The sequence below is a fragment of the Pandoraea sp. LA3 genome (genome assembly GCF_022696215.1).
GTDB lineage: Bacteria > Pseudomonadota > Gammaproteobacteria > Burkholderiales > Burkholderiaceae > Pandoraea > Pandoraea capi.
Genome location: NZ_PTPY01000016.1, coordinates 57,380 through 115,050 on the forward strand (window position 1 = coordinate 57,380; position 57,671 = coordinate 115,050).

At 63.4% G+C, this 57,671-nt stretch carries 49 protein-coding genes; 31 read left to right on the forward strand and 18 right to left on the reverse strand.

Features of this window, described 5'->3' with window-relative positions:
• Positions 1-2 precede the first annotated feature (2 nt).
• Entirely contained in the window at positions 3-1,328 is a 1,326-nt protein-coding gene (locus tag C5N93_RS01975; protein WP_069342485.1) for a nitrate/sulfonate/bicarbonate ABC transporter ATP-binding protein, read from the forward strand.
• Positions 1,329-1,467: 139 nt separating this feature from the next.
• Here the strand turns inward: C5N93_RS01975 and C5N93_RS01980 are convergent, their stop codons facing one another.
• The gene (locus C5N93_RS01980) at positions 1,468-2,367 is read right to left on the reverse strand and encodes a hypothetical protein (protein ID WP_242558067.1); all 900 of its coding nucleotides are present in this window, start codon (positions 2,365-2,367) and stop codon (positions 1,468-1,470) included.
• Positions 2,368-2,834: 467 nt separating this feature from the next.
• On the opposite strand from C5N93_RS01980, the gene C5N93_RS01985 reads away from it, so the two are divergent.
• Positions 2,835-2,978, forward strand: coding sequence for a hypothetical protein (locus tag C5N93_RS01985; protein WP_170836233.1), 144 nt, complete (start codon positions 2,835-2,837; stop codon positions 2,976-2,978).
• 51 nt (positions 2,979-3,029) lie between these two features.
• Here C5N93_RS01985 and C5N93_RS01990 read toward each other — a convergent pair whose 3' ends face one another.
• Both C5N93_RS01990 and kbl read right to left on the reverse strand, forming a co-directional pair.
• Positions 3,030-4,007 carry an NAD-dependent epimerase/dehydratase family protein gene (locus C5N93_RS01990; RefSeq protein ID WP_242558068.1) on the reverse strand — a complete coding sequence of 326 codons (978 nt, stop codon included), beginning with the start codon at positions 4,005-4,007 and terminating at the stop codon, positions 3,030-3,032.
• A 2-nt stretch (positions 4,008-4,009) separates the two neighbouring features.
• Positions 4,010-5,227 (reverse strand): glycine C-acetyltransferase, encoded by a 1,218-nt coding sequence (kbl, locus tag C5N93_RS01995; protein WP_242558069.1) that lies wholly within the window; start codon positions 5,225-5,227, stop codon positions 4,010-4,012.
• 249 nt (positions 5,228-5,476) lie between these two features.
• On the opposite strand from kbl, the gene C5N93_RS02000 reads away from it, so the two are divergent.
• Together C5N93_RS02000 and C5N93_RS02005 are read left to right on the forward strand one after the other, a co-directional pair.
• Positions 5,477-6,067, forward strand: coding sequence for an XRE family transcriptional regulator (locus C5N93_RS02000; protein WP_069342480.1), 591 nt, complete (start codon positions 5,477-5,479; stop codon positions 6,065-6,067).
• Positions 6,068-6,416: 349 nt separating this feature from the next.
• Positions 6,417-8,027, forward strand: coding sequence for a methyl-accepting chemotaxis protein (locus C5N93_RS02005; RefSeq protein ID WP_242558070.1), 1,611 nt, complete (start codon positions 6,417-6,419; stop codon positions 8,025-8,027).
• 159 nt (positions 8,028-8,186) lie between these two features.
• Here the strand turns inward: C5N93_RS02005 and C5N93_RS02010 are convergent, their stop codons facing one another.
• Entirely contained in the window at positions 8,187-8,831 is a 645-nt protein-coding gene (locus C5N93_RS02010; RefSeq protein WP_242558071.1) for a TetR/AcrR family transcriptional regulator, read from the reverse strand.
• Between the two features lie 261 nt (positions 8,832-9,092).
• Here C5N93_RS02010 and C5N93_RS02015 point away from each other — a divergent pair, with 261 nt between their 5' ends.
• The 3 genes from C5N93_RS02015 (at position 9,093) to C5N93_RS02025 (ending at position 12,881) form a co-directional block, all read left to right on the forward strand.
• Positions 9,093-10,379: an MFS transporter gene (locus C5N93_RS02015; RefSeq protein WP_069342477.1), complete on the forward strand. Its 1,287-nt coding sequence runs from the start codon at positions 9,093-9,095 to the stop codon at positions 10,377-10,379.
• Between the two features lie 234 nt (positions 10,380-10,613).
• A complete protein-coding gene (locus tag C5N93_RS02020) occupies positions 10,614-11,738 on the forward strand; it encodes an alkene reductase (RefSeq protein WP_150719866.1) in 1,125 nt (374 codons plus the stop codon).
• A gap of 582 nt (positions 11,739-12,320) precedes the next feature.
• Positions 12,321-12,881 carry a hypothetical protein gene (locus C5N93_RS02025; RefSeq protein WP_242558072.1) on the forward strand — a complete coding sequence of 187 codons (561 nt, stop codon included), beginning with the start codon at positions 12,321-12,323 and terminating at the stop codon, positions 12,879-12,881.
• 51 nt (positions 12,882-12,932) lie between these two features.
• Here the strand turns inward: C5N93_RS02025 and C5N93_RS02030 are convergent, their stop codons facing one another.
• The 5 genes from C5N93_RS02030 to C5N93_RS02050 form a co-directional block, all read right to left on the reverse strand.
• Positions 12,933-14,171, reverse strand: coding sequence for a mechanosensitive ion channel domain-containing protein (locus C5N93_RS02030; protein WP_242558073.1), 1,239 nt, complete (start codon positions 14,169-14,171; stop codon positions 12,933-12,935).
• A 251-nt stretch (positions 14,172-14,422) separates the two neighbouring features.
• A complete protein-coding gene (locus C5N93_RS02035; RefSeq protein WP_150719869.1) occupies positions 14,423-15,622 on the reverse strand; it encodes an ABC transporter ATP-binding protein in 1,200 nt (399 codons plus the stop codon).
• Positions 15,619-16,266, reverse strand: a complete 648-nt coding sequence (locus C5N93_RS02040; RefSeq protein WP_069342473.1) for an ABC transporter permease — start codon at positions 16,264-16,266, stop codon at positions 15,619-15,621. Before C5N93_RS02040 ends, C5N93_RS02035 begins: the two co-directional genes overlap by 4 nt.
• Positions 16,267-16,311: 45 nt before the next feature.
• Entirely contained in the window at positions 16,312-17,232 is a 921-nt protein-coding gene (locus tag C5N93_RS02045) for a glycine betaine ABC transporter substrate-binding protein (RefSeq protein WP_242558074.1), read from the reverse strand.
• A 21-nt stretch (positions 17,233-17,253) separates the two neighbouring features.
• Positions 17,254-17,988: an ABC transporter permease gene (locus tag C5N93_RS02050; protein WP_069342471.1), complete on the reverse strand. Its 735-nt coding sequence runs from the start codon at positions 17,986-17,988 to the stop codon at positions 17,254-17,256.
• A gap of 917 nt (positions 17,989-18,905) precedes the next feature.
• Here C5N93_RS02050 and C5N93_RS02055 point away from each other — a divergent pair.
• Entirely contained in the window at positions 18,906-20,273 is a 1,368-nt protein-coding gene (locus C5N93_RS02055; protein WP_242558075.1) for a diguanylate cyclase, read from the forward strand.
• A 3-nt stretch (positions 20,274-20,276) separates the two neighbouring features.
• Here the strand turns inward: C5N93_RS02055 and C5N93_RS02060 are convergent, their stop codons facing one another.
• The 4 genes from C5N93_RS02060 to C5N93_RS02075 are packed head-to-tail and all read right to left on the reverse strand — an operon-like array spanning position 20,277 to position 25,507.
• Positions 20,277-20,693 (reverse strand): VOC family protein, encoded by a 417-nt coding sequence (locus C5N93_RS02060; protein WP_242558076.1) that lies wholly within the window; start codon positions 20,691-20,693, stop codon positions 20,277-20,279.
• A gap of 30 nt (positions 20,694-20,723) precedes the next feature.
• A complete protein-coding gene (locus C5N93_RS02065) occupies positions 20,724-22,268 on the reverse strand; it encodes a SpoVR family protein (RefSeq protein ID WP_069342468.1) in 1,545 nt (514 codons plus the stop codon).
• Positions 22,269-22,303: 35 nt separating this feature from the next.
• Positions 22,304-23,566 (reverse strand): YeaH/YhbH family protein, encoded by a 1,263-nt coding sequence (locus tag C5N93_RS02070; protein ID WP_069342467.1) that lies wholly within the window; start codon positions 23,564-23,566, stop codon positions 22,304-22,306.
• An 18-nt stretch (positions 23,567-23,584) separates the two neighbouring features.
• On the reverse strand, positions 23,585-25,507 hold the full coding sequence (locus tag C5N93_RS02075; RefSeq protein ID WP_069342466.1) for a PrkA family serine protein kinase: 1,923 nt from the start codon (positions 25,505-25,507) through the stop codon (positions 23,585-23,587).
• 1,085 nt (positions 25,508-26,592) lie between these two features.
• On the opposite strand from C5N93_RS02075, the gene C5N93_RS02080 reads away from it, so the two are divergent.
• From C5N93_RS02080 to gloA, 15 genes are all read left to right on the forward strand, one after another.
• Positions 26,593-27,393 (forward strand): ATP-binding cassette domain-containing protein, encoded by an 801-nt coding sequence (locus tag C5N93_RS02080; RefSeq protein WP_242558077.1) that lies wholly within the window; start codon positions 26,593-26,595, stop codon positions 27,391-27,393.
• The gene (locus C5N93_RS02085; protein WP_242558078.1) at positions 27,390-28,253 is read left to right on the forward strand and encodes a metal ABC transporter permease; all 864 of its coding nucleotides are present in this window, start codon (positions 27,390-27,392) and stop codon (positions 28,251-28,253) included. Before C5N93_RS02080 ends, C5N93_RS02085 begins: the two co-directional genes overlap by 4 nt.
• 11 nt (positions 28,254-28,264) lie before the next feature.
• Positions 28,265-29,245 (forward strand): metal ABC transporter substrate-binding protein, encoded by a 981-nt coding sequence (locus C5N93_RS02090; RefSeq protein ID WP_242558079.1) that lies wholly within the window; start codon positions 28,265-28,267, stop codon positions 29,243-29,245.
• Positions 29,246-29,438: 193 nt separating this feature from the next.
• Positions 29,439-30,782, forward strand: coding sequence for a tRNA (N6-isopentenyl adenosine(37)-C2)-methylthiotransferase MiaB (miaB, locus tag C5N93_RS02095; RefSeq protein ID WP_069342463.1), 1,344 nt, complete (start codon positions 29,439-29,441; stop codon positions 30,780-30,782).
• A 109-nt stretch (positions 30,783-30,891) separates the two neighbouring features.
• The gene (locus tag C5N93_RS28270; protein ID WP_277990172.1) at positions 30,892-31,977 is read left to right on the forward strand and encodes a PhoH family protein; all 1,086 of its coding nucleotides are present in this window, start codon (positions 30,892-30,894) and stop codon (positions 31,975-31,977) included.
• On the forward strand, positions 31,974-32,477 hold the full coding sequence (ybeY, locus tag C5N93_RS02105) for an rRNA maturation RNase YbeY (RefSeq protein WP_242558080.1): 504 nt from the start codon (positions 31,974-31,976) through the stop codon (positions 32,475-32,477). The genes C5N93_RS28270 and ybeY overlap by 4 nt, the downstream gene beginning before the upstream one ends.
• A gap of 52 nt (positions 32,478-32,529) precedes the next feature.
• The gene (locus C5N93_RS02110; RefSeq protein ID WP_242558081.1) at positions 32,530-33,225 is read left to right on the forward strand and encodes a gamma-glutamylcyclotransferase; all 696 of its coding nucleotides are present in this window, start codon (positions 32,530-32,532) and stop codon (positions 33,223-33,225) included.
• A 172-nt stretch (positions 33,226-33,397) separates the two neighbouring features.
• Complete coding sequence (locus C5N93_RS02115; protein ID WP_150719880.1) at positions 33,398-34,273, forward strand: transporter associated domain-containing protein; 876 nt, start codon at positions 33,398-33,400, stop codon at positions 34,271-34,273.
• A 17-nt stretch (positions 34,274-34,290) separates the two neighbouring features.
• Entirely contained in the window at positions 34,291-35,847 is a 1,557-nt protein-coding gene (lnt, locus tag C5N93_RS02120) for an apolipoprotein N-acyltransferase (protein WP_242558082.1), read from the forward strand.
• Positions 35,848-36,063: 216 nt separating this feature from the next.
• Entirely contained in the window at positions 36,064-37,002 is a 939-nt protein-coding gene (gene glyQ / locus C5N93_RS02125) for a glycine--tRNA ligase subunit alpha (RefSeq protein WP_069341019.1), read from the forward strand.
• The gene (glyS, locus tag C5N93_RS02130) at positions 36,999-39,119 is read left to right on the forward strand and encodes a glycine--tRNA ligase subunit beta (protein ID WP_242558083.1); all 2,121 of its coding nucleotides are present in this window, start codon (positions 36,999-37,001) and stop codon (positions 39,117-39,119) included. Before glyQ ends, glyS begins: the two co-directional genes overlap by 4 nt.
• Before the next feature lie 27 nt (positions 39,120-39,146).
• Positions 39,147-39,731, forward strand: coding sequence for a D-glycero-beta-D-manno-heptose 1,7-bisphosphate 7-phosphatase (gene gmhB / locus C5N93_RS02135; RefSeq protein WP_150719883.1), 585 nt, complete (start codon positions 39,147-39,149; stop codon positions 39,729-39,731).
• A gap of 81 nt (positions 39,732-39,812) precedes the next feature.
• Positions 39,813-40,607, forward strand: coding sequence for a lysophospholipid acyltransferase family protein (locus C5N93_RS02140; RefSeq protein ID WP_150719884.1), 795 nt, complete (start codon positions 39,813-39,815; stop codon positions 40,605-40,607).
• A gap of 114 nt (positions 40,608-40,721) precedes the next feature.
• Positions 40,722-41,624: a SprT family zinc-dependent metalloprotease gene (locus C5N93_RS02145; protein WP_242558096.1), complete on the forward strand. Its 903-nt coding sequence runs from the start codon at positions 40,722-40,724 to the stop codon at positions 41,622-41,624.
• A 132-nt stretch (positions 41,625-41,756) separates the two neighbouring features.
• Complete coding sequence (gene gloA / locus C5N93_RS02150) at positions 41,757-42,158, forward strand: lactoylglutathione lyase (RefSeq protein ID WP_150719885.1); 402 nt, start codon at positions 41,757-41,759, stop codon at positions 42,156-42,158.
• Between the two features lie 171 nt (positions 42,159-42,329).
• Here gloA and C5N93_RS02155 read toward each other — a convergent pair whose 3' ends face one another.
• The gene (locus tag C5N93_RS02155) at positions 42,330-42,776 is read right to left on the reverse strand and encodes a rubredoxin (protein WP_242558084.1); all 447 of its coding nucleotides are present in this window, start codon (positions 42,774-42,776) and stop codon (positions 42,330-42,332) included.
• 284 nt (positions 42,777-43,060) lie between these two features.
• On the opposite strand from C5N93_RS02155, the gene C5N93_RS02160 reads away from it, so the two are divergent.
• Complete coding sequence (locus C5N93_RS02160; protein ID WP_242558085.1) at positions 43,061-43,951, forward strand: DMT family transporter; 891 nt, start codon at positions 43,061-43,063, stop codon at positions 43,949-43,951.
• Here the strand turns inward: C5N93_RS02160 and rsmA are convergent.
• The 4 genes from rsmA to C5N93_RS02180 are packed head-to-tail and all read right to left on the reverse strand — an operon-like array spanning position 43,926 to position 49,726.
• On the reverse strand, positions 43,926-44,759 hold the full coding sequence (gene rsmA / locus C5N93_RS02165) for a 16S rRNA (adenine(1518)-N(6)/adenine(1519)-N(6))-dimethyltransferase RsmA (RefSeq protein ID WP_242558086.1): 834 nt from the start codon (positions 44,757-44,759) through the stop codon (positions 43,926-43,928). The genes C5N93_RS02160 and rsmA overlap by 26 nt on opposite strands.
• Before the next feature lie 10 nt (positions 44,760-44,769).
• Positions 44,770-45,873, reverse strand: a complete 1,104-nt coding sequence (gene pdxA / locus C5N93_RS02170; protein ID WP_242558087.1) for a 4-hydroxythreonine-4-phosphate dehydrogenase PdxA — start codon at positions 45,871-45,873, stop codon at positions 44,770-44,772.
• A gap of 42 nt (positions 45,874-45,915) precedes the next feature.
• Complete coding sequence (locus C5N93_RS02175) at positions 45,916-47,292, reverse strand: peptidylprolyl isomerase (protein ID WP_150719890.1); 1,377 nt, start codon at positions 47,290-47,292, stop codon at positions 45,916-45,918.
• The gene (locus tag C5N93_RS02180; protein ID WP_242558088.1) at positions 47,285-49,726 is read right to left on the reverse strand and encodes an LPS-assembly protein LptD; all 2,442 of its coding nucleotides are present in this window, start codon (positions 49,724-49,726) and stop codon (positions 47,285-47,287) included. The genes C5N93_RS02175 and C5N93_RS02180 overlap by 8 nt, the downstream gene beginning before the upstream one ends.
• An 85-nt stretch (positions 49,727-49,811) precedes the next feature.
• Here C5N93_RS02180 and C5N93_RS02185 point away from each other — a divergent pair, with 85 nt between their 5' ends.
• The 7 genes from C5N93_RS02185 (at position 49,812) to purH (ending at position 57,462) form a co-directional block, all read left to right on the forward strand.
• A complete protein-coding gene (locus C5N93_RS02185) occupies positions 49,812-50,897 on the forward strand; it encodes a phosphotransferase (protein WP_242558089.1) in 1,086 nt (361 codons plus the stop codon).
• A 10-nt stretch (positions 50,898-50,907) separates the two neighbouring features.
• The gene (murU, locus tag C5N93_RS02190; protein ID WP_242558090.1) at positions 50,908-51,648 is read left to right on the forward strand and encodes an N-acetylmuramate alpha-1-phosphate uridylyltransferase MurU; all 741 of its coding nucleotides are present in this window, start codon (positions 50,908-50,910) and stop codon (positions 51,646-51,648) included.
• Between the two features lie 60 nt (positions 51,649-51,708).
• On the forward strand, positions 51,709-53,052 hold the full coding sequence (locus C5N93_RS02195; RefSeq protein ID WP_347403285.1) for an aminopeptidase P N-terminal domain-containing protein: 1,344 nt from the start codon (positions 51,709-51,711) through the stop codon (positions 53,050-53,052).
• 73 nt (positions 53,053-53,125) lie between these two features.
• Positions 53,126-54,442 (forward strand): UbiH/UbiF/VisC/COQ6 family ubiquinone biosynthesis hydroxylase, encoded by a 1,317-nt coding sequence (locus tag C5N93_RS02200; RefSeq protein WP_242558092.1) that lies wholly within the window; start codon positions 53,126-53,128, stop codon positions 54,440-54,442.
• Between the two features lie 117 nt (positions 54,443-54,559).
• Positions 54,560-55,591, forward strand: a complete 1,032-nt coding sequence (gene dusB / locus C5N93_RS02205; RefSeq protein ID WP_139133101.1) for a tRNA dihydrouridine synthase DusB — start codon at positions 54,560-54,562, stop codon at positions 55,589-55,591.
• Positions 55,588-55,821, forward strand: coding sequence for a Fis family transcriptional regulator (locus C5N93_RS02210; RefSeq protein WP_039393174.1), 234 nt, complete (start codon positions 55,588-55,590; stop codon positions 55,819-55,821). Before dusB ends, C5N93_RS02210 begins: the two co-directional genes overlap by 4 nt.
• Positions 55,822-55,896: 75 nt before the next feature.
• Positions 55,897-57,462: a bifunctional phosphoribosylaminoimidazolecarboxamide formyltransferase/IMP cyclohydrolase gene (gene purH, locus C5N93_RS02215; protein WP_150719895.1), complete on the forward strand. Its 1,566-nt coding sequence runs from the start codon at positions 55,897-55,899 to the stop codon at positions 57,460-57,462.
• The last annotated feature ends 209 nt before the right edge of the window (positions 57,463-57,671 follow it).

Here is a 57,671-nt window from a genome sequence, read left to right on the forward strand (position 1 = left end):
TGATGCCGAACGATACTTACGCTGGCCAACCGATCGCCGGAAAAGAGATCTTCTCGCTTGCCAACGTCAGCCGTGGCTTTCGCAAGGGCAGCGACGAGCGTCAGGTGCTCGACGGGGTGAACCTGCAACTGCATGAAGGCGAGATCGTCGGTCTGCTGGGCCGCTCGGGCTCGGGCAAGTCGACGCTGCTGCGCATCATCGCCGGGCTGATTCAGCCAAGCTCGGGCGACATCCGCTACATGGGCCAGCCGCTCGAAGGGCCGCCCGAAGGCGTGGCGATGGTGTTCCAGACGTTCGCGCTGTTCCCGTGGCTGACCGTGTTGCAGAACGTGGAAGCCGGGCTCGAAGCCCTCGGCGTCGAGCCGAAGGAGCGCCGCAAGCGCGCACTCGCCGCCATCGACCTGATCGGTCTGGACGGCTTCGAGAACGCCTATCCGCGCGAACTCTCGGGCGGCATGCGACAACGGGTGGGCTTCGCCCGCGCGCTTGTCGTGAACCCGACGTTGCTGCTCATGGACGAGCCGTTCTCCGCACTCGACGTGCTCACGGCCGAAACGCTGCGTACTGACCTGCTCGATTTGTGGAGCCAGCGTCAGTTGCCGATCAAGTCGATCCTGATCGTCACGCACAACATCGAGGAAGCCGTGTTCATGTGCGACCGGATTCTGGTGCTGTCGTCGAATCCGGGCCGCGTGGTCGCCGAAATCAAGGTGCCGTTCGCGCATCGCCGCAACCGTCTCGACCCGGCCTTCCGCAAGATGGTGGACGATATCTACGCGCTGATGACCTCGCGCCGCAACGCCCACACCACGCAGAAGATGCCGCTGGAACTCTCCAGTCCGCTGCACGAAGTGTCGACCAACCTAATGGCCGGTCTGCTCGAAGCGCTCGCCGTGCCGCCCTACAACGGGCGCGCCGACTTGCCGGACATCGCGCAAACGCTGCTGCTGGAGGTCGACGACCTCTTCCCGGTGGCCGAAATTCTCGATCAGCTGGGCTTCGCGGAACTCAAGGAAGGCGACATTCTGCTGACCGCCGCAGGCAAGCGCTTCGTAGATGTCAGCACGCAGGAGCGCAAGGTGCTGTTCGCCGAGCATCTGCTGCGTCACGTGCCGCTGGCCGCGAAGATCCGGGCCGTCTTGCAGGAGCGTCGCGGGCAACGCGCGCCGCGCGTGCGTTTCGAGCAGGAGCTGGAAGATTCGATGTCGGACGATCTCGCGCAGGAAACGCTCGACACCGCCATCAACTGGGGACGTTACGCCGAGATCTTCTCGTACAACGACCACACGGAGACGTTCAGTCTGGAAGACGTGGAAGGCGCGACCTGATGCGCGTCAGCACGAACGCATGAGCGTCGGCTGAAAGAGCAACGCCGCGCGAGCCATCCGGCCGCGCGGCGTTGTCGTTTGTGGATCGGTTGAACGAGGGCGTCGCAGTCAGCTTCGTCACGCCCCCCCCCATGGAAGACTAGAAGGCGTATCCCGCGCCGATCATCCACGTCTGATTGATGGTCTTCGAGTCGGGCTCGTAGGCGCTCACGCCAGGGCCGACCTGCGTGGCCGCCGAACGGCCGTACTGGAAGCGCGACCATTCATAGGTCGCATTGATGTGGAAGTTGCGGGCGATCGCATAGTCGAGCCCGAAACCCGCCACGACGACCGGTTTGTTACCGAGGCTGAAGTTGTTCTGCGAGCCCGCCAGCGTCATCGATGCGCCGAGCATGGCACCGGCACGAATGTCGGCCGTCGCGACCAGCTTCGAGGTCAGTTCCATCTGCCCCATCAACCCGCCGCCGACCACGTGGTGACGATATCGCTCGTAGAAGCCATAGGGATCGCGGCTGCTGTCGCGAATCCAGTCGCGATAGCTGTAGCTGACATACGGAATCACCTGCGCATTCCACGTGCCGAGGTGGAACGGAATGGCCTTACCGGCCTTGAGCGTGACGTCCGTGGCCGTGGAGCGCGTCGACATCTGATAGTCGGGCTGGATCACGCGACCGGCGGTGTCCTGCAAATAGCCGCCGTAGTTCACGTTGCCATGCGCCACGCGCACCGAACCACTGAAATAGAGATTGGAGATGCCGAACAACTGGCGTTGCGTGGACGCGGTCAGGGCAAACGCCGCCGTAGTCCCGCTCTCGGAATCGCTCTTGCCCGGTCCGATCGTCTCCCAGTAGTTCAACTGCTGGGCACCGACACCGAGCCAGACCTGATTGTTGGCGCGCAGCATGGCTTCCTGCGCATGGGCCGTCGATAGCCCACACAGACCGACGGTGGCGACGGTAGCGATAGCGAGTCGCGCGGTGCGCCCGAAGGCAGTTCCGCGATGGCCGCAAGCGATGGTGCGGCGTGTATCGGGCGTCATGGCACGTCCCTCCCCAGGCGTGATCTCAACGACGACTTGGCAGCGACCATCGGCGTGGCCACCGTTTTCAGGCATTGTTTCAGTGCGTACGACGCCGCGCAAGCGGAGAAATGTGGATTCTTCGCATGCCTCGACGATTGAGATTTCTGCGCGGCGAGGCACCGAAACGGGGAACGCCCGCGCGCGGGCCGTGGCAACGGGCGAGCAAGGTGGGATGAGAGACGACAGGTCGCTCTGGAGGCGATCGTCGAAACAATTCACCCGTTGAGGGAGCGTGTCAAAAAGGCGACACCTATCGGTATAGATACTGATTAGCGGTCGTTTTTGTGCGGTCGCATAATCGACTCAGAACCTGCCGCAAACCGAAGCCGTTCGGGGATCTGCCGTGTGCCGGGGGGCGCATCGGCAGAAACGTCAGCAGGTTCTTTCCGCGGCGAAGACCGTGTACCAGATCCGGAAGGTGCAATATGAGCTACTACCATTCGAAAGAGGAAGGCCGCGCACGCGCCATCAGCCTCACGCCGGCTTACCGCTGGCGCCGTCGGGCATTCGCCGTCACGTGTGCGGTCGTGGCCGCGCTGGCTTACTACGCGGTGCACCACCCGAAGTAAGCGTCAGCGCAAAACTTCAGTCTCTGCGGTCCCCGCGGCCTCCCCAGTCTTTCAGGCCGCGTTTCCCAGCACCGGCGCATGCCAGTCCAGCGGTACGTTGGCGAGCATGTCATCCACCATTGCGTCCAGATCGAACGCGGGCTTCCAGCCCCAGTCGTAGCGGGCATGCGTGTCGTCGAGCGTATGCGGCCACGTCTCGGCGATCGCCTGGCGGAAGTCCGGCGCGTACTTGACGGTGAAGCCCGGCACCCGGCGGGCAATCGCCTCGGCCAGCGTCTTCGGATCGAAACTCACACCTGCCACGTTGTACGAAGAACGCACACGCAGTTTCGCGGCGTCCGCATTCATCAGTTCAAGCGTGGCGCGCACGGCATCGGGCATGTGGATCATCGGCAGCGTGGCGTCGTCCTTGAGAAAGCACGTGTAGGTCTCGCCGCGGCGCGCTGCCTGGAAAATCTCGATCGCGTAGTCCGTGGTGCCGCCGCCGGGCGGCGTCTTGAAGCTAATCACGCCCGGATAGCGCAGGCTGCGCACGTCCACACCGAACTTCGTGAAGTAGTACTCGCACAGCCGCTCACCCGCCTGCTTGCTGATGCCGTACATCGTGGTGGGGTCCATGATGGCGAGCTGCGGTGTTTCGACGGCTGGGGTATGCGGTCCGAACGCGGCAATCGACGACGGCCAGAACACACGCAGCCCACGCCCCTTGCCTTGATGTTCGCGCGCCAGTTCGAGCACGTTGAGCAGGCCGTTCATATTGAGCGTCCACGCTTGCAGCGGACGGGTCTCGCCCGTGGCCGAGAGCAGCGCCGCCAGATGGAAAATCTGCGTGATGCCGAAGCGCTCGACCAGCCCGGCCAGACGCGCCGCGTCAAGCACGTCCAGCGTCTCGTAATGCACCGCGTGACGCGACGGCCCCGGCGCGATGTCCGTGGCGACGACATTCTCGTTGCCGTATTGCGCCGCGAGCGCTTCGACGAGTTCGCTGCCGATCTGCCCGTTGGCGCCGATGATGAGAATTCGTTCCATGATCAACCTTGCTTGAGAATGCCGAGTTCGTTACCGGCCTGGGCAAACGCGGCCAGCGCACGGGTGAGATGTTCGCGGGTATGCGCCGCCGAGAGTTGCACGCGCACGCGCGCCTGACCTTGCGGGACCACGGGGTAAAAGAAGCCGGTGGCGATCACGCCCAGTTCGTAGAGCCGCTGCGCGAAGCGCTGGGCGAGCGTGGCGTCGAACAACATGACCGGCACGATCGGGTGCGTGCCCGGTTTGATCGTGAAGCCCAGCGCCGCCACTTCCTGACGGAAGAACGCGGTATTCGCATGGAGTTGCTCGCGTCGCGCCGACGAATGTTCGAGTTCGTCGAACACGGCGAGCGACGTGCCCACGATGGCCGGTGCCAGGCTGTTCGAGAACAGATACGGACGCGAGCGCTGACGCAGCGTTTCGATCACTTCGCGACGTCCGGCCGTGAAACCGCCCATCGCCCCGCCCAGCGCCTTGCCCAGCGTACCCGTGATGATGTCGATCTTGCCAAGCACGCCGTGATGTTCGTGGGTGCCGCGCCCCGTCGGGCCCATGAAACCCGACGCATGACATTCGTCGATCATGATCAACGCGCCGTATTGTTCGGCGAGCGCCACGATGCGGTCGAGCTGAGCGATCGTGCCGTCCATCGAAAACACGCCGTCGGTCACGATGATGCGATGACGCGCCCCGGCCGCCGCCTGCAACTGGCGCTCGAGGTCTTCCATGTCGTTGTGGGCGTAGCGCAGACGTTGCGCCTTGCACAGCCGTACGCCGTCGATGATCGAGGCATGGTTCAGCGCGTCGGAGATGATCGCGTCCTGCTCATCGAACAGCGGCTCGAACACACCGCCGTTGGCGTCGAACGCGGCGGCGTACAGGATGGCGTCTTCCGTGCCGAGAAACGCCGCGATGCGGGCTTCGAGTTCCTTGTGCGGGCCTTGTGTGCCGCAAATGAAACGCACCGACGACAGACCGAAGCCGAAGTCTTCCAACGCCTTCTGCCCCGCCTTGACGAGCGATTCGCTGCCGGACAGGCCGAGGTAATTGTTGGCGCACAGGTTGATGCGCGTTTGTCCATCGTCGCACATGACCTCCGCTCCCTGCCGCGACATGAGCACGCGTTCCTGCTTGAAAAGGCCCTGACGGCGCGTGTCTTCAAGTCGTTCGGTCAGTTGACGGTAGAAGCCCTCGCGGGCCTCCGGGGTATGTGCGGTCATCGGGCGCATCTCCTCATTTATGCCATTCATACGTCGAGCGGCACCATCGTGAGGCGCCGCCCGGGAATGCCGCCGGCGCTTTCGGGCGTCGGCCGGGTTCGATATCGTGGAAATCGTGAGGTATGGGCCGGAACCCCGCATGCCCGCGGGCACGCTCTGCTACCATCACGACATACAGCTTATCGGAAACTATACTTTATATTGAACTAGTTTCAATATATTGAAAAATTCTAATATCCCGGAATTCATATGGCAAGTACTCCCGCAACTTCCGCGGTGACGCCCGTCGCGCCGCCGCCGGTCGGCGACATGATTCAGCAGTTGCGCAAGGAGCGCGGCATGACGCTGGAGACGCTCTCGCGCGCGTCCGGCGTCTCGAAGTCGATGCTCTCGCAGATCGAACGCGACAAGGCCAACCCGACCATCGCCGTGGCGTGGCGGCTTGCCAACGCACTGGGCGTGCGCCTCGACCAGTTGCTGGGCGCCCCGGCGGGCGATCCCGAGCCGGTGCGGATCTTCGGCAAGCACGAAACCCCTACGCTGGCCGGTGCCGAGCAGGCGTATCAGTTGAAAATCCTCGGACCGATGGAGCTGGCCGGAAAGTTCGAGTGGTACGAACTGACGCTGCAACCGGGGGCCGCCCTCGTCTCCGAGCCGCACGATCCGGGCACCCGCGAGCACTTCACCGTGTTCGACGGTCAAGTCGACGTCGAAGTCGATCACATCGCGCGGCGCGCCAAATCGGGTGAGACGGCCCGCTATCCAGCGGACCGCGCTCACGCCATCCGCAACGCCGGCAAGTCGGTCGCGCGCGGGCTGATGGTCGTGATCCACGGGTAAGTCACTCCCTGCCCCTCCCGGCGACGCGCTGTTGCCGCCGGGCGCCCTTTCGGCTGTTTGGCTGTTTGGCTGTTTGGCCTTTTAGTCATTTGGCCGCCGTTCTGCCGTTTATTCGCTCGCCAAAGCCCGCGATATCCCCCCAAAAGCCCGACCAACACTCGGCCAAAGCTCAAGTCCCTCGCCAAACTGCCGTTACCACACGTTCGGTCTCTGCCTTCACCGAAGGCACGGACAGCCGGTCCATAGCCGGTCCATAGCCGATCAATAACCGGACCGCCCGGACGTGCCACCACGTCACGCGCGGCCGCCAGCGCAACACCAGCGCGGAATCAGTGGGGATGACGAAGGAATGCAGCGTTTGAGTCTGAAAGCGAAATTGTGGTCGGCGGTCGCACTGATGTGGGTGAGCCTGCTGGCGATGGCGATCTGGGGCGCCTGGGCCCAGCGCGACACCATGCTGGCCGAGCGACGCGTGGGTCTGACCCACGTCGTCGAATCCGGGTTGAGTCTGGCCAAGCATTACGCGGCACGCGCCGAACGAGGCGAAATCAGCGTCGCCGACGCCCAGAAGCTCGCTCGTGAGCAGATCGGCGCGATCCGATACGACGGCGACAACTATTTCGGCATCTTGAACTCGCAGCGCGTCATCGTGCTGAACTCGGTCAATCCGAAGCTCGAAGGCAAAGACATGAGCCAGTTCCGCGACCCGTCGGGCAAGCTCATGTTTTCGGACATCGTGGCCGCGGCACGCACCAACGATCCGTTTGTCACGTATCTCTGGCCGAAGCCCGGCTCGGACAAGCCCGTCGAAAAGATCAGCCGCGTGGGCGTGTTCTCGCCGTGGGACTGGTATCTGACGACCGGCGTCTACGTCGACGACATCAACGCCGCCTTCCTCGGCGCGCTGCTGCGCTGGGGCGCAATGCTCGCCGTGGTCGGCCTCGCGGTGTCGGGCGTCATGCTGCTCATCATTCGCAACGTCCAGCATAGTCTGGGCGGTGAACCCGAATACGCGGCCGACATTGCAACGCGCATTGCGGACGGCGATCTGCTCACGCAAGTGCGTCTTCGCCAGGGCGACAGCACCAGCCTGCTTTTCGCGATGCAGCGTATGCAGGGCAACCTCCAGCAAATGATCGGACGCATTCGCAGCGGCACGGGCGCCATCACGCTGGCCTCGCGCGAGATCGCCGAGGGCAACACCGATCTGTCGGCGCGCACCGAACAGCAGGCAGCGGCGCTGGAAGAGACGGCGTCGTCGATGGAGCAACTGACGTCGACGGTCCGCCAGAACGCGGACAACGCCCGTCAGGCCAGCCAGTTGGCCGAGAACGCCTCGGCCATTGCGGTGCGCGGCGGGCAAGTGGTGGATCAGGTCGTCGAGACGATGGAAGGCATCTCGCAAAGCTCGGGCAAGGTGGTCGACATCATCGCCGTGATCGACGGCATTGCGTTCCAGACCAACATTCTTGCGCTCAACGCCGCCGTGGAAGCCGCGCGGGCCGGTGAGCAGGGACGCGGCTTCGCGGTCGTCGCCGGTGAGGTCCGCACGCTGGCACAACGCAGCGCGGCGGCGGCCAAGGAGATCAAGGAACTGATCGAATCGTCGAACGGCCGGGTGCAGGACGGTTCGGTGCTCGTCGCACAAGCCGGTCAGACGATGCACGACGTGGTGCAGGCGGTGCGACGCGTGACCGACATCATGGGCGAGATTTCGGCGGCATCGAGCGAGCAGAGCCACGGCATCGAGCAAGTTGGCCGGGCCGTGACACAGATGGATGAAGTCACGCAGCAGAACGCTGCGCTCGTGGAGCAAGCTGCCGCCGCAGCGGCGTCGATGGAAGATCAGGCGCGCTTGCTCGATCAGGCGGTGGCGGCGTTCCGGATGAATGGGACGATGGCCGAGACGCCGGTTACGCGCGGGACGGCTGCCGTCGCCCTCCAGCGGCTGGCGGCCTGACGCGAGGCATCGATTCCTGCCGCTGACTCATTCGACGGACTCATGCGATGGACTCATGCGATGGACTCATGCGGCGGACTCATGCGGCCCGCTTACGCAGCCAACTCATGCCGCCGCGGCGTGCGGCTGATTCAAGCTGCCGAGCCCGAACGAAAATCGTCAGGCCGCAGCGGTCAGTTCGCCCGCCAAGCCCGCTTCGATGATCTGACGCGCGACCGTCGGCAGGATGCGTAGCGGCGGCGTGCCGGGCCCGAAGGTCTGGCTCGCCGCGTAGGCGCCTTCCAGAATCAGGCACAGTGCGTCGACCAGCGGCGCGGGCTCCGCTAACCCCGCCGCTGTGACGAGCGCGGTAAAGCGCTTCACCACTTCCGCCTTGTAGTTCACCACCGAGATCCGCGCGGCATGCGCCGGGTCCGGAAATTCCGCCGCGACGTTCACGAACGGGCACCCGCGATAGCCGGGCTTGCTGGCTCGTTCGGCCAGATCCACGAAGATTTGCAGCATCTGCGCACGCGGTTCGCCCGGCCGTTTGGCGATGCTCTCGTCGATGCGCCCCAGGCTCGCCGTCTGCATGCAATCGAGGTACGCCAGAATCAGTTCGTCTTTCGACGCATACTGGCGATACAGGCTCATCTTGTTGACGCCGGCGCGCTTGACGACCGCATCCACACCCACCGCACGCACGCCTTCCGAATGAAACAACTCGACGGCAGCATCGAGCAGATGTTGCTGAGCGATCGGCGCAGGCGTGACGTGTCGCGTCGGCTTACCTGCACGCGTGGCGGACGTTGTCGCTTTGGCCATTTCCGGCCCTCCCTGAAACTGAATCTGGACGGTGGGACAGTCCCCTCGCAGCATCGAAGCGCTGCGTCTGATGCTCACGTTGGAGCCACGGGCAAAGCCCTGCCGTCACAAAGGAATACTTGACATGTTACCGATCGGTTCATAACATGGCAACCTCATGTTACCGAGCAGTCACAATCTATCGATCCCGGTAGACTGCGCGGTTCTCGCAAACGTTCCCGGTTCGGCAAAGAAAACCGAATCCCAGCAAGGATTTCCGCCATGAAGGCTGCACTTGCCAAACGCATCGACGGACGCTTCCACTACGGGTGGATCGTCGTCGGCGTCATTTTCCTGGTCCTGCTTGCCTCGGCGGGCATTCGCGCGACACCGAGCGTGATGATGGTGCCGCTCGAACACGACTTCGGCTGGAGCCGCGCGACGATCTCGCTGGCGATCTCCGTCAATCTGGCGCTGTACGGCCTGACCGGCCCGTTCGCGGCGGCCGCCATGCAGCGCTTTGGGATTCGTCCGACCGTGATGGTGGCGCTGTTGCTGTTGGCCTCCGGCACCGCACTGTCGTCGCTCATGACCGCGCCCTGGCAGATGGTCTTGATCTGGGGCGTGATGGTCGGTGGCGGCACGGGCGTGGCCGCCGTGACGCTCGCGGCCACGGTGTCGAACCGCTGGTTCCACACGCATCGCGGCCTGGCGATGGGGATTCTCACCGCCAGTTCGGCAACGGGCCAGATGGTGTTCCTGCCGCTTATGGCAGCGATCACGGAAAACTACGGCTGGCGGCCGGTGGTGCTGATCGTGGCGGTCGTCGCGGCGATCGTGCTGCCGCTCGTGGCATTGCTGGTGCCGGAGCGGCCGGGTTCGGTCGGCCTGCGCCCTGTCGGCGCGCCCGAAGACGCCCCCGATGTCCAGCTCACGCAAGGCAATCCGCTCACCGCAGCGCTGTCGGCCTTGCGCATGGCCGCCGGTAAGCGCGACTTCTGGCTGCTGTTCTTCAGCTTCTTCATCTGCGGCGCGAGCACCAACGGCTACATCGGCACGCACTTCATCGCAATGTGCGGCGATTACGGCCTCTCCGAAGTCAAGGGTGCGGGCATTCTGGCGGCGATGGGCATTCTCGATCTCGTGGGCACCACGGCATCGGGCTGGTTGTCCGACCGCTACAACAGCCGTGTGCTGCTGTTCTGGTACTACGGCCTGCGCGGGCTGTCGCTCATCTATCTGCCGTATGCCTTCGGCCTCGATTTCTTCGGCCTTCCGCTCTTCGCGCTGTTCTACGGGCTCGACTGGATTGCGACGGTACCGCCGACGGTGCGCCTGACGACGGACGTGTTCGGCAAGACGATGGCCCCGATCGTGTTCGGCTGGATCGTGGCAGGCCACCAGCTTGGCGCGGCAACGGCGGCGCTTGTGGCGGGTTCGCTGCGTGCAACGCTCGGCAATTACACGATGGCCTCGATGCTCTCGGGCGGTGTGTGCATCATCGGCGCGATCATGGTGCTGCGTATTGCGCCGCACGCGCCGAAGCGTCCGATTGCTGCAAACGCCTGAAACCACGGATTTCGACCGATTTTCAAACGAATTCGGTAATAAATTCAGTTTCCGCAACGTTTCACAATGACTCGTCGCGACGCCCTGTTCCGGTGCAGGGTGTCCGACGAGTTTTCGTTTCCGGCGTCGATGACCGGAAGGACGTGGCGGTGCTCAGCAAGGCCAGGAGAATTGCCGTAACCTGTGCAAGTTTTGTGCAGCACAGCAACCCCCACTTTCACAGGACCTTCAGCAATGACGGACTCGCAACATCCCCAACTCGCCACGCTCGATACCGACCTGTTTTCGTCGTACGCGCTTGGCCCGCTCGAACTGAGCAACCGCATCGTCATGGCACCTCTGACCCGCAGCCGCGCGGGCAAGGGCGACGTGCCGGGCCCGATGGTCGCCGAGTACTACGCGCAACGTGCGTCGGCCGGGCTCATCATCAGTGAAGCCACCAACATCTCGCAGCAAGGCAAAGGCTACGCATTCACGCCCGGCATCTATACCGACGAACAGGTCGCCGGCTGGAAGCAGGTCACGGACGCGCTCCACGCCAAGGGCGGCAAGATTTTCTGCCAGTTGTGGCACGTAGGCCGTATCTCGCATCCGTCGCTGCAACCCGGCGGTGCGCTGCCGGTCGCGCCGTCGGCGATCCAGCCTGCGGGTCAGGCGTTCACGGAACACGGCTTCGAGCCGCATCCGGTGCCGCGCGCGCTGGAAACGTCCGAGATTCCGGGCATCATCGACCAGTATCGTCACGCCGCCGAATGCGCGAAGCGTGCCGGTTTCGACGGCGTGGAAATTCATGCCGCGAACGGCTACCTGCTCGACCAGTTCATGCGCGACAAGACCAACCACCGTACGGACCAGTACGGCGGCAGCATCGAGAATCGCGTGCGTCTGGTACTTGAAGTGACGCAAGCGGTCGTCGATGTCTGGGGTGCTGATCGCGTAGGCATTCGTTTGTCGCCGATCAGCCCGGCCAATGATTGCGGCGACAGCAACCCGGAACCGGTGTTCACTTATGCCGTCGAGCAACTGAACCGTTTCGGCCTCGTGTATCTGCACGTGGTCGAAGGCGCAACGGGCGGCCCGCGTGAAGTGGAAGGCGGCTTCGATCTTCAGAAGCTGCGCAAGATCTTCAAGGGCACGTTCATGGCCAACAACGGCTATGACCTCGCACTGGCGCTGAAGGCACGTAAGGAAAACCTCGCGGACCTGATTGCGTTCGGCAAGCCGTTCATCGCGAATCCGGACCTCGTGGAGCGCCTCAAGCGCGGCGGCCCGTTCAACGAACTGGACCGCGACACGCTGTACGGCGGCGATGCCCGTGGCTACGTCGACTACCCGACGCTGGACGAGTCGGCGGCGTAACGTCGCTACGGTACGACGCCTCTGATGTGTCAGGGGCGTCAGACACGGAAAATGTCATCGAATTGATGCGTCTTGCGATGACGTAATCCTCGGAAGGGCTCCCGCGGGAGCCCTTCCTTATATGCGTCGGCAACCCATCAATCTTCCGCGTCGCAAAGCCCCTCTGAGAACACTTCGCTCAATCGTGTCATGGCATATCTCAACGCCTGGCGATCCAACTCACCTGAACGTCGGACCAATCTCCTGCGATCAATCGATCTGACCTGACTGAGTCGCATGGCCGCAGGACCGAGAGACGTGCCCCAAACTTCACCCCGCCCTCCCTCTCCCGTGGATTCCGAGACATGTTCGCAGCGCGACACATCGAAGTAAACAGAACCGAAAGCATTCCGGAATTTTCCTGAAGCATTCGGGCGACATTTGCGAATCACAGAAGAACTCGACGCATGGGGCAACACCTCACCGACGTCACACGCGAAATCCCATCTGCGGTCGAAAACCAGAACGCAGCAGCACGTTACGCAAAGTCCGCCGTTCGATAAGTTTCATATTGGAATCTCCTTCAACCAATGGAGATAAATCATGGATATCGATCGCGCTCACACAGCCAACGCAAGATCTTTGACTCCGACGAGTCACGAAACCTCACCGGCCGAGACGGGCGAATGGGCAGGATCGTTCGAGAGTGCTCATCATTTGCCGCCGGACAACATCACCACCCCACATGCCGTCACAACGCGAGCCTTAACATTACGAACGGCACACGCCCCCGTCACGGATTTCCCGTCTCTCATGCGCGCGATCCCGGAAGAAACGCGCAATGGGATGCGAACAGCGCTCGCGTCGGTTTGCGCCCGTCACATTGAATACGAGAACGTGACATCGGAAGAACCTGTGCTTCAGATGTACTGGAAGGAATTTACAGACGCAGTCCGGCGCTGCGAGGCCTATTGGGCGACGGTGCAGAAGGAATACTTCCCTCAGTGGGCAATGTTCTTTGTCATCTGCGGTTTCGCAAACACTTATCTGAGCCCCAACCACAAGCAAACGATGACTCGCATTTACGCAAAGGGGGGCGGGTATGCATTCAGCGAAGCCGCATACGATGGGGAACGCATCGCTGGCTGGTCGACGCAGAAATGATGCGTCGTCGACCTCGCTAACGGCTTGCGCCCGAACGTCTGTCTGACACGTTCACGCCGCAATCTTGCCCTGCCACCTCACCAGATCCGCCCCTGCCGGGTTCTGATACATGCGCAATCCGAACTCCGGCAGGATGGCCAGCAGGTGATCGAAGACGTCACCCTGCACGCGCTCGTATTCCGCCCAGACGGTCGTGTTCGTGAAGCAATAAAGCTCCACGGGAATGCCGGTCGCCGTCGGTTGCAGCGAACGCACCATGCATGTCATGCCTTCGTGAATGTTCGGGTGGGCTTTCAGATAGGCCAGCGCATACGCGCGGAAGGTGCCGATGTTCGTCAGGCGCCGCGTATTCGCCGGCACGCCCGCCGCATGTCCCAATGCGGCATTCGCGTCCGCCAGCGAACGCTGCTTCTCGGACAGATAATCGCCGAGCAAATGCAGCTTCGACAGACGCGCAATCTCCGCCTCGTCGAGAAAACCGACGCTCCCCGCGTCAATGCACAGCGTGCGCTTGATGCGACGTCCGCCCGACTGCTGCATACCGCGCCAGTTGCGGAAACTCTCGGAGATCAGACGCCACGTCGGGATCGTCGTGATCGTCTTGTCCCAGTTCTGAACCTTCACGGTGTGCAACGCGATGTCCACCACGTCGCCATCCGCGCCGACCTGCGGCATCTCGATCCAGTCGCCCACGCGCAGCATGTCGTTCGACGTCAGCTGCACGCTCGCGACGAACGACATGATCGTGTCCTTGAACACCAGCAACAGGACTGCCGACATCGCCCCCAGTCCGGAGAGCAGCAGCCACGGCGAGCGGTCGATGATGGTGGCGACGATGGCGATGGCCGCGACCACGTAAAGCGCGATTTTTCCTAGCTGGACGTAGCCCTTGATCGACCGCGTGCGCGCATGTTCAGACATCGCGTAGACGGTCTGCGCCGCATCCAGAATGCCCGCGAGGGCAAGCGTGGCATAAAGCAGTGTCGTGGCGAGTGCGACATTGCTCACGACGAGCAACACCTTCGCCGGCAGGTCCGGCACCAGATCGATACCGAACTGCACCACCAGATACGGCAGAATGCGCGCGGCCCGATGAAAGACCCGATGGGCGAGCAACGCATCGTCCCAGCGATTGGCCGTGCGCTGCACCACGATGCGCACCACCCGGACAACCACGAACTGCGCCAGGGCCTGCACCAGCAACGCTGCTGCCACCAAGATCGCCAACGCTACCGCCATTCGCGCCCAGGGCGTGTTATCGAACCACGCCGTCACCACTTCCCACGTCATCCCGCCACTCCTTGATTCACTTGTGCCCCACCGACGCCACCGCAGGATCATCCGCGTCCAGCGTCGCCAAATCTCATCCACCAACGCAAAAATGACGACCACGATGGGCCGTCATCTTCTGATGCGCCGACCGGACGTCGTTCCCATCCGGCCATTGAAACTCACACGACATCACGCATTGTCAGGCACGCTCACCCGCCCTCACGCCCTGAATGCATCGACGCCGACCGCGCGGGTGCCACGGGAGCCAGTCACACCGGCGCCCCGAACGGCACGCTCGCGACCACGCTCGGCGTGCCCGGCAGCGACGGCGCGATGATCGTGCCGCCGCCATTGCCACGCGACTTGCCCGAACTCAGGTAGTCGGCGATGGAATCCTGCGTGACCTCGCCGAGGTACTGATTGTCGTCCCCCAACACGGGCAACGACGCCAGATTGTGCTCGTACATGCGCGAGAGCAGCACCCGCAGATTGTCGCCAGCGACGGCCGACGCCTTGAAGTCCCGCACCCGCTCGCCGCAGGTCCCTTGCGCGTGACGCGTGTCGCGACGTGCAATGTACCCCAACGCGCGCGCGCTTTCGTCGACGACGACCAGCGAACGCGTATCGAGCTCGTCCATCATGCCGTAGGCTTCTGCAAGCGACGTCTGCGGTTTGACGGTCGGTTGCGGGGTCGCCGCATCTTCCGCGCGCACCAGCAGCAGACGCTTGAGAATTCGGTCATGTCCCACGAAGCTCGCGACGAATTCGTCGACCGGGCGAGCCAGCAAGGCGTCCGGCTGTGCGTACTGCACCAGACTGCCCTGACGGAAGATCGCGATGCGGTCCGCCAGCTTGATCGCCTCATCAATATCGTGGCTGACCATGATGACGGTCTTGCCCAACTGGCGCTGCATTTGCAGGAATTCGTTCTGGATCGATTCGCGGTTGATCGGATCGACGGCACCGAACGGTTCGTCCATCAGCAGCACCGGCGGATCGGCCGCCAATGCACGAATCACGCCGATACGTTGTTGCTGACCGCCGGAGAGCTCACGCGGATAGCGCGATAGATAGCGCTTCGGGTCGAGTGCCACCATGCCCATGAGTTCCGTCGCGCGCTCGCGGCAACGCTTCTTGTCCCAGCCCAACAGGCGCGGCACCACGGTGATGTTTTCCTCGATGGTCATGTTCGGGAACAGACCGATCTGCTGGATCACATAGCCGATGTGGCGGCGCAGTTCGATTTCATTGATCTTTCCGGTGTCTTCACCGTTGAGCAGAATGTGCCCGGACGTCGGCTTGATCAGCCGGTTGATCATCTTGAGCGTGGTCGTCTTGCCGCAGCCCGACGGGCCGAGGAAGACGCAGATTTCGCCCGGCGGCACTTCAAGACTGACCGAGTTCACGGCGGTCACGCGAGTGCCGTCCTTCTGGACGAAGCTTTTGGTGAGATTGTCGAGTTTGATCATACGGTTCGGATTCCTTTCGGTGTCAGCACGCGCTGAAGGCGGTGCAACAGGGTGTCGGCGACGATAGCGAGCAGACTCACCATGACCGCACCCACGACAAGCTGCCGGGTATCGCTCTGGCTGATCCCCTGGGTGATCAACACCCCGAGACCGCCGGCCCCGACGATGGCGCCAATGGCCATCACGCCAATATTCATCACGACAGCGGTGCGCACACCGCCCAGTACCACCGGCACGGCCAGCGGCAGTTCCACGAGGCGCAATCGCTGCCAGAACGTCATGCCGATGCCGATACCCGCTTCACGGATGCTCGGGTCGATCTGCTGCAACGCGAGGCTCGTGTTGCGCATGATCGGCAGCAGCGAGTACAGGAAGACGGCGGCCACGGCAGGCGCAGGGCCAATGCCCATGCCATAGACGGACAGGGCCGGGATCATCAGGCCGAACAGGGCAATCGACGGAATCGTGAGCACGACCGTCGCCAGACCCAGCACGGCGCCCGACAACCAGCGAAAACGCGTGACCAGCACGCCCAGCGGCACGCCGACCACGATGGCCGCCCCGACCGAGGCGGCCACCAGCCACGCATGCTGACCGGTAAGGGTCAGGATGCGGTGCCAGTTATGCGTCAAAAATTCAATCATGGGACTCCTCAATCGGTAACAGGGTGCGACAGCGAACGCGCGCCGTCATTGCACCAGTCCTTCCTGCTTGAGGAAGTCGCTTGCCACACGCGACACCGCGCGATGATCGATATCGACCTTCGCATTCATGTCACGCATGTTTTCATCGTTGATCTTCGCCGACAGCACGTTGAGTTCATCGGCGAGTTTCGGGTTGGCGTCGAGGATTTCCTTGCGAACGACAGGCGTCGCCGCATAGGCCGGGAAAAAGCCCTTGTCGTCGTCCAGCACCTTCAGATCGAAGCCCTTGTTACGGCCGTCGCTCGTGTAGACGAGACCGGCATCGATCTGTTCGTTGCGCAGCGCCGTGTAGACGAGGCCCGGATCCATCTGCTTGATGTTGCTGCGCTCGAGATGGAAGTCGTAGAGCTGTTCCATCGGGTCGAGACCGTCAGGACGACCGACGAACTCCATGTCGAACGCGAACTGCATCTTGGGATGCGTGCGGAATTTCTCGATGAGTTGCGACACCGTCTCGATGCCCTCCTCACGCGCCATCTTGCCCGGCATGGCGAACGCGTACGTGTTGTTCAATGCGGCGGGATTCAGCCAGACGAGACCGATCTTGCCGTCGAGTTCCTTCACGCGTTCATAGGTCTGCTGCGGATCGAGCTTCTCCGTGATCTTGTTGTAGACGATGAGCGAAGTGCCCGTGTACTCCCAGACGACATCGAGCTGATTGCTCTCCATGCCCTGACGCATCACCACACTGCCCAGTCCGTTCTTGAGTTCGACGTCGTACCCTTTGCTGCGCAGGTACTGCGCCGTCATCTCGGAGAGGATCAGTTGTTCGGTGAAGTTCTTGCCGCCGATGGTGAGCGTGGCGGCCTGCGCTGAAACACTCGTCGCCATCATGCCCAGCGCGAGCGCCGTGGCACTCAGCAGGCGTGCGCAGGACGCAACGAAGCGAGGAAATGAAACTTGCATACGTGTGGATCTCCTGAAGTCTTAGCGCGCGGCGGCGCCGTGACGCGCGAACCAGAGGCCGCTCGCGACGGCGACGATGCCGTCGAGCACGAGCGCGAGCAGCGCCGTGCCACCGGCCCCGAGCAGCAGCTTGGTCGGATCGTTGAGATAGATACCGGGGAAGATCAACTGCCCCAGACTGTCCGCGCCGATCAGAAACGCGAGCGGCGCCGTGCCGACGTTGATCGCGAGCGCGGTACGGATACCGCCGACGATGACCGGCATGGCGTTGGGCAGGTCGACGCGAAACAGCACCTGCGCCGGCGTCATGCCCATGCCGCGTGCCGACTCCCGCAGCGCGGGCGGCACCTGACGCAAGCCTTCGTAGGCGTTGCGCACGATTGGCAGCAGCGACGCAAGCCACAGCGCCAGAATGGCCGGGCGGTCGCCGATGCCGAGCACCGCCATGGACAGCGCCAGCACGGCGAGCGAGGGCAGCGTATTACCGATGTTGAACACTTGCACCGCGCGCTCGGCGTGCTTCTCGAACATCGGGCGCGAGATCAGTACGCCCGCAGGCACGCCGACCAGAATGGCCAATGTCATCGAAACTGCCACCAGCTTGAGATGCTGTTGGGTGTAATACACCAGGTCGCCCCGGTATTTGACGAGCGAATCAACGCCCAGCCAATACACCAGACCGGTGACTGCGGCGGCGACACCGAGCAGTCCGAAGCCGGCCAGATAGAGAATGCGATACTGCTTCGCCACGTTCATGCTCCCTTTGAATGGGTTGGCAGCGCTGCGCGCGAGGCAATAGCAATAGCCATCGCCCCGCGTGACAACGCGGTCAATCAAGCATGACAACTGTTAGCTGCCTTGCGAATTGTGATGTGTTCGATCCGAAGGTCTGTGGAAGACGACGGTGACGAACAAGGCGTCGCGGAATGCGACATGAGAGACGAGCTTTCGACGCCGTGGGCGCCTGGGCCTCTCGGTGCACGCTTATTGAAAGCGCGCGAAAGTTTTACTGCACAAACTCATTGCGTGATGGTAAGGACGCCGGCGCAACGAGGAACACCGGCAACGCTTTTGTTTCTATGGGCCAACCGCAGCGATTGGCTTTTTTTATTCTAGTACAGATAGTGCGTCGATGCCAACCCGTAGCACGTTTTTAGTGAAGAATCCGGTGTATTTACACGTAATTACACGCAACATTCTTCATATCAACAGGATGACTAATTAATTGTGCACGCTGAAATCCCCCGTCATCACTGGCGTTGCAGCCGTCAGTGATGACGCATCGGCCGATCGCACCGGGATGTCCCGAAATCTTGCATTTCGTTGTTTCGCACTGCGGATCGGTGTGCCGCATCGATTTATTTTCCGGGACGCCGCACGTGCGTTTTTCCCGCCCCAAACCGGTGCAAATCCGGTGCGTCAGCGGGCCGGAATCCGCATGTTTTCTAGCGTCGAAAAGGAAATTAGAGTCCTTCTCCGGAAACGGATGCCAACCCGGAAAAACTCGTGTATTCTCGGAGGTTTATCTTAGTTTTCAATCATTTAGCGCAAAATCGGGGAAACGCGAGCGTAACGCGAGGCCATGACCTTGCGGCGATCTGCGGGCGCGATGATTGAACGGTATGAAAGCGATCGTGCGCGGGCACGAGGTCGTTGAATGGCGAATAACAACTATGAAAAGTACCATCAGCCGTACCGAACAGGGCAATCGCGTTGCCGCGACCACCATTTTGGCCGCGTGCGCCGCGCTCACGCTCGCAGGATTCCTTGCACGCGCCTTCGAAGGCGCAGTGAATCCGTTGCTCACCTTCTTTCTCGTCTCCGCAGGCGGCATTCTCAATCTATCGACGGCGTGCCTGCTCGGCGTTCAGTATCTCTACAACGGTAAGCGTTACTTCGCGCAGTTCGGCTGTGCGTTTTTGCTACGCGGACTCTTCATGTTCACCGAAGGGGTGTTGCTCGCGAATCAGCTCGCCGGCATCTCGACGCACATCACGCGCGCACCCTTCTGGCTATGGCTGGTGGCAGAGGCAAGCTTCGCGGCGTACGTGATGCTGAGCGTGCGCAGCTATTCGCGCACGCGCATGGACCCGCACACACGTCCCGGCTATTCGGAAGCCGCACGCTATGGCGCCACCGTGCTCATCATCTGGGTGACGGTGTCGCTCTCGCTCGTCGGCGCAGGACGCACGCTCGTTACACCGCACCTGGCGGGGGGCGTCGACATCGAGACGCTTGCGCTGGGTGCGCTGTTCGTCGCATACGTCGCGCTGTGGTGGCGCATTGCAGCGGTCACGCGCTTGTCTCACAAGCTGTTCCTGCTCGTATGGGTTGTCGTCACGATCTCGCTGTGTCAGTTGTTGCTCTCGCTCACCGCGCCGAGCGAGGCGTCATATCAGTGGTACGCGGCGCGGCTGCTTGCGCTGGCGTCGCCCGGTGTCGCGACGCTCGCACTCGTCTGGGAAATCACGCGGCAGTACCAATCGCTCGCGCTTACCAACACCGATCTGGTCGAGAAGGTATTCATCGATCCGCTCACGCACATCTATAACCGCCGCTACTTCGACAACCGCATCCGCCTCGTGGCCGAGCGCGTGCAGCAGCGTGCGATTCCGCTGTCGGTGCTGCTCATCGACATCGACTATTTCAAGCAGGTGAACGACCGCTACGGTCATCCGTTCGGCGACGCCGTGCTCCAGCGCATTGCCACCACGATCCAGCACTGCATCCGGTTGCCGAGCGACTTTGCGGTGCGTCTCGGTGGCGAGGAGTTCGCCGTCGTGCTGCCGGAAATCGATCAGCACGCGGCATTGCGCGTGGCCGACCGGATTCGCGAATCGGTCAAACGCGCGAGCTCCGATCTTCTGCCGCAAACGGCTCGCGACGAAGGCGAGGCGATCACGATCAGTGTGGGAATTGCGTCATGGCAGCCGGGCGAGCCGCTCGTCATCAGCGCCATGCTCGACCGTGCAGACAAGGCGCTGTATCAGGCGAAGCATAAGGGTCGCGATCAGAGCGTGCTGGGGCAGATGGCAGCGTAAGGTTCAGCGTGATGAAGACGGTGGCCCTTTCAGCTCGACGGTATTGCCGTCCGGGTCATTGAGATAGCACGACGGTCCTTCGCCGTGCGCGCCGTAGCGCTGCACCGCCTCGCCCAACGTCACCCCGTGAGATGCCAGCCCCTTGCGTATGGCATCGTCGTTGAACGGTTCGACCCGCAAGCAGAAGTGATCTAGATTGCGGCCTTCGGGACCGGGGGCCGCACCGCCCTGACGACCGATGGTTCCTGCCACATCCACCAGATCGATCAGCGAATCGCCCGCCCGCAGTTGCACCAGCCCGAGATCGGCCTGCACCTTCTCCAGCGTGCAGCCGAGCACGTCGATGTAGAAATGCTGGAGCCGGACGACGTCGGCCGTGCGCAGCACCACATGATCGAGGGCGACGAACGGTATCTTCATCCCTTGTCTCGCAACGACATCATTCGAGCGTCAGGCACTCAGCGCATAGCGCCGCCGCTTCTCGACCTTGGTTTCGTGCGTCATCTCGTTGCGGCCGTCCTCAAAGACAGTCTCCAGCCGCACCGTGAATCCCCACAGACGCGCCACGTGCTTGAGCACCTCCTCGAAGCTATCATCAAGTGGCTTGCGCTCGCTCTGTACGTGACGCAATGTGAGCGACCGGTCTCCATGCAGATCGACGTGCGCGACCTGAATGTTCGGTTCGAGCTGACTGAGGTTGTACTGCTGCGCGAGCATCTCGCGAATCTCGCGATAGCCGGTATCGTTGTGGATGGCGGTCACGCGCAGCCGGCTGTCACGATCGTCATCGAGTACCGAGAACAGCTTGAGATCGCGAATGACCTTGGGCGAGAGGAACTGCTGGATGAAGCTCTCGTCCTTGAAGTTGCGCATCGCAAAGTCGAGCGTCTTCAGCCAGTCCGAGCCTGCGATATCCGGCGCCCATTGACGATCCTCTTCCGTCGGTTCCTCGCACATGCGACGAATGTCCTGGAACATCGCGAAGCCCAGCGCATACGGATTCAGACCGCTGTAGTACGGGCTATCGAACGACGGTTGATAGACCACGTTCGTATGCGCGTGCAGGAACTCCATCATGAAGGCGTCATTGACGAGCTTCTCCTTGTAGAGCTGCTGGAGAATCGTGTAATGCCAGAACGTCGCCCAGCCTTCGTTCATGACCTTCGTCTGACGCTGCGGATAGAAGTACTGCGCGAGCTTGCGCACGATGCGCACGATCTCGCGCTGCCACGGCGCGAGCTTCGGGGCGTTCTTCTCGAAGAAGTACAGCAGGTTCTCCTGCGGTTCGCCCGGGAATGGCGGCTCGTCCGAATCGGTCGGATCGAGGCCGTCGTCTTCATCGTCGTCGTGCAGCGCGTGATTCGGCAGCGTGCGCCACAGATCGTTGATCTGCATCTGCAAATAGTTCTCGCGCTCCTTCTGCCGGGCCTGTTCCTGCGCGAGCGACAACCGTTTGGGTCGCTTGTAGCGATCCACGCCGTAGTTCATCAGCGCATGGCAGGAGTCGAGCAGCAGCTCCACGGACTGCTCGCCGTAGCGTTGTTCGCACTCGGTGATGTAGTTGCGCGCGAACAGCAGGTAATCGACGATGGCGTCGGCGCTGGTCCACGTGCGGAAAAGGTAATTGCCCTTGAAGAACGAGTTATGACCGTAACTGGCATGCGCGATGGTCAGCGCCTGCATGGTCATGCTGTTCTCCTCCATCAGATACGCGATGCAGGGATTCGAGTTGATGACGATCTCGTACGCGAGCCCCATCTGCCCGCGCTTGTATCCGCGCTCGGACGACAGGAAGTGCTTGCCGTACGACCAGTGGTGATAACCGATGGGCAGACCGACGGTCGCGTAGGCGTCGAGCATCTGCTCGGCGGTGATGATCTCGATTTGATTCGGATACGTGTCGAGCTTGAAGTTCGACGCGATACGCGCGATCTCATGCTCGTATCGCTGAATCAGTTCGAACGTCCATTCCGATCCGGTGGAGATATACGCCATGATGCGTCCTCGTTGTAGTACCGGCGGGACGGTTTTCAGGCCGCCTTCTTCTTGAACAGGTCGTGCAGCACCGGATAGATTTCAGCGGCTTCCATGATGCGTTGCATCGCGAAATTCGGGTGCTGCTGCTTGACCGACAGGTATTCGTTCCACAGGTTCTGCGGCTCCGCGCTCGCCACCTCCACGTAGGCGAAGTACTGCACGGCCGGCATGATCGACTGCATCAGAATGTCGCGGCAGATGGGCGAATCCCCGTCCCAGTTGTCGCCGTCGGAAACCTGCGCGCCATAGATGTTCCAGTCGCTCGGCGAGTACCGGTCTGCAATGATCTCGTTCATCAGCTTGAGCGCGCTGGAGACCACCGTGCCGCCCGATTCCCGCGCATAGAAGAAGTCGTCTTCATTGACTTCCTTGGCCGTGGTGTGGTGACGGATGAGCACCAGATCGATGCGCTCGTAGTTATGCCGCAGGAACAGATAGAGCAGCATGAAGAAACGCTTGGCCAGATCCTTGCGGCTCTGATCCATGGAGCCCGAGACGTCCATCAGGCAGAACATGACGGCCTGCGCTTGCGGGCGCGGCTGCATGATCCGGTTCGAATACCGCAGATCGAGCTTTTCGATGTACGGGATCGCCTCGACACGCGTGCGCAGATGCGTAATCTCGTGGGCCAGCGCCAGTGCACGGGGCGACGTATCGCCTTCGCGCGAGACGATGTCCGCGTACTCGGCCTCAAGCTCGCGCAACTGCTTGCGATACGGGGCGGTAAGCGCGATGCGGCGGCCCAGCGAGCTGCGCATCGTGCGAATGACGTTAAGGTTCGACGGCGTGCCGTCGATGGAATAGCCCGCACGGACCTTGCGGAACTCCGGAATTTGCGCGAGCCGGCGTTTCGCGAGGTCCGGCAGTGCCATGTCCTCGAAGAAGAATTTCAGGAACTCCTCGCGCGAGAGGTTGAAGACGAAATCGTCCTCGCCCTCTCCCGAGTCGCTGGCGCGGCTGCCGCCGCCCCCTGCGCCCGATGGCGGACGCTCGAAGTTGTCGCCCACCACGAACTCGCGATTGCCGGGATGCACCATCTCCCGTCGCCCGCCGGGCCCGTGGTGGAACAACGGTTCCGAAATGTCCTTGACCGGGATCGAGACCTGTCCGCTGCCATCGATATCGGTGATCTTGCGCCCAGACACCGCCTTCGCTACCGCGCGGCGAATCTGATCGCGGTAGCGTTTGATAAAGCGCTGCTGGTTGATGGCGCTTTTGTTCTTGCCGTTTTGCCGTCTGTCGATGATTGCTGACATAGTGGCCCCGATTGGTTGCTACGAGGATTTGCGCACGCGCAGATACCATTCCACAAGCAGGCGAACCTGCTTCGGGGTATAGCCCTTTTCCACCATACGGTTGACGAAGTTGGCGTGCTTTTCCTGATCCTCCTTGGACGACTTCGCATTGAACGAAATCACCGGCAGCAGATCCTCGGTGGTCGAGAACATGCGCTTCTCGATGACGGCCCGCAGCTTCTCGTAACTCGTCCAGAGCGGATTCTTGCCCGCGTTGTTGGCGCGCGCGCGCAGTACGAAGTTGACGATCTCGTTGCGGAAGTCCTTCGGGTTGGTGATCCCGGCCGGCTTTTCGACTTTCTCCAGTTCGTCGTTGAGCGCGGTGCGGTCGAGAATTTCGCCGGTGTTCGGATCGCGATACTCCTGATCCTGAATCCACAGATCCGCAAAGTTCACATACCGATCGAAGATGTTCTGACCGTACTCCGAATACGATTCCAGATAAGCGGTCTGAATCTCCTTGCCGATGAACTCCACGAACGGCGCGGTCAGATACTCCTTGATGTAGGAGAGATAGCGCTTCTCGACTTCGCCCGCATACTGCTCACGCTCGATTTGCTGTTCGAGCACATACAGCATGTGCACCGGGTTGGCCGCGACTTCGGTGTTATCGAAGTTGAAGACCTTCGAGAGCACCTTGAAGGCGAAACGCGTGGACATGCCCGTCATCCCTTCGTCCACCCCGGCGTAGTCGCGGTACTCCTGATACGACTTGGCCTTGGGGTCGATGTCCTTGAGGTTTTCACCGTCGTAGACACGCACCTTGGAGAAGATGTTGGAATTCTCGGGCTCTTTCAGGCGGGTGAGCACCGCGAACTGGGCGAGCATCTTGAGCACGTTCGGCGCGCGCGGGGCGTTGGCGAGCGAACTGTTTTTCACCAGCTTCTCGTAGATCTTCACCTCGTCGGTCACGCGCAGGCAGTAGGGCACCTTCACGATGTAGATACGATCGAGGAAAGCCTCGTTGTTGCGGTTGCCCTTGAAACTCTGCCATTCCGCTTCGTTCGAGTGGGCGAGCACGATACCGTCGAACGGAATCGCACCGAACCCTTCCGTCCCTTTGTAGTTGCCTTCCTGTGTCGCAGTCAGCAACGGGTGAAGCACCTTGATCGGCGCCTTGAACATTTCGACGAATTCGAGCAGGCCACGGTTGGCCAGGCACAAACCGCCGGAGTAGGAATAGGCGTCCGGATCGTCCTGCGGGTACTCCTCGAGCTTGCGGATGTCGACCTTGCCGACCAGCGACGAGATGTCCTGGTTGTTTTCGTCCCCCGGTTCGGTCTTGGCAATCGCGATCTGCTGGAGCACCGACGGGCGCACCTTCACCACACGGAACTTCGTGATGTCGCCGTTGAACTCGTTAAGACGCTTGGTGGCCCAGGGCGACGGAATCGTATTGAGATAGCGCAACGGAATGCCGAAGTCCTCTTCCAGAATCTTGCCGTCTTCCTCTGAGGAGAACAGGCCCAGAGGCGACTCGTGCACTGGCGATCCCTTCAGGCAATAGATGGGGACGTCTTCCATCAATACCTTGAGCTTCTCGGCCAGCGACGACTTGCCGCCGCCCGGGGGCCCGAGCAGATACAGAATCTGTTTGCGTTCTTCGAGCCCTTGCGCCGCGTGTTTGAAGAACGAGACGATTTGCTCGATCGTGTCTTCCATGCCGTAGAAGTCACGGAAGGCAGGATAGATCTTGATGATCTTGTTGGAGAACAGCCGCGAGAGTCGCGGGTCGTGATGCGTATCGATCAGCTCCGGCTCACCGATGGCGCGCAACATGCGCTCGGCTGCCGTCGCGTACGCAGTCGAGTCCTTCTTACAGATCTCCAGATATTCCTGGATGCTGTATTCCTCTTCCCTGCGTGCTTCGAAACGTGTCGTGTAGTGGCTGAAAATATCCATATGCCTCACCCCCCGCTTCATCGGAAAACATCGCGATGCGATGCCCGCTCTGTTGCCTAAGACCCGGATGACTGCGCAATGGTTTCGACCTGGCTCACTGCATGCCGGAGCGACTTACGCGAAACCTTTCGCACTGTCCCCTCCCTCACATGAACGACTCAAAATCGGTTTAGGTTGACTTTAAACTTGTCACTGAAAATTGCAACCGTTAACTCATCATATGCACAAACAAAAAAACTGTCGCTAGATATTTTCCGCAGCGCTAAGCATTCTCGATAACCCGCATGCAGCAACGGTTTCCACGACCTCTACGCATTGCGCACGTCACGCCAGATAGGTCAAAATTCGAGCGACTTTTCGCGTCTTCACCCACGCATTGCGCACTCGGGTTTGTCTGCATTCGATCATGTTCGCGCATCTGCATCATTTATTAAGGAATCCTATTTATTCGATAGAATTTCTTACTGCGACACGATGATTGACGTGCAATGTTTTCGGGAAAAAAAGTGGGTGGCCCATCGACGTCGACGAAGCCGAAGACGTGGGCGCGAGAGGCCTGCTTTCCTGTCGAAGCGTCGCGGCTGCGCGAAGTCGCGAAGGTCGTGCGATCGACATGCGCCAATGCATCTGCAACGGCATGTTCGTCGCAAGCGGAAAGTCAAAAGCGGATGGATGTCTGAGCGGGCTCACCTCCTCCTTGCAAATCGCCGATCTCTGGAATGAAGCGAACAACGTGCCAGACGACCGAGTTTGAAACCATGTTACGCCGGTTCGCCAAAATCTGCTGCGCGGATATGTAACGTGATGTGACCCTGTCCGCGATGCCCTCGCGCGCGTCCCGCAGCGCCGCCGACGGGCGTCCGCATGCCCCGGGCGGTTTCATGCAATAATGCAACTTTGTTGCATTTGCGTCCTATTTGATACACAGTTGCAGACTGTGTCGGGGCCTCGCCCATTCCCTTATCCATGATTCGCTTCTCCGTTTGGCTCTACCGTCTCGCTGGCTGGGAGCGCACGGCACTTACGCTGCTCGTGCTCATCCCCCTTTGGGCGCTCGTTTTCTGGGCGCTGAGAGGGGTCGCCTCGTGATCGGCTGCCAGGATCTCTGCGTCCAGTTCGGCCCAAACGTCGCGCTCGCAGGCGTGAGCGCCACCTTCGCGCCCGGCGTGCTCTCGGCCGTCGTCGGCCCGAACGGCGGCGGCAAGACCACCCTGCTTCGCTCGCTTGCGGGGCTGCAAAAGGCATCCAGCGGCAGCATCGTCAGCGATGGCCCCGTGGCCTACCTGTCGCAGCGGCCCGAAACGGATCATCGCTTTCCGATGTGCGTGGAAGAATATGTGCTGACGGGCACGTGGCGCCGCACCGGCGACGCCCGCCGCCTGGGACGCGACGAGTTCGATCGCGCGCTGGACGCACTGGCCCGCGTGGGCCTCGCCGACAAGCGGGCGCAGGCGCTCGAAGCCTTGTCCGGCGGACAATGGCAGCGTGCCCGCTTCGCGCGTCTGATCGTGGAAGACGCGCCGATCGTTTTGCTGGACGAACCCCTCACCGGCATCGACGTGCCCTCGGCGGAACTGTTGCTGGCCCTGCTGGACCAATGGCGCAACGAGGGACGCACCGTCGTGACCGTCCTTCACGATCTACCGCTGGTGCTGGAGCGTTTCGCGCATGTCGCCGTGATGGCCGGTCGGCTGGTCGCCTCGGGCGCGCCCGCCGACTGCCTGCACGCCGGATTTCCGTCGGCCGACGCGGCCAGCGGCAAGGGCGGGGGCACGCACGGCAGTTTGTCGGGCGCCGGGGGTTACACCGCGTTCGCCGCCAATCAGGGGACGCAGGCACGCCCGGCCTCGTCCGCCGCCATCTCCCTGCCGGGAGGTCGTCGGTGAGCGCCTTGGTGAACCTCATCATCGGACCGTTCGCGGAATTCGACTTCATGCGGCACGCCCTCGTCGGGAGTCTGGCGCTGTCGCTCGGTTGCACGCCCGTGGGCGTGTTTTTGCTGCTGCGCCGCATGAGCCTGATGGGCGACTCGCTCTCGCACGCCGTGTTGCCCGGCGCCGCCGTGGGCTATCTGATCGGCGGCCTGTCGCTGCCGTGGATGGCCGGTGGCGGTATGGTGGCGGGTCTGCTCGTGGCGCTGCTCGCAGGGCTGTCGAGCCGCCGCACACGGCTGGACGAAGGGGCGTCGTTCGCCGGCTTCTACCTGCTGGCGCTCGCAGGCGGCGTGGTAATCGTCTCCAAATGGGGCAACAGCGTCGACCTGATGAACCTGCTGTTCGGTTCGGTGCTCGCGGTCGACGACCCGTCGCTGATATTGGTGGCCGCCATCACGACCGTGACGCTGCTCTGGTTCGGTTGGCACTATCGCGGGCTCGTGCTCGACAGCGCCGACCCGACCTTCCTCGGCCAGAGCAACGGGCGCGGCGTGATGCGCTATCACCTCGGCTTCACGGTGCTGACGGTGATGAACCTCGTTGCGGGCTTTCAGGCGATGGGCACGCTCATGGCCGTGGGGCTGATGATGCTGCCGGCCGCCACGGCCCGCCTCGTCGCCCGAACCCTGCCCGGCATGTTGCTGAGCGCGTGGCTGGTGGCCAGCGCATCGAGCGTGATCGGGCTGCTGATTTCGTATTACCTGGCTTGCCCATCCGGGCCGGCCATCGTATTGACGGCAGGTGTCGCCTATCTGGGCGCGCTGCTTGTTTCGCCGGGCGGTGCAAGTACTGCTAAAGCGCCGGCGCTTTGAGAGAGGGAAACATGTTCGGATTGGGTAAGGGCGCCAAACGCTTTAGCGGCATCAGCGGCGCCAATAGTGTCAGCGGCAGTCTCCGTAGCAAGTCGTGGTTCGGCGCAGGCCTCTTCGCCACCCTGTTCGCGCTGACCCTGGCATTCGCCGGCCCGGCGCGGGCGCAGGACACGCGCCTGCCGGTCGGCGTGAGCTTCAGCATTCTGTCGGACATCGTCAAAGCCGTCGGCGGCGACCGGATCGACGTCACCACGCTGGTCGGCCCGGATCAGGACACCCACACCTACGAGCCGACCCCGGCTGACGTTGCCAAGCTTGCCGGCACCAAGCTGTTCTTCGTGAACGGCCTGGGTTTTGAAGGCTGGCTGCCCCGTCTGATGAAGTCGAGCCACTATTCCGGCCAGCTCGTCACGGTCACGAAGGGCCTCAAGCCCCGCACGATGGAGGACGACGGCAAGACGATCACGGATCCGCACATGTTTCAGGATCCCGAGCGCGTGAAGACCATGGTGGACAACATCGCGGCCGCCCTCTCGCAAGCTGACCCGGCCGGCGCGCCTTACTATGCCGCGCGCGCCCAAAACTACCGTGTCGCGCTCGACGAGGTGATCGCCTGGGCCAAGAAGCAGCTGGCCTCGATTCCGCCGTCACGCCGCGTGGTGCTGACCTCGCACGACGCCTTCGGCTACCTCGGCATGCGCTTCGACATCAAATTCCTCGCCCCGGAAGGCGTGTCGACGGAAAGCGAAGCCAGCGCCCGCGACGTCGCCAACCTGATCCGCGTGATCCGCAAGACGGGCATCAAGGCGGTATTCATGGAGAACATCTCCAATCCGCGACTGGTCGAACGCATTGCGCACGACGCCAAGGTGACGGTCGACGGCAAGCTGTACTCCGACGCCCTGTCGAAGAATCCGGAAGCGACGACCTACCTCCAGTTGTTCCAGTACAACATCCGGGCGCTCGCCACGGCGATGAAGGACAACCGCTGAGCCCTGACGGGCGCGCCCTTCCCCGCTCCTCCTCGGTGCACGCGGTATAATGTGTGCACCACACACCGGCCCCACGACGGAGGTCCGGACAGGCCGGCTATGCCGGCTTTTGCGTTTGGTTGCGTTTGAATTTCGCTCGAATTTCATGATTACCGACGCCCCCAGGTCAACCACTGCGAACGGCGCACACTCCATGGCAAAAAAGATTTACATCAAGACGTTCGGCTGTCAGATGAACGAGTACGACTCCGACAAGATGGCGGACGTGCTCGGCGCGGCTGAAGGCCTCGAAAAGACCGACACCCCCGAAGACGCCGACGTCATCCTGTTCAACACCTGCTCCGTGCGCGAAAAGGCGCAGGAAAAGGTGTTCTCGGATCTGGGCCGCATGCGCGCCCTCAAGGAAATCAAGCCGGATCTGGTGATCGGCGTCGGCGGCTGCGTCGCCAGTCAGGAAGGCGCGGCCATCGTGCAGCGCGCCCCTTACGTGGACGTGGTGTTCGGCCCGCAAACGCTGCACCGTCTGCCGCAGATGCTCGAAGCGCGGCGCTCGACCGGCCGCTCGCAGGTCGACATCTCCTTCCCGGAAATCGAAAAGTTCGACCACCTGCCGCCGGCCAAGGTCGAAGGCGCCACGGCGTTCGTCTCGATCATGGAAGGTTGCTCGAAGTATTGCAGCTACTGCGTGGTGCCGTACACGCGCGGCGATGAAGTCTCGCGTCCGTTCGAAGACGTGCTCACCGAGATTGCCGGGCTGGCCGAACAGGGCGTGCGTGAAATCACGCTGCTGGGCCAGAACGTGAACGCCTATCGCGGCCTGATGGCCGACGGCGAGATCGCCGACTTCGCGCTGCTCATCGAATACGTGGCCGAAGTGCCGGGTATCGAGCGCATTCGCTACACGACCAGCCACCCGAAGGAATTCACGCAGCGTCTGATCGACACCTACGCCAAGGTGCCCAAGCTCGTGAGCCATCTGCATCTGCCCGTGCAGCACGGCGCGGACCGCGTGCTCTCGGCCATGAAGCGCGGTTACACGGTGCTGGAGTACAAGTCGATCATCCGTCGACTGCGTCAGGTGCGTCCTGACATGTCGATGTCGTCGGACTTCATCGTCGGCTTCCCCGGCGAGACGGAAGAGGATTTCGACAAGCTCATGGCGATGATCCACGACATCGGCTACGACACCAGCTTCTCGTTCATCTACAGCCCGCGCCCCGGCACGCCCGCAGCGAACCTGCAAGACGATACGCCGCGCGAAGTGAAGCTGCGTCGTCTGCAGCACTTGCAGGCCGTGATCGAGGAGAACGCAGCACGCATCAGCCAGCGCATGGTCGGCTCGCGTCAGCGCATTCTGGTCGAAGGCGTTTCGCGCAAAGACCCGAACGAACTGCAAGGCCGCACTGAAAACAACCGCGTGGTCAACTTCCCGGCGCCCGAGGCACAACGCGCGGGCCTGATCGGCCAGATGACCGACGTCGTGATCACCTTCGCCTATCCGCACTCGCTGCGCGGCGAACTGGTCGTCACGCATTGAATATGGGACCGGCGGGGCGTATCGAGCCACCACAAGCCACAGCTGGCATCGCTGCCCCCGTCACCGCCAAGCCATCGAACGACCTGAACAGGCAAACGACCGGATCATCTTGAAAGCACCCGTCCAAGAATTCACCGCTCCGCGCGACGACAATCGCCGCCTGGCCAATCTCTGCGGCCCGCTCGACGAGAATCTGCGTCAGATCGAACAGGCGCTCGACGTCTCGATCACCCGTCGCGGCCATCGCTTCTCCATTCGCGGCAAGAGTGCCGCCGTCGCCACGCAGGCGCTCGAGAGTTTCTACAACCGCGCAACCGAAGCGCTGTCCGTCGACGACATCCAGCTCGGACTTGTGGAAACGCGTCAGGGCCTCGCGCCGAGCGTGCGCCATGGCGACGATAACCCGTTCGCCGCCGGTGAGACGGAAGACGGCTCGCCGGTGCTGCACACGCGTCGCAGCGACCTGCACGGCCGCACGCCCGCCCAGCGCGATTACCTCAAGCAGATCCTGTCGCACGACGTGACGTTCGGCATCGGCCCGGCCGGTACCGGCAAGACGTATCTCGCCGTGGCCTGCGCCGTCGACGCCCTGGAGCGCGATGCCGTCAAGCGCATCGTGCTCACGCGCCCGGCCGTGGAAGCGGGCGAGCGCCTGGGCTTCCTGCCCGGCGATCTGGCACAGAAGGTCGATCCGTATCTGCGCCCGCTGTACGACGCGCTGTACGACCTGCTCGGCTTCGACAAGACGCAGAAGTATTTCGAGAAACAGATGATCGAGATCGCGCCGCTGGCCTACATGCGCGGCCGTACGCTCAATCATGCCTTCATCATTCTCGACGAGGCGCAGAACACCACGCCCGAGCAGATGAAGATGTTCCTCACGCGTATCGGTTTCGGCAGCAAGGCCGTGGTGACCGGCGATACCACGCAGGTCGACCTGCCGCGCGGGCAAAAGAGCGGCCTGATGGAAGCGCAGGTGATCCTGAAGAACGTTCGCGGCATCGCCATGACGCGCTTCACCAGCGTGGATGTGGTGCGTCACCCGCTGGTCGCACGCATCGTCGAAGCGTACGACGAACACGCGCAACATCTGGAAGCCGGACTCGATCTGCCGGCCTCGGATTCGCGCGGCGATCGCACGGGGCACGCCTCGCGTGCCTCACGCGCATCAAGCACGGCCGGAGGCAAGGCATGAGCGGTCGGCCCGCCCGCCACTCGCTCACGCTGACGAACCAGTTCGTGGCGGGGCCCGCGTTCGCATCGCACAAGGCGCTGCTCTCGCGCACCGCCGTGCGCCGCTGGGTGCAGGCCGCGCTGCTCGCCGACGCCGAACTGACGCTGCGCTTCGTCGACACCGACGAAGGTCAGACGCTCAATCGCGGCTATCGCGGCAAGGACTACGCGACCAATGTGCTGACGTTCGCCTACGCGCAGGACGAAAGCGATCCGGTTACGGGCGACATCGTGCTATGTTGCCCGGTGGTTGAACGCGAGGCGAACGAGCAAGGCATCTCGCTCGAAGCGCACTACGCGCACCTGATCGTGCATGGCGTGCTGCACGCGCAAGGCTACGATCACGAGGAAGACGACGAAGCGCAGGAGATGGAAGGCCTCGAGACGGAGATTCTCGCCGGACTCGGTTACGCCGATCCGTATGCGTCGGAGAAGTCGGCGACAAAAGCCCGTCGAACCTGACCGAGCCCCTGCCCCCATCCCTCCAAGCTCCTTAAGCCCCCCAATACGCCCTATGGACCGCATTCCCGACCGACCGGACGCCCCTGACGCCAGCAACAGCGCGCAGACCAGCACGTCGAGCGGCCCGGGATGCACGCGTTATCCGCCGGACCTCGGCGCCTCCCGTCATCTGACGCAAGAGGAAATGAGCCAGTCGCTCGACGCCGCGCTCGTCGACTGGGACGGCCGCGAGGACCTTTGGATCTTCGCGTACGGCTCGCTCATCTGGAATCCCGGCATGCCCGTCGAAGAAAGTCATCATGCACGCGTGCATGGCTATCACCGGGGGTTGTATCTGTGGTCGCGCGTCAATCGCGGCACGCCCGAGCAACCGGGGCTGGTGCTGGCGCTGGACCGGGGCGGCTCGTGCGCCGGCGTGGCCATGCGGCTGGCCGCGCGTCATGCGCGCACCGAACTCGAAACGCTCTGGTATCGCGAAATGGCCATGGGGTCGTACCGTCCGATGTGGCTGAATTGCCAACTGGCGGACGGCCGCGCCAAGCCGGGGCTGGCGTTCGTCATGCGGCGCGAAGCCGTGAGCTACGCCGGACGTCTGTCCGACGACATCGTGCGGCAGGTTTTCGATCAGGCGCAGGGACGCTACGGCACCACGCACGATTACGTCGCCCGGACCGTCAAGGCGCTGCGCGAAGCGGGCATGCCCGACCCCGCGCTAGAGGCGTTGCTGCACCGCTGCGGTGCAAGATAAGCCCCCGGATTGTCGCGAGCGGGCGACGGAAACGTCCTGAAATATGCGCAACGGCGCAGCACGCCCGGACGACGCCCTCCCGCACACCGCCTGACGCGGAGATGCCGCACATCTGGTGTATCCTTGAGCTTCCTGTAACAGCTCGGCGTCCGCCCAACTTGGACGCGCCGTCATGAACGACCCTTATCCCAGTCGACCCGGTCGAAAAAACACCGAAAAACCTCGCTCTCTGCTCGAACGCCTCACCGATCTGATTTCCCCGGAGCCGGAGTCGCGCGCAGAGTTGCTCGAAATTCTGCAAGACGCCCACGCCCGTAACCTGATGGACGCCGATTCTCTGGCGATGATCGAGGGCGTATTCCAGGTGGCCGATCTGTGCGCCCGCGACATCATGGTGCCGCGCGCGCAAATGGACGCCATCAACATCGAACAGACCCCCGAAGCATTCATGCCGTTCGTACTGGAACAGGCGCACTCGCGCTATCCGGTCTATGAAGGCAATCGCGACAACATCATCGGCATTCTGCTCGCCAAGGATCTGTTGCGTTACTACGCGAATCACGATTTCGACGTGCGCGACATGCTGCGCCCGGCCGTGTTCATTCCGGAGTCGAAGCGTCTGAACGTGCTGCTGCACGACTTCCGCGTCAATCGCAATCACATCGCCATCGTCGTGGACGAATACGGCGGCGTGGCCGGTCTCATCACGATCGAAGACGTGCTCGAACAGATCGTCGGCGACATCGAGGACGAGTACGACTTCGATGAAGAAGAAGACAACATCATCGCCGCGCCCGACGGGACGTATCGCATTCGTGCGCTCACGGAAATCGAGCAGTTCAACGAAGCGTTCGGCACCCAGTTCCACGATGACGAGAACGACACGATCGGCGGTATGATCACGCACCAGTTCGGCCGTGTGCCGCGCCGGGGTGAGCGTATGCGCATCGGCAATCTCGTGTTCGAAGTGCTGCGCGCCGACGGCCGTCAGGTCCACATGCTGCTGTTGCGGCGCGTGGAACCGGCACCGGCCATCGAAGCCGAGTAACTCCCAATCATCGATCCATGCAGGAAATGACCGTCCACGCGCCCGAGCGGCGCTCGTGGCCGGCCTGGCGTGCCCGAGTGCTCGCCGGTCTGGCCGGTATCGCGCAAACCCTGGCCTTCGCCCCGCGCGATCTCTGGTGGCTGCAACTGCTCGCGATGGCAGGTCTGTTTGCGCTCGTCGAGCGCAGCGCCTCGCGACGTCATGCGCTCTGGCTGGGCGGCAGTTTCGGGCTCACGTCGTTCGTCTCCGGCATCTGGTGGCTCTACATCAGCATGCATACCTACGGCGGCATGCCCGGCGTCATGGCCGGCGCCGCCGTCGTGCTGTTCTCGATCTACCTCGCGATCTATCCCGCGCTCGCCGCATTCGTCACGCGCTCGGTCACGGCGACCGGCCCGTGGCGTGTGCTCGCCTTCGCAGGCGCCTGGACGCTCGCCGAATGGCTGCGCGGCACCGTCTTCACCGGCTTTCCCTGGCTCTCCCCCGGTTACGCGCATGTCGACGGCCCGCTCGCAGGTTTCGCGCCGCTGCTCGGCGTGTACGGCATCGCCGGCCTTGCAGCGCTCGCCGCAGCGTGGCTCGCTCGCGCGCTCGTTCCCGTCGTGGCGGCAACACGTGCGATGCGACGTCTCGTGGCGGTCGTGGGCGTACTCGCATTGATGGGCGTGGGTGCGGGGCTGGCGCGTCACGCCTGGACGACGCCGTCGGGCAAGCCGCTCTCGGTACGTCTGCTGCAAGGCAATGTGGCGCAGGACATGAAGTTCGAGCGCGCGGGCATCGACCACGCGATGACGATGTACCGCGACATGATCGTGGCCGCGCCGGCCGACCTCATCATCACGCCGGAGACCGCGTTTCCGGTGCTGCTGCAAGGCATTCCGCCCGAGGTCGCCACGCCGATTCGCCAATTCGTGGACCGTACCGGCTCGCATGTGGTGCTGGGCGCGGTCGGCGCCACGATCACCGATCGCGGCCCGACCGATCTCACCAACAGCCTGTTCGGTGTGGCGCCGCGCGATCAGACACTTTATCGCTACGACAAGCACCACCTCGTGCCCTTCGGCGAATTCGTGCCGTGGGGTTTTCGCTGGTTCGTCGACATGATGCACATCCCGCTGGGTGACTTCCTGCGCGGCACGGCAACGCCGGGCGGCTTCCCGATCCGGGATCAGCGCGTGGCGCTCAACATTTGCTACGAGGACTTGTTCGGCGAGGAAATTGCGCAGGCGCTACGCAACATGCCGGAACCGGCCACGGTGCTGGCGAACTCGACCAATCTGGCGTGGTTCGGCGACACCATTGCGCTGGACCAGCATTTGCAGATCGCCCGGATGCGCACGCTGGAGACGGGGCGTCCGATGCTGCGAGCGACGAACACGGGCGCCACCGCCATCATCGACGCGCACGGCAAGGTGCAGGGACGTCTGCCGGCCATGACCGTGGGTGCGCTCACCGGCAACGTACAACCGTACAGCGGCCTCACCCCGTACGTGCGCTTCGGCAACGTGCCCGCACTGGTGCTCGCCCTGGTCGCACTCGGCCTCGGTCTGGCCATGACGCGCCGCGCGCGCTGAGCGGCGATCCGGGCATCGGCGCGCCAGCGCCATCCATGGAAACGACATCGGGGGATGTGAAAATCTCCCCGTCGTAACATCCCGGGGCCATCAGCGCCCCGCGCGGGTCGAATTCCCGCTAAAATTCAACGTTTTAGTCTTTCGGCCGCGCTCGCGGCCGGGCCGGAAGACTGCGCAAAATCCGCATATTTTCCTGTTCGTCCGCGCGAATTCATCATGCTTACCTTTCAACAAGTCATCCTGACGTTGCAGGATTACTGGGACAAGCAAGGCTGTGCGTTGCTCCAGCCTTACGACATGGAGGTCGGCGCCGGTACCTCGCACACTGCCACGTTCCTGCGCGCGATCGGCCCGGAGCCGTGGCGCGCCGCCTATGTGCAGCCGTCGCGCCGTCCCAAGGATGGCCGTTACGGTGAGAATCCGAACCGCATGCAGCACTACTACCAGTATCAGGTGGTGCTCAAGCCGGCCCCGGAAAACATCCTCGACCTGTACCTGGGCTCGCTGCGCGCGCTCGGCCTCGATCTGACCGAAAACGACGTGCGCTTCGTCGAAGACGACTGGGAAAATCCCACGCTCGGCGCCTGGGGTCTGGGCTGGGAAGTCTGGCTCAACGGCATGGAAGTCACGCAGTTCACCTACTTCCAGCAAGTCGGCGGCCTCGACTGCAAGCCGGTGCTCGGCGAAATCACGTACGGTATCGAGCGTCTGGCCATGTATCTGCAACAGGTCGAGAACGTCTACGACCTCGTGTGGACGGAATGGGAAGAGCAAACGGTCGACGGCCCGGTCAAGCGCCGCCTGACGTATGGCGACGTGTTCCATCAGAACGAAGTCGAGCAGTCGACGTATAACTTCGAGCACTCGAACCAGCCGATGCTCTTCAGCTTCTTCGACAACTACGAGAGCGAAGCGAAGCGTCTGATCGAAGCCGAACTGGCGCTGCCCGCCTACGAGATGATTCTCAAGGCCGCACACACCTTCAACCTGCTCGACGCGCGCGGCGCCATTTCGGTGACCGAGCGTGCGGCGTACATCGGCCGTATCCGCGCGTTGTCGCGTCTGATCGCACAGGCCTACTACGCTTCGCGCGAAAAGCTCGGCTTCCCGATGCTGAACGCCCCCGCCGCAAAAACTCAAACGCAAGCCGCATGATGAGCACCGCACAACGCACCCTGCTGGTCGAACTGCTGACCGAAGAACTGCCGCCGAAGGCACTGGCGCGTCTCGGTGACGCGTTTGCCGACGGTATCGCCAACGGCCTGCGTTCGCGCGGTCTCGTGACCGAAGCGAGCGTCGTCACGCCGTTCGCCACGCCGCGCCGTCTGGCCGTGTCGATCACGAACGTGCTCGACCGCGCCCCGGACGCCACCATTCGCGCCAAGGTCCTGCCGGTGTCCGTCGCGCTCGACGCCAACGGCAACCCCACGCCGCCGCTCGCGAAGAAACTCGCTGCGATGGGCTTCGCCGACCTGCCGGTCGCAAGCCTGGAGCGCGCCATGGACGGCAAGGCCGAAGCCTTCTTCCACACCTACACCGCCGCCGGCGCCCAACTGGCCGACGCGCTGCAAGCCTCGCTCGACGAAACGCTCGGCAAGCTGCCGATTCCGAAGGTGATGAGCTATCAGCGTCCCGATGGCGAGACGGTGCAGTTCGTGCGCCCGGTGCATGGTCTGATCGCCCTGCACGGCGACACGATCGTGCCGGCGACGGCCATCGGCCTCGCCTCCGGCAACAAGACGCAAGGCCACCGCTTCCTGTCGAAGGGTGAGGTCACGGTGGCAAACGCCGACGCCTACGCCGCCACGCTGGAGACCGAAGGCAAGATCGTCGCCAGCTTCGCCGGCCGTCGCGACGCGATTCGCGAGCGTCTGCTCGCCGCTGCCGGCAACGATCACGTGGTGATGCCCGATTCGCTGCTCGACGAAGTGACCGCCCTCGTCGAATGGCCCGCAATCTACGCCTGCCATTTCGAGAAGGAATTCCTGGCCGTGCCGCAGGAATGTCTGATTCTCACGATGCAGACGAACCAGAAATACTTCGCGCTCACCGACAAGCCGCTCGCCGACGGCGGCCGTCTGACGAACCGCTTCCTGATCGTCTCCAACATCGAGACGAGCCAGCCCGAGCAGATCGTGACGGGTAACGAGCGTGTGGTGCGCCCGCGTCTGGCCGATGCGAAGTTCTTCTTCGAGCAGGACAAGAAGAAGCCGCTCGCCGATCGTGTGCCGCTGCTCGCGAACGTCGTCTATCACAACAAGCTGGGCTCGCAGTTCGAGCGCACGCAGCGTCTGGTGAAGCTCGCCGGCGCGATCGCGCACATGATCGGCGCCGACGCGAACGGCGTGAAGCTCGCCGAGCGCGGCGCGCTGCTCGCCAAGGCCGACCTGCTGACCGACATGGTCGGCGAGTTCCCGGAACTGCAAGGCACGATGGGCACATACTACGCGCGTCACGACGGCGAAGACACCGACGTCGCGCTCGCTTGCTCGGAACACTATCAGCCGCGCTTCGCCGGCGACGCCCTGCCCGCGAGCCAGACCGGCATCGTAGTGGCGCTGGCCGACAAGCTCGAAACGCTCGTGGGCATCTGGGGCATCGGCCTGCAACCGACGGGTGAGAAAGACCCGTTCGCACTGCGTCGTCATGCGCTCGGTATCGTACGCATGCTCATCGAGAAGCGTCTGCCGGCCATGCTGCCGGAACTGCTGCACGTCACGTACAAGCAGTTCACGACGGGCGTGGCCGATTCCGCGTATCTGGGCGACGTCTACCAGTTCGTACTCGACCGTCTGCGCGGCTATCTGCGTGAGCAAGGCTACGCCGCGAACGAGATCGAAGCCGTGCTGGCCGATCAGCCGAAGTATCTGGGCGATCTGATCGAGCGTCTGGACGCCGTGCGCGCCTTCTCGGCGCTGCCGCAAGCCGAAGCCCTCGCCGCGGCGAACAAGCGTATCGGCAACATCCTGAAGAAGACGGCCCCGCCCGCAGACGGCACGATCTCGCCGGACCTGCTGCTGGAGCCGGCCGAGAAGGCTCTGGCGGCTGCGCTTGAAAAGGTGACGCCGGCCGTGGAGCAGAAGTTCGAGGCACGCGAGTACGCACAAGCGCTCTCCGCGCTGGCCGAACTGCGCGACGCGGTCGACGCCTTCTTCAACGACGTGATGGTGATGGCCGACGAGGAGGCACTGCGCAACAACCGCCTCGCGTTGCTCAAGAACCTGCACTTCCAGATGAACCGCGTGGCCGATCTCTCGAAGCTCGCCGCGTGATGTTCCAACGAGTCAACTGAGCTACTCATGGATTCGCGCAAAGATCGCACCCTCGGCCCCGCCGCCCGCAAACTCGTGATTCTCGACCGGGACGGCGTCATCAACGTCGACTCGGATCAATTCATCAAGTCGACGGATGAGTGGGTGCCGCTACCCGGCAGTCTCGAGGCCATCGGCCGGCTCAATCAGGCGGGCTACCGCGTGGTCGTGGCGACGAACCAGTCGGGGGTGGGGCGCGGTCTTTTCGACATGGCGACGCTCGGTGCCATGCACGCGAAGATGTCGAAGCTGGCGGCTGCCGCCGGCGGACGCATCGACGCCGTGTTCTTCTGCCCGCATACCTCGGTCGACGCCTGCGATTGCCGCAAGCCGAAGCCCGGTCTGTTCCAGGAAATTGCGCGTCGCTACGAAGTCGATCTGACCGGCGTGCCGGCCGTGGGCGACTCGTTGCGCGATCTTCAGGCCGCCGCCGCCGTGGGCGCACAACCGCATCTGGTCCTCACCGGCAAAGGCAAGAAGACGCTCGCCGCAGGCAACCTGCCCGACGGCACGCGCGTGCACGATAGTCTCGCGGCGTTCGTCAACGATCTGCTCGCCGACGAAGACGCCTGAGCGCCATCGTCACGATCTCCCGTACTCGCCCGCAAGCCCACCAAGACAACCGCCGCGACGCCCGACTCAGACCCGACGCCCATGCAGCAACTTCGCTCGACTCTCTTCTTCATCTTCCAGATCGTCTGGACGATTCCGTATGCCATCGCGTGCATCGTGTCGTTCCCGTTCCTGACGCGTCACCAGCGCTACTGGTTCGCGGTGGGCTGGTGCAAGGTGGTCACGCGCGTGGGCGACAAGCTCTGTGGCATGCGTTACCGCGTGATCGGCTGGGAGAACCTGCCGAAGACGTCGGTGATTCTGCTCTCGAAGCATCAGTCGGCGTGGGAGACGGTGGCGCTGCCGGCGCTGATGCCGCGGCCGCTGTGCTATGTCTTCAAGCGCGAACTGCTTTACGTGCCGTTCTTCGGCTGGGCGCTGGGTCTGCTGAGCATGATTCACATCGATCGACGCAAGGGCACCGATGCGTTCGCCTCGGTCGTCAAGCAAGGGCGTGATCGACTGGCCGAAGGGAACTGGATCATCATGTTCCCGGAAGGCACGCGCACGAAGACCGGTTCGCGCAACAAGTACAAGTCGGGCGGCGCCCGTCTGGCGACGGCAACGGGCACGCCGGTCGTGCCCATCGCGCACAATGCCGGACGTGTCTGGCCGCGCAACTCGTTCTTGAAATTCCCCGGCGAAGTGATCGTCTCCATCGGACCGGTCATCGAGACGGCAGGCCGCACCGCCGAAGCCGTCAATGCCGACGTCGCCGAGTGGATCGAACGCGAGATGATACGGATCGACCCGGCGGCCTATACGTCGAAACCGAGGGCTGGCGCTTCCGACGCGGGAGACGCTTCAGAGGCCTCCGACGTGAAGCCTCGGACCTGACTACGCAATACGCGAGACCGTCTCATGTCGAAAGCCCAACCTGCCACTCGCGACCCTCGCCAGACCGGCAACGCGCGCGACAGCCGCAACCGGCATGAGACCCCGGCACCCCAGATGGAACTCGACTTGTTCGGCAGTCCCGCCGCCGAAGCCAACGGCGTCGCCACGGATGCCCCTGCGGCGTCTGCCCCGCCAGTCACTCCGGTAAGCACGAACGCTGCCGCGACGACCACGACCGCCGCCGACACGAATCTGACGACCTCGCCAGGCAGCGGTCCGCGACGCGCACCGGCCCCGGGCGAGCGCGTCATCATGCTCGACGGCCACGCCCTCTACTACCGGTTCAAGCGTTCCTCACGCCGCACCATCGGTTTCATGATCGACGAATCGGGACTGGCCGTGACGGCCCCTCGCTGGGTGACGATCGCCGATGTCGAAGCCGCTGTCGTCGAGAAGAAGCGCTGGATCTTCAGCAAGATCGCCGAGTTTCGCGAACGCGCGGCGCGACGGGTGATTCCCCGCGTGACGTGGGTCGACGGCGCGACGCTGCCGTACCTCGGCCATACGCTGACCGTGCGTCTGGGCGGACGCGCCGGCGCCGCGCAATACGACATCCATACGCACACGCTGTGGCTCGATCTGCCGCCGCAGGCCGCGCCAGAACAGATGCGCGACCGCGTGCAAGGCTGGCTGCAACAAGAAGCCCGCAAGCTCTTCACCACCCGGCTGGAGGTCTACGGCGAGCGTCTTGGCGTGCGCTACACGGCGCTGGGGCTGTCGTCTGCCACCACGCGCTGGGGCAGTTGCAGCGCCGACGGACGCATTCGCCTGAACTGGCGTCTGATCCACTTCCCGCTCGGCGTGATCGACTACGTCGTGGCGCACGAACTGGCGCACTTGAAGGAGATGAACCACGGACCGCGCTTCTGGCAGGCCGTGGCGTCGATCTTCCCGGAATTCGAGGCGGCGCGCGACACGCTCAAATCACACGCGCCCGAGTGGCTGCCGGAATTCTGAGCGGGCGACGGCACGCAAATATCGCAATCTCTCGCTTTTCAAATTAAAAATCGCTCAACGCAACATGAATGATGTTCATTTTCATGGCGACGGGTACAATTGAGTTTTCGTTGTCCCCACACTGAAAACACCATGCGAATGCTCCATACCATGCTGCGCGTCGGCGACCTGCAGCGCTCGATCGATTTCTACACGCGCGTGCTCGGCATGCAACTGCTGCGTCAGAGCGAGAACCCTGAGTACAAGTACACGCTGGCGTTCGTCGGCTACGGTTCCGAGTCGGAGAACACCGTGCTCGAACTGACGTACAACTGGGGCGTGGAAAAGTACGAAATCGGCACCGCGTTCGGCCATCTGGCCATCGAAGTCGAAGACGCCTACCTCGCCTGCGATACGATTCGCGCGGCCGGCGGCAAGATCTCGCGTGAAGCCGGTCCGGTCAAGGGCGGTACCACGGTCATCGCCTTCGTCGAAGATCCGGACGGCTACAAGATCGAACTGATCCAGAAGCACTCGAGCAAGGGCGGTCTGTAAGACAGCCCCGCTCGGCCTGCCGAGCGGGAACACGTCCCACTTTCGAGCCGATCGGTTTGCCACACCGGCGGCGTCGAGTGTTGCCGATGACGCCGACGTGAAAACGGCCGCCCTGCCCGGGCGGCCGTGTCGTTTGCAACGTCGGTGATTGCGCGTGTCCTGCGCGACGCCTCAGAACTCGACCATCGCGAAATCGTCTTTCCCCACGTCGCACAGCGGGCAACGCCAGTCTTGCGGCACATCCTCCCAGCGCGTGCCCGGTGCAATGCCGTCTTCGGGGTAGCCCGTCGCCTCGTCGTAAATCCATCCGCATATCACGCAGACCCATTGGCGCGACGCGAGCGCCGGCGGCGTCTCGGTGGCATCAGACAGCGTTGGGGCTGCGTCCGCGTGTGTCACCTCCGCGACTGACGACACCTGGGGATCGAGCAGCGAGAACGTCAGCGGCGCTTCGGTTCCCGAGGCGTCATCGACGGCGCGCGCCAGATGCCTTTGCAATGCATCGAGCAATGCCTGCGCTTCTTCCCGGCTGAGGTCGATCCAGAACGGATCGCCGGCACCGTCGTTGAGTCGTGACGGGGAGAACTGCAATTCGACGGCTGAGCCTTTCTTGTACATGAGCTTCGGTGCTGATCTGGTGCTGAATACGGCGGTAACGAAAAACGAAATCGGGAGGCAAACACGGCCTCGCGGAGGATTCTAGCGTCGCGTGCCTGGCGAATAAACCAGGGATTCGGGGAGACATTGTGCCGCCTGGCAGAACAATGTGCAGAACAAAACCGAACGTCAGCCGAGATTACCCGCACTGGCAGCACCAGAATCATGCGTGGCATATCAGGATCGGTGACAATGGTCGGCACTGCGCACCGCGCGCGCGATACATCGTCATCCGAACCAATTCCATGAAAACCACGCCACGTCCGGTCGACGCCACCGCACTCGCGATCATGCTGGGCCTGTGCATGATCTGGGGCGGCCAGCAGGTCGCCGTCAAACTCGCCGTACCGGTCGTGCCGGCCGTCTTGCAGGCGGGCCTGCGCTCCGTCATTGCCACGCTGCTCGTCGGCGGATGGATGGTGTGGCGGCGTCAGCGCCTGATCACCGGCGACGGCACCCTGCCCGCCGGCATCCTCGCCGGCGTGCTGTTCTCGCTCGAATTCCTCTGCATCTTCGTCGGCCTCACCCATACGACCGCCTCGCGCATGGCGGTCTTCCTGTACTCGGCGCCGTGCTTTACCGCCATCGGGCTGCACTGGACCGTGCCGAGCGAGCGGCTTCGGCCTGCCCAATGGCTGGGCATGGCCATCGCGTTCTGCGGCATCGTGGTGGCGTTCTCGGACGGCAGCAGCGCGGATATCGCGAAGACCTGGCCCGGCGATCTCCTGGCGATCCTCGCGGGCATTTTCTGGGGGATGACGACAGTGGTGGTCCGGGCGTCGCGGCTGGCAACGGCCGCGCCGTCGAAGACACTGCTGTATCAGCTCGCGGTCTCGGCCGTGCTGCTGTGTCTGCTGGCGCTGGCGACCGGGAATGTGGCCATCGGACCGATGACGGCCACCACGTGGATCAGTCTCGTCTATCAGTCCATTGGCGTGGCGTTTGCGAGCTATCTGATCTGGTTCTGGCTGCTCACGCGTTACAGCGCCGCCCGCCTCGCGTCGTTCTCGTTCCTGAGCCCGCTCTTCGGCGTGACGTTCGGCGTGCTGATTCTCGGCGAGTCGGTCGGCTGGCGCTTCGGCGGCGCCGTCGTGCTCGTCTTCGTCGGGATCAGCCTTGTGAACCGGCGCCGCTGATGGCGCGTGCGAGATTCACGTACTCGTCGACCGGCACATCTTCGGCGCGACGCGTGAGGTCGAAACCGAGCGCGTCGAAATCCACGCGATCCCGATAACTGTGCAGCGTGTTGCGCAGCATCTTGCGACGCTGCGAAAACGCCTGTGCGACGACCGCTTCGAACACGTCCAGATCGACCTCCGGCAAATCGGCCACCGCACGCGGAATCATCCGCACCACGGCCGAATCGACCTTCGGCGGCGGATTGAACGCCTCGGGCGGCACATCCAGCACCTTGTCCATCCAGTAGCGATACTGAAGCATGACCGACAGGCGGCTGTAATTGCTTGAGCCCGCCGGCGCCACCATGCGTTCGACCACTTCGTCCTGCAACATGAAGTGCTGGTCGCGCACGAGCGCGGCGTAGCGCATGAGATGGAACAGCAGCGGGCTGGAGATGTTGTACGGCAAGTTGCCGACGATGCGCAGCGGCGCCTCGTCACGACGATCGGCCGGGACGAGCGAGCCGAAGTCGAAGTCGAGCGCGTCGCCTGCATGAACGCTCACGCGCTCACCGAACTTGCGCGTGAGGCGCGTGACCAGATCGCGGTCGAGCTCGACCACATGCAGATGCGCGAGCCATTCGGTCAGCGGCGTCGTCAGCGCGCCGAGACCCGGTCCGATTTCGACCATCAGGTCGTCGGTGCGCGGCGAGATCGCGCTCACGATCGCGTCGATCACGCCCATGTCGACGAGAAAGTTCTGACCAAAACGTTTGCGCGCCACGTGGCCCTGTTGGACGCCCGTGCGCTTCGATGCGCTACTCATGTGAAATTCCTTATGACTGCGGCTGGGCGGCATGCGGGTCGCCGCTCGCACCTGCGGTCAGTTGTGCGTGTGTTGCGGCATTGGCCGCCATCGTCGCGGCGGTGCGCAATGCTTCCAGAAGGCTGCCGCTTTCGGCCTGCCCCGTGCCTGCGAGATCGAGCGCGGTGCCATGATCGACCGACGTGCGGATGATCGGCAAGCCCAGCGTGATATTGACGCCGGCGCCAAAACTGGCGTACTTGAGCACCGGCAAGCCCTGATCGTGGTACATGGCGAGCACGGCGTCGGCCCCTTCGAGATGACGCGGCTGAAACAGCGTATCGGCCGGATACGGGCCACGCGCGTCGATGCCGACGGCATGCGCATCGTCCAGCGCCGGGGTGATGACGTCGATCTCCTCGCGCCCGAGATAGCCCGACTCCCCCGCATGCGGGTTGAGGCCGGTCACGAGAATGCGCGGACGTGTCACGCCGAAATGGCGCATCAGGTCCTGATGGAGGATGACGAGCGTTTGCAGCAGTTCGTCGCGACGGATCGCACCGGGCACCTGCGCCAGCGGCAGATGCGTGGTGGCCAGCGCGACGCGCAGCCCGCCCCCGGCGAGCATCATCACCACGCGCGGCGTGCCCGTACGCTCGGCGAGATACTCGGTGTGGCCGGTGAAGGCAACGCCGCAATCGTTGATCGTGCTCTTTTGCAGCGGCGCCGTGACTACAGCATCGTAGGCACCGGCCATGGCGCCGTCGATGGCGTCGTCGAGCAACGCCAGTACGTAACGGCCGTTGGCGGCGTCGAGTTGCCCCGGCGTGACGGGCACCGCAAGCGGGTGATGCACGACGCGCACACGGCCATCGGCGAGCAACTGCTGCCAGACGTCGCCCAACCCCACGGCCTGCGCCCGCGCGGCGAGCAACGAGGCATCGCCGAGCACGGCAAACCGGCATCGGGCGAGCAAAGCGTCGGGCGGGGAAGACGCCGGCGAGGAAGCCGGGAAAGCGGCGGAAGTCTCCGGGACAGCGAGGCACTTCACGAGCGCCTGCACCGTCAACTCCGGCCCGACGCCCGCCGGTTCACCCGTGGTGATGGCGAGAACGAAGGACCGGTCCGAAGTCATGCCTGAAAAGAGAATGGAGTCGAGGAACGTCTCACGCGGCGCTTACTGCTGCGCGCTGCTCAGACGGTAGTCGACGTAAGCGCTGTCGCGCAGTTGTTGCAACCAGTCGCGGTATTGCTGCTCGGCCTTGCGTCCACGCAGTTCCTGCATGGCAAGGTTGCGCTCCTGATCGCCGGAGACTTGCGACTCGCGATGGCCCAGCACCTGAATCAGGTGGTAACCATACTCCGAGCGCACCGGATCGCTGATCTGGCCGTCCTTGAGTTCCGACATGGCACGCTCGAATGCAGGCACCGTCTCGCCCGGCGAAATCCAGCCGAGATCGCCGCCTTGCGACGCCGAGCCGTCCTTCGAGTTCTCGCGCGCTGCCACGGCAAAGTCGAGTTGCCCCGCTTCGATCTTCGACTTCAGATCAAGCAGCTTCTTGCGTGCTGCTTCTTCCGAAACGCCGTCGCCCACCGGAATCAGGATGTGACGGGCGTGGATCTGCGGCACGGTCATGCCCTGATCGCCGCCCTGCTTGCGCGTTTCGACCAGCTTGATGACGTGAAAACCGTTGTTGCTGCGAAGCACCTGCGGCACGACCGTGCCCGCTTGCAGCTTCTGAACCTGATTCAGGTACAGATCGGGAATACGTTCGGGAATGCGGAACCCCATGTCGCCGCCGTTCGCCGCATCGGAGGCATCCGAGTACTGCTTGGCGAGTGCGGCGAAGTCGCCACCGGCCTTCGCCTTGTCGAGCGCCTCGGCCGCCTTTTTCTGGGCTGCGTTGACCTGATCGGGCGTTGCGCCGTCCGGCAGCTTCACCAGAATCTCGCTCAGGCGGTATTCCGTTTCCGTCGGTGTGGCGGTCGCGCCGCGCTGTGCGGCGAGATATGAATTGATTTCCGAGTCGCTCACCTGCACCTGGCTGTCGACCTCGCGATCGCGCAGACGCGCCATGGTGATCTGCTCGCGCACTTCCTTGCGGAAGGCGTCCCACGGTACGCCGGCCTGCGACAGACGCGCCTTGTACTGATCGACGCTCAGACGGTTGTCGGCGGCGATACGCTGCAATGCCTGCTCGACGTCGGCGTCTTTCACGACGATACCGTCTTCCTTGGCACGCTGGAGCTGCACCTGCGTGACGATCATCTGCTCGAGCACCTGACGTTGCAGCAGGTCGGCATCCGGGATCGGGCGCTTGGCGAGCGTCAATTGGTGCTTGGCTTCCTCGATACGCGTGTCGAGTTCCTTGCGGGTGATCACGCTGTCGTTGACCACGGCGACGATGGAATCGACCGCCCGTGCAGACGACGCGGGCGCGCCTGCCGTTCTGGCGCTGACCGGCGCCGGCTGAGCCACCGCCACCCCGGCGGCAAGGCACAAGCCCGACAGGCCCGCTAACAGCGAGGCACGCTTCACAAACATGTCATTCATAGTTGCTGAATCGAGAAGGAATCTGGTTCGTCGGCGGCGGTTGATAGCCCGGCACCCCGACCTTGAAGGCTTCTGTGGCGCTGTTGCCGGACTTGGTCAAGCCCTTCAACTCCAACTGCGCGAAGATGCGCGAGGTCGTCGTCGTAGCGTTGGTCGCGTAGCGCTGGAGCCCCACCCGGAAGGCCCAGCAGTCGGCATCATACTCGAAACCCGCCAGGGCATCGATGAACGTCTTGTCCGTGATGCTGTAGTTCAGGCGGCCAACGATGCCGAATCGCGGTGTGATCGGCCACTGCCCGGAAAGTTCGATCTGATTGATCGGCGAGACCGTCAATGCGGTTTGTCCCACGACCGGCGGCGGATTGCGCAGATAGCGGTAGTACAGGTTGAATACCTTGCGCTCGCCGGGACGCCACGTCACGCCGACGTCCGAGCGGTTGAACTGCGATGTGCTCGGGCTGTATTGCACGGCGGAACTGAAAGTGATGTTCCGGTATAGCAGGGCCGAGCCGCCGACCAGGAAGTCGGATACGCCGGCGTCTTCCGGCACCCCGCCCGGCATGGTCACGCGCGACTGCTGAATGTTGTAGCGCTGTGCGTACCAGATACGCCCGCGTTCCACACCGGTTTCGGCGTCGATCAGGCGTGAGGTCAGCGCTGCCGTGACACGGTTCGCGTCCTGAATACGGTCGACGCCAATGAACGAGTTCTCGCTGAAGATTTCCGCGAGGTTGAAGTCGGCTGTCGCGCTGTCGAAAATCGGAATCGAACTCTGATTGCGGTACGGCGTATAGACGTAGAACAACCGCGGCTCCAACGTCTGCTTCATGGCTGTGCCGAACAGCGTGAGCGGGCGTTCGAACGTCAAACCGGTATCGAGGCTGACCGTTGGCACCGTACGCGTGATCGACGACTGCATCGTCGATCCGCTCGGATAGTCAACGTTGTACGACGCGGCATTGAAAATGACCTTCGGCACGACGAAATAGCCGGGCGTCAGGATCGGGTAGCTCAATGTGGGCTGCGCGTAGATCCGCTCGCCGTTCGGCTGCCCCGTCCATGAAGCGATCTGGAAACGGTTATACCGGATCGGCATCGTGAAATCGAAGCCGTGGAAGTCAAGCTTGTTATACGTCGCCGACAGCTCCGGCACGGATTCGTACTGCGGCGTGCTAGGCGCCAGTGTCTGATACTTCAGCACGCGCGCGAGAAACGACCAGTCGCCGTAACTCCACGTCAGACCCGCTTCGCGGTTGTACACGCGCTGAACCCCGGTCTGGAAGTTCGTGCCCGAGCCGAAATCGTCCGGATACGTATCGTCGGACACCTTCGTGAAGTTGACGTAGGCGTTCACGCCATAGCCCAGCGACTGACTGTGCTGGAACGTGAACGTGTAACGGGCGTCACCCGTCACACGATCCTTCGGCAGGTATTCGATGTGGAACAGGCCGCCGTAGGTTGGCTCCATGTACCGGAAATCGGCAACGCCCATCACACCTCGCTTCGTCATGAAGCGCGGGGTAATCGTCAGGTCCCGATTAGGCGCGATATTGAAGTAATACGGCGTGGCCAGCTCGAAGCCGGTGCGGCTCGATTGCGTAAACGTCGGCGCCAGAAATCCCGAACGGCGCTCGTTCGACGTCGGGAACGACAGGTACGGACTGGCGAGAATCGGCACGCCCTGGAAGAACAGGATGCCGTTGTACGCCGTGCCTTCCTGCTGCTCCTGGTCGAACTCGAATTCCGACGCCTTGATGTACCACGCCGGGGTTTTGCCCTCTTCCGCACAGGTGCTACAACCCGAATAGGTACCCCGTTGCAGCGTGATGACGTTGTTCGCCTCGATATCCGCGCGCTCCGACTTGCCCCCGCCGCCGGAGACAAGCCGGTAGGTCGGGGTGAGCATGTAGCCATCGCCCGCGCCGGTATACATATGGGCCTCGGGGCCGGTGAACAGATTGCCGCCCTGCGACAGACGGGCGTTGCCGTGAGCCACGACCTCGTCCGTGTCCTGGTCGTAGGTCAGGCGGTCGCCCTTCACGAACGAGCGGTACTTGCGCGCCTCGGCGTCGTCATCGACCGTCGCATCGACATTGGTCCGACCGGAGAGATGCATGCCCCGCACGTACATCGGCACGTCGTTGCCGTCTCCAAGCGGGTTGTCGACGAGCGCCGGCACCGTTCTCAGCACGAGACCGTCGCTCTTGGCAATATCGGGCGGGGGAGCTTCCTGCGCACCGGCGAGCGAACACCACACGCCCGGGAGGGAGAGCAGGAGCGCCAGTGGCTTGCGTCGCGTGCGCATCATGCGCCGCAGCGACGAGACTTCATTCGTATGGACTTGTTTATCCGGCATGTACGCAAACAGCGTGACAATCGAGGCGCCGCTTGCGGGCAGCCAATCCCGCCTGTCCAGACGGCTTTGCCGGGACATTCGGGACGGTCGATCGAGGTCGAGAAACAGGGCGTCTGGAAAACATGATCGGGTATTATATGGCAAGACGTTTACCGCCCCCATCATGACAGCACACCCCACCGCATCCGCGAGTGTTTCCAACGCTTCCAGCGCCCTCGCCGACACCACCGATCCCCGCCTGCAAGCCCTTCACCACTGGCTCTCCAGCGTGTCCGGCGCGTTCTCGCTCGACATGACGAACTGGGCCCCCGCTTCGGCGGACGCGAGCTTCCGGCGCTACTTCCGCATCGGCAGCCACGATCCGGCGCATCCGAGCCTGATCGTAATGGACGCGCCGCCGCCGCAGGAGGATTGCCGTCCGTTCGTGCACATCGCCGGCTTGCTGGCCGAAGCGGGCCTGCAAGCCCCGAAGGTACTGGCCGAGGATCTTGCGCAGGGTTTCCTGCTACTCACGGATCTGGGACGCGAGACGTATCTCGACGTGCTCAACGACGATAATGCTCGCCCGCTCATGCGCGCCGCGCTCGACGCGCTCATCGTCTGGCAGAAAAGCTCGCGCCCGGAGGTGCTGCCCGCCTATGACACGGCGCTGCTCCAGCGCGAACTCGACCTGTTCCCGGACTGGTACGTCGGCAAGCATCTGAAGGTGGCGCTGAGCGACACGCAGCGCGCCACGCTCGATCGCATCAACCAGTTGCTCATCGAGAGCGCACTCGCGCAGCCCAAGGTGTTCGTGCATCGCGACTACATGCCGCGCAACCTGATGCCGGGTCTGCCGGGCACGACCGGTCCGGGCATTCTCGATTTTCAGGATGCCGTCTACGGCCCGCTCACTTACGACGTCATTTCGCTCATGCGCGACGCGTTCCTCAGTTGGGACGAGGAGCGTCAGCTCGACTGGCTGGCGTATTACTGGGAGCGTGCACGCAAGGCCGGTCTGCCGGTCGACGCGGATTTCGGCGAGTTCTACCGTCAGGCCGAGTGGATGGGACTGCAACGCCACCTCAAGGTGCTCGGCATCTTCGCGCGCATCAACTACCGCGACGGCAAGCCGCGCTATCTCGCCGATACGCCACGCTTTATCGATTACGCCCGCAAGGTCGCGGACCGCTACGCGCCGCTGCGTCCGCTGGCCAGGCTGCTCGACGAACTGACCGGCCAGCAGGTCGATGTCGGTTACACGTTCTGAGGCCCGGCGCATGAAGGCGATGATCTTCGCCGCAGGACGCGGCGAACGCATGCGTCCGCTCACGGATACCACTCCCAAGCCCCTGCTGAGCGTCGGCGGCAAGCCGATCGTCGTCTGGCAGATCGAGGCGCTTGCCCGCGCGGGCTTCACCGACATCGTCATCAATCACGCGTGGCTGGGCGCGCAGATCGAAGCCACGCTCGGCGACGGCAGTGCCTTCGGCGTGCGCCTCGCGTATTCCGCCGAAGCCGAGGCACTGGAGACGGCGGGCGGCATCGCGAACGCCAGAACATTGCTCGAAGGCGACGGCAACGTGTTTCTCGCCGTATCGGGCGATATCTTCACCGCCTACGACTACGCCACGCTTCGCCCGCAAGCGGCGCGTCTTGCTACGCAGGCCGAGCCCGGCATGCATCTCGTGATGGTCCCGAATCCGCCGTTTCATCCGAAAGGCGACTTTGCGCTCGACGCGACGGGCCACCTCTCATTGCCCGACGATGCACCTTCGAACGCCATGCCGCTGACGTTCGGCAACATCGCGCTTTACGACCTGCGTCTGTTCGACGGCATTGCCCCCGGCACCCGCCTGGCGCTCACGCCGCTGTATCGCCGCGCGATTGCCGCCGGGCAGGCGAGCGGCGAGCGCTTCGACGGCGTTTGGGAAAACGTCGGTACACCGGCGCAGCTTGCCGCGCTCGACGCCGAAGTCCGCGCCCGGCACGACGTCGCCCCCGGCAGTAGAATCGCCTGAACGGGTCGTGACGTCCCCAAACCCACGACCTCACGACCGAATTCGAACCAATTCCCCGAAATGGAGCCCGCGATGTCTGATTCTCCGTACCGTGCCCGCCGCGAGCGAGTCATCGAACAGATGCGCAAGGCCGGTGGCGGTGTCGCCGTTCTGCCCACGGCGCCGGAAGTGCCGCGCAACCGCGACAGCGACTACCCGTATCGTCACGACAGCTATTTCTATTACCTCTCGGGCTTTACGGAGCCCGAAGCGGTTGTCGTGCTCGACAGCCGCACCGGTCAGTCGATCCTGTTCTGCCGCGCGAAGAATGAAGAGCGCGAGATCTGGGACGGCTACCGCTATGGTCCGGAAGCCGCGCGTGAGACCTTCGGCTTCGATGCCGCCTATCCCATCGACGAAATCGACACGCGTCTGCCCCAACTGCTGGCCGACGCGCCGGCCCTGTTCTATGCGCTGGGCGCCTCGGCGCAGCAGGACCGCCAGGTGCGTCATTGGCTGAGCGCCGTGCGCGCCCAGAGCCGCACAGGGGTGTCGGCCCCATCGGTCGCCCGCGACGTCCGCACGATTCTCGACGAGATGCGTCTGGTCAAGGACAGCACCGAACTCGACATCATGGCGCGCGCCGGCAAGATTTCCGCTGATGCACACGTGCGGGCGATGAAGGCGTCGCGCGTGGGACTGCGCGAATACCATCTCGAAGCGGAATTGCTGTACGAATTCCGCCGCCACGGCTCCCAGTTCCCCGCATACGGTTCGATCGTCGCAACGGGCGCTAACGCGACCGTGCTGCACTACCGCGCAGGCGACACGGAACTGCGCGACGGCGACCTCGTGCTGATCGACGCCGCCTGCGAACTCGACGGCTACGCGTCGGACATCACGCGCACGTTCCCCGCCAACGGCAAGTTCACGCCGGCACAACGCGAGCTGTACGACATCGTGCTGGCATCGCAGCAGGCGGCCATCGACGCCACCCGTGCCGGCGTGCGTTTCGACGCGCCGCACGACGCTGCCGTGCGCGTGCTCGCACAGGGCATGCTCGACACCGGCCTGCTCAAGCGCGACACCGTGGGCAGCCTCGACGACGTCATCGCCAATAAGTCCTACAGCCGCTTCTACATGCACCGCACCGGTCACTGGATCGGCATGGACGTGCACGACTGCGGCGAGTATCGCGAAGATGGCCCGGACGGTGAGCGTCCGTGGCGCACGCTCGCCGCCAACATGGTGATGACCATCGAGCCGGGCATTTATGTGCGTCCCGGCCCGGACATCGACGAGCGTTACTGGAACATCGGCATCCGCATCGAAGACGATGCGGTCGTGACCGCCGGCGGTTGCACGCTGCTCACGCGCGACGTGCCCGTGGACGCCGACGAAATCGAAGCGCTCATGCGCGGCTGATGGGCCACGTGCAACGCGCAGGCGACCGTATGGACGACCGATGACGAACACTCAGGCTTCCGCAATTTCAGCTATGTCAGCCACCGACGGGCAGGCGGCACCCCCGCGCGCCGTCGGCCGGTTCGACGTTGCCATTGTCGGTGCCGGCCCGGTCGGCACCACGCTTGCGCTGCTGCTGGCGCAACGCGCACCGCAATTGCGGATCGCCCTGGTGGACGGGCGCGGCCCGCAAGCGGGTTACGACGACCCGCGCACGCTCGCGCTCTCGCACGGCAGCCGTGAAATCCTCGCGCGCACCGGCGCGTGGCCGCACGAGCGCGGCGCCCCACCTGCGCTACCGGGCACGCCGATCCAGCACATTCACGTGTCGCAGGCGCAGCGCTTCGGCAGTACCGAAATCGACTATCTCGATCACGGCGTGCCGGCGCTCGGCTACGTTGTCCGGTACGGCGCCCTCATGCGCGCGCTCGACACCGCGACCGCGCAGTTGCCCGCCCGCTTCGAGCACGCGCCGCAGGCCGGTTCGGCCAGGTCCGGACAGCACGACGTGCTCGACTCGGATACGCCGGGTCTGCATCACTTCCGTCCCTATCGCGCGATCGCTCTGCGTCAGGACAGTCAGCAAGTCACGATCACCCTCGGCACGTCGCTCGACGATCAGGCGCACACGCTGCACGCCACGCTCGCGGTGAACGCCGAAGGCGGCCTGTTCGAGGGGCAGACGGCACGCCCGCGCGCCCGCGATTACGGGCAGACGGCGCTCGTCGGCTTCGTGACCTGCGAACGGCCGCGCATCGGCTGGGCGTGGGAGCGCTTCACCTCGGACGGCCCGCTCGCCTTGCTGCCGCAGGAAAACGGCTACGCGCTCGTGTGGTGCTGCTCGCACGCGCAAGCCGAACGCCGCCGCGAACTGGCGGACGCCGCGTTCCTCGCCGAACTCCATCAGGTATTCGGCGACAGAATGGGTCAATTCACATCGATTGCCTCACGCGCGGGTTTCCCTCTCGGCCTGAACGCGTTGGGGCAAGTGGTCGACGCGCGCGTCGCCGCCATCGGTAACGCGGCACAAACGCTGCATCCGGTCGCGGGACAGGGACTCAACCTCGGCCTGCGCGACGCCTTCGACCTTGCCGACGCGCTCGTGCGCGACAGCCGCGCGACCCCATCCCACCGGGGCGTTCCCGGCCCCGCGGCACTGACCGCTTTCGCGCGTCGTCGCCGCACCGACCGGGGGCTGACCATCCGCATTACCGATCTGCTGCCCCGGGTGTTCGGCATCGACGCCACGCCGGTGGCCGTGCTGCGTGGCATGGCGCTCGCCAGTCTGGACCTCGTTCCGCCGCTGAAAACCGCTTTCGCACGGCAGATGATGTTCGGCCAACGCGGCTGAGAGGTTGCGCAGGGAGGCCTTTTCGGACAGGGCCGCCCGAAAGATTGCACAATTTTTAGGCGACGGGGACGGGTTTTCGCAGTAAAATAGCGATCTTTTTCCCGGCTTTTCCCCTTCATCGTGCGTATCGGTCCCCACGAACTCCGCAATAACCTGTTCGTCGCCCCCATGGCGGGCGTGACGGATCGTCCGTTCCGCCAGTTGTGCAAACGACTGGGCGCGGGCTATGCCGTCTCGGAAATGGTGGCCTCCAACGCCCAATTGTGGAAGAGCGAGAAAACGATGCGCCGCGCCAATCACGCGGGCGAAGTCGCGCCGATCTCCGTGCAGATCGCGGGCGCCGATCCGGCCATGATGGCCGAGGCGGCCCGCTACAACGTCGAGCGCGGCGCGCAGATCATCGACATCAACATGGGATGCCCTGCCAAGAAGGTCTGCAACGTGGCGGCCGGTTCGGCCCTGTTGCAGAACGAACCGCTGGTCGCACGCATCGTGTCCGCCGTCGTGGGCGCCGTGGGCGACGTGGTGCCGGTCACGCTGAAGATTCGCACGGGCTGGGATCGTGAGCACAAGAATGCGCTCACCGTCGCACGCATCGCCGAAGACTGCGGCATCAGCATGCTGACGGTACACGGCCGCACGCGCGCCGATCTCTATCACGGCGACGCCGAATACGAGACCATCGCCGCCGTGAAGGCTGCCGCGCGCATTCCGGTCGTGGCCAACGGCGACATCACGTCGGCGCAGAAGGCGAAGCACGTGCTCGAAGTCACGGGCGCAGACGCCATCATGATCGGCCGGGCAGCACAGGGGCGCCCCTGGTTGTTCCGCGACATCGAACTCTTTCTCACGACGGGCGAGATCGCCTTGCCGCCGCGCGTCGACGAGATCCAGCAGATCATGAACGAACACCTCGAAGACCATTACGAGTTCTACGGGGAGTACACCGGTGTACGGACCGCGCGTAAGCATATCGCGTGGTATTCGCGTGGCCTGCCGGGGGCAGCCACGTTCCGCCAGCGTATGAATACGCTCGACACCACGCAGGAACAGTTGGCTGCGGTCAACGAGTTTTTCGAAGAGCAGAAGGCGCACTCGGACCGCCTCTGCTATGAACAAGAATCTCCGAGGGAGCTATTAGCCGCATGAGCAAAGCAAACATAGAACAATCTGTGCGCGACAGTCTGGATATGTATTTCCGCGATCTGGACGGCGCACGGCCACACGATGTCTACGATATGGTCGTCTCGGTCGTCGAAAAGCCCCTGCTCGAGTTCGTGCTCGGCAAGGCCGACGGCAACCAGTCGCTCGCCGCGGAGTATCTGGGGATCAACCGCAACACGCTGCGCAAGAAGTTGCAGCAGCACGGTCTGCTGTAAGGGGTTCACCGTCCCCGGCCGATCCCGCGCCTTCGCGTCCACCCGCCCGTTTTTGCCGCTTCACTACCGTCCGTCATGATCAAGCAAGCTCTTATTTCCGTCTCCGACAAGACCGGCATCGTCGACTTCGCCAAGTCGCTCGCCGCCCAAGGCGTGTCGATTCTCTCCACTGGCGGCACCGCCAAACTGCTGGCCGACGCGGGCCTGAAGGTGACCGAAGTCGCCGACTACACCGGCTTTCCGGAAATGCTCGACGGCCGCGTGAAGACGCTGCATCCGAAGGTGCACGGCGGCATTCTGGCGCGTCGCGACCTGCCTGAGCACATGGCAGCACTCGACAAGCACGCCATTCCGACGATCGACCTGCTCGTGGTGAACCTGTACCCGTTCGTGCAGACGATCGCCAAGGACGACTGCTCGCTCGAAGACGCCATCGAGAACATCGACATCGGCGGCCCGACCATGCTGCGCTCGGCGGCCAAGAACCATCGCGACGTCACCGTCATCGTCGATCCGGCCGACTACGCCGTGGTGCTCGACGAAATGAAGGCGAACGGCAACACCGTCGGCTACGCCACGAACTTCCGTCTCGCCACGAAGGTGTTCGCGCACACGGCCCAGTACGACGGCGCGATCACGAACTACCTGACGAGCCTCGGCGAATCGCTGCGTCACAGCGAGCGCTCGGCTTACCCGGCCACGCTGAACCTCGCATACACCAAGGTGCAGGACATGCGCTACGGCGAGAACCCGCACCAGAGCGCGGCGTTCTACCGCGACATCGTCACGCCGGAAGGCGCGCTGGCGAACTACCGCCAGTTGCAGGGCAAGGAACTGTCGTACAACAACATCGCCGACGCCGATGCCGCGTGGGAATGCGTGAAGACGTTCGAAGCGCCCGCCTGCGTGATCATCAAGCACGCGAACCCGTGCGGCGTGGCCGTGGCGGCATCGCCGGCCGACGCCTACGCGAAGGCCTTCCAGACCGATCCGACGTCGGCCTTCGGCGGCATCATCGCCTTCAACCGCGAAGTCGACGAAGCCGCAGCACAAGCCGTGTCCAAGCAATTCGTGGAAGTGCTGCTCGCGCCGTCGTTCACCGACGCCGCCAAGCAAATCTTCGCTGCCAAGCAGAACGTGCGTCTGCTCGAAGTGCCGCTGGGCAACGGCGTGAACCAGTACGACTTCAAGCGCGTGGGCGGTGGCCTGCTCGTCCAGTCGCCGGATGCGAAGAACGTGGCGCCGCACGAACTGCGCGTGGTCACGAAGCGTCACCCGACGCCCAAGGAAATGGAAGACCTGCTGTTCGCCTGGCGCGTGGCGAAGTACGTCAAGTCGAACGCCATCGTGTTCTGTGCCGGCGGCATGACCCTCGGCGTGGGCGCCGGTCAGATGAGCCGTGTGGATTCGGCACGTATCGCAAGCATCAAGGCGCAGAACGCCGGTCTGTCGCTCAACGGTTCGGCCGTGGCGTCGGATGCGTTCTTCCCGTTCCGTGACGGTCTCGACGTGGTGGTCGACGCGGGCGCGACCTGCGTGATCCACCCGGGTGGCTCGATGCGCGACGACGAAGTCATCGCCGCTGCCGACGAACGCAACGTCGCCATGCTGATGACGGGCACGCGCCACTTCCGTCACTAATCGGCTAAGTCTGTCGCTTCGATGACCCCGCAACGGGTCATTGGCCGAGACGAAAAAGGACATCGCCGGATGTCCTTTTTTTGTGGCTTGACGCGGCATAGCGGCGTCGAGTGACGTCACGTCGGCATCGGACCCGCGCCCCGCACGGTGCCGGGGGCCGGGCGGGGGCGGGACGGGCGGGGGCGCGGGGGGGGGGGCGCGGGGGGGGC

Bases quoted from the DNA above. Each gene is read 5' to 3' on its own strand.
- C5N93_RS02025 (WP_242558072.1), top strand. From the start codon at position 12,321: ATGGATATCGATCGCGCTCACACAGCCAACGCAAGATCTTTGACTCCG.
- C5N93_RS02075 (WP_069342466.1), bottom strand. From the start codon at position 25,507: ATGGATATTTTCAGCCACTACACGACACGTTTCGAAGCACGCAGGGAA.
- pdxA (WP_242558087.1), bottom strand. From the start codon at position 45,873: ATGACTTCGGACCGGTCCTTCGTTCTCGCCATCACCACGGGTGAACCG.
- gmhB (WP_150719883.1), top strand. From the start codon at position 39,147: ATGGATTCGCGCAAAGATCGCACCCTCGGCCCCGCCGCCCGCAAACTC.
- C5N93_RS01980 (WP_242558067.1), bottom strand. From the start codon at position 2,367: ATGACGCCCGATACACGCCGCACCATCGCTTGCGGCCATCGCGGAACT.
- C5N93_RS02035 (WP_150719869.1), bottom strand. From the start codon at position 15,622: ATGATCAAACTCGACAATCTCACCAAAAGCTTCGTCCAGAAGGACGGC.
- lnt (WP_242558082.1), top strand. From the start codon at position 34,291: ATGCAGGAAATGACCGTCCACGCGCCCGAGCGGCGCTCGTGGCCGGCC.
- C5N93_RS02115 (WP_150719880.1), top strand. From the start codon at position 33,398: ATGAACGACCCTTATCCCAGTCGACCCGGTCGAAAAAACACCGAAAAA.
- gloA (WP_150719885.1), top strand. From the start codon at position 41,757: ATGCGAATGCTCCATACCATGCTGCGCGTCGGCGACCTGCAGCGCTCG.
- C5N93_RS02065 (WP_069342468.1), bottom strand. From the start codon at position 22,268: ATGGCGTATATCTCCACCGGATCGGAATGGACGTTCGAACTGATTCAG.
- C5N93_RS02185 (WP_242558089.1), top strand. From the start codon at position 49,812: ATGACAGCACACCCCACCGCATCCGCGAGTGTTTCCAACGCTTCCAGC.
- rsmA (WP_242558086.1), bottom strand. From the start codon at position 44,759: ATGAGTAGCGCATCGAAGCGCACGGGCGTCCAACAGGGCCACGTGGCG.
- C5N93_RS02160 (WP_242558085.1), top strand. From the start codon at position 43,061: ATGAAAACCACGCCACGTCCGGTCGACGCCACCGCACTCGCGATCATG.
- C5N93_RS02030 (WP_242558073.1), bottom strand. From the start codon at position 14,171: ATGACGTGGGAAGTGGTGACGGCGTGGTTCGATAACACGCCCTGGGCG.
- glyS (WP_242558083.1), top strand. From the start codon at position 36,999: ATGATGAGCACCGCACAACGCACCCTGCTGGTCGAACTGCTGACCGAA.
- C5N93_RS02195 (WP_347403285.1), top strand. From the start codon at position 51,709: ATGGAGCCCGCGATGTCTGATTCTCCGTACCGTGCCCGCCGCGAGCGA.
- C5N93_RS02005 (WP_242558070.1), top strand. From the start codon at position 6,417: ATGCAGCGTTTGAGTCTGAAAGCGAAATTGTGGTCGGCGGTCGCACTG.
- C5N93_RS02020 (WP_150719866.1), top strand. From the start codon at position 10,614: ATGACGGACTCGCAACATCCCCAACTCGCCACGCTCGATACCGACCTG.
- C5N93_RS02060 (WP_242558076.1), bottom strand. From the start codon at position 20,693: ATGAAGATACCGTTCGTCGCCCTCGATCATGTGGTGCTGCGCACGGCC.
- C5N93_RS02055 (WP_242558075.1), top strand. From the start codon at position 18,906: ATGAAAAGTACCATCAGCCGTACCGAACAGGGCAATCGCGTTGCCGCG.
- ybeY (WP_242558080.1), top strand. From the start codon at position 31,974: ATGAGCGGTCGGCCCGCCCGCCACTCGCTCACGCTGACGAACCAGTTC.
- C5N93_RS02180 (WP_242558088.1), bottom strand. From the start codon at position 49,726: ATGTCCCGGCAAAGCCGTCTGGACAGGCGGGATTGGCTGCCCGCAAGC.
- glyQ (WP_069341019.1), top strand. From the start codon at position 36,064: ATGCTTACCTTTCAACAAGTCATCCTGACGTTGCAGGATTACTGGGAC.
- C5N93_RS02155 (WP_242558084.1), bottom strand. From the start codon at position 42,776: ATGTACAAGAAAGGCTCAGCCGTCGAATTGCAGTTCTCCCCGTCACGA.
- C5N93_RS02050 (WP_069342471.1), bottom strand. From the start codon at position 17,988: ATGAACGTGGCGAAGCAGTATCGCATTCTCTATCTGGCCGGCTTCGGA.
- C5N93_RS02110 (WP_242558081.1), top strand. From the start codon at position 32,530: ATGGACCGCATTCCCGACCGACCGGACGCCCCTGACGCCAGCAACAGC.
- C5N93_RS01990 (WP_242558068.1), bottom strand. From the start codon at position 4,007: ATGGAACGAATTCTCATCATCGGCGCCAACGGGCAGATCGGCAGCGAA.
- C5N93_RS01985 (WP_170836233.1), top strand. From the start codon at position 2,835: ATGAGCTACTACCATTCGAAAGAGGAAGGCCGCGCACGCGCCATCAGC.
- murU (WP_242558090.1), top strand. From the start codon at position 50,908: ATGAAGGCGATGATCTTCGCCGCAGGACGCGGCGAACGCATGCGTCCG.
- miaB (WP_069342463.1), top strand. From the start codon at position 29,439: ATGGCAAAAAAGATTTACATCAAGACGTTCGGCTGTCAGATGAACGAG.
- C5N93_RS02090 (WP_242558079.1), top strand. From the start codon at position 28,265: ATGTTCGGATTGGGTAAGGGCGCCAAACGCTTTAGCGGCATCAGCGGC.
- kbl (WP_242558069.1), bottom strand. From the start codon at position 5,227: ATGACCGCACATACCCCGGAGGCCCGCGAGGGCTTCTACCGTCAACTG.
- C5N93_RS02000 (WP_069342480.1), top strand. From the start codon at position 5,477: ATGGCAAGTACTCCCGCAACTTCCGCGGTGACGCCCGTCGCGCCGCCG.
- C5N93_RS02200 (WP_242558092.1), top strand. From the start codon at position 53,126: ATGTCAGCCACCGACGGGCAGGCGGCACCCCCGCGCGCCGTCGGCCGG.
- C5N93_RS02145 (WP_242558096.1), top strand. From the start codon at position 40,722: ATGGAACTCGACTTGTTCGGCAGTCCCGCCGCCGAAGCCAACGGCGTC.
- C5N93_RS02070 (WP_069342467.1), bottom strand. From the start codon at position 23,566: ATGTCAGCAATCATCGACAGACGGCAAAACGGCAAGAACAAAAGCGCC.
- C5N93_RS01975 (WP_069342485.1), top strand. From the start codon at position 3: ATGCCGAACGATACTTACGCTGGCCAACCGATCGCCGGAAAAGAGATC.
- purH (WP_150719895.1), top strand. From the start codon at position 55,897: ATGATCAAGCAAGCTCTTATTTCCGTCTCCGACAAGACCGGCATCGTC.
- C5N93_RS02140 (WP_150719884.1), top strand. From the start codon at position 39,813: ATGCAGCAACTTCGCTCGACTCTCTTCTTCATCTTCCAGATCGTCTGG.
- C5N93_RS02175 (WP_150719890.1), bottom strand. From the start codon at position 47,292: ATGAATGACATGTTTGTGAAGCGTGCCTCGCTGTTAGCGGGCCTGTCG.
- C5N93_RS02010 (WP_242558071.1), bottom strand. From the start codon at position 8,831: ATGGCCAAAGCGACAACGTCCGCCACGCGTGCAGGTAAGCCGACGCGA.
- C5N93_RS02045 (WP_242558074.1), bottom strand. From the start codon at position 17,232: ATGCAAGTTTCATTTCCTCGCTTCGTTGCGTCCTGCGCACGCCTGCTG.
- C5N93_RS02210 (WP_039393174.1), top strand. From the start codon at position 55,588: ATGAGCAAAGCAAACATAGAACAATCTGTGCGCGACAGTCTGGATATG.
- C5N93_RS02040 (WP_069342473.1), bottom strand. From the start codon at position 16,266: ATGATTGAATTTTTGACGCATAACTGGCACCGCATCCTGACCCTTACC.
- C5N93_RS02015 (WP_069342477.1), top strand. From the start codon at position 9,093: ATGAAGGCTGCACTTGCCAAACGCATCGACGGACGCTTCCACTACGGG.